Annotated in this window: 57 protein-coding genes (2 of these 57 only partly in view); 22 read left to right on the plus strand and 35 right to left on the minus strand. The window is 65.2% G+C overall.

Annotation, left to right across the window (positions count from 1 at the left end):
* The 3 genes from leuS to GTK01_RS08305 all read left to right on the plus strand — a co-directional run.
* Window positions 1-971, plus strand: partial view of a leucine--tRNA ligase gene (leuS, locus tag GTK01_RS08295; RefSeq protein ID WP_252925409.1) — the 3' end only. It extends 1657 nt beyond the left edge of the window; the window shows 971 of its 2628 coding nt (coding positions 1658-2628); the start codon falls outside the window, past its left edge; it ends in the stop codon at window positions 969-971.
* Complete coding sequence (gene lptE / locus GTK01_RS08300) at window positions 958-1506, plus strand: LPS assembly lipoprotein LptE (RefSeq protein WP_252925410.1); 549 nt, start codon at window positions 958-960, stop codon at window positions 1504-1506. The genes leuS and lptE overlap by 14 nt, the downstream gene beginning before the upstream one ends.
* Before the next feature lie 100 nt (window positions 1507-1606).
* Complete coding sequence (locus GTK01_RS08305; RefSeq protein ID WP_252925411.1) at window positions 1607-2503, plus strand: 1-acyl-sn-glycerol-3-phosphate acyltransferase; 897 nt, start codon at window positions 1607-1609, stop codon at window positions 2501-2503.
* 51 nt (window positions 2504-2554) lie between these two features.
* Here the strand turns inward: GTK01_RS08305 and fsa are convergent, their stop codons facing one another.
* Window positions 2555-3208 carry a fructose-6-phosphate aldolase gene (gene fsa / locus GTK01_RS08310; RefSeq protein ID WP_252925412.1) on the minus strand — a complete coding sequence of 218 codons (654 nt, stop codon included), beginning with the start codon at window positions 3206-3208 and terminating at the stop codon, window positions 2555-2557.
* A gap of 101 nt (window positions 3209-3309) precedes the next feature.
* Between fsa and GTK01_RS08315 the strand changes: the two genes are divergently transcribed.
* From GTK01_RS08315 to GTK01_RS08350, 8 genes are all read left to right on the plus strand, one after another.
* On the plus strand, window positions 3310-5505 hold the full coding sequence (locus tag GTK01_RS08315; protein ID WP_252925413.1) for a primosomal protein N': 2196 nt from the start codon (window positions 3310-3312) through the stop codon (window positions 5503-5505).
* 57 nt (window positions 5506-5562) lie between these two features.
* Window positions 5563-5958, plus strand: a complete 396-nt coding sequence (locus tag GTK01_RS08320) for a DUF4345 family protein (protein ID WP_252925414.1) — start codon at window positions 5563-5565, stop codon at window positions 5956-5958.
* A 230-nt stretch (window positions 5959-6188) separates the two neighbouring features.
* The gene (locus GTK01_RS08325) at window positions 6189-6731 is read left to right on the plus strand and encodes a F0F1 ATP synthase subunit delta (RefSeq protein ID WP_256483789.1); all 543 of its coding nucleotides are present in this window, start codon (window positions 6189-6191) and stop codon (window positions 6729-6731) included.
* On the plus strand, window positions 6731-8260 hold the full coding sequence (atpA, locus tag GTK01_RS08330) for a F0F1 ATP synthase subunit alpha (RefSeq protein WP_252925416.1): 1530 nt from the start codon (window positions 6731-6733) through the stop codon (window positions 8258-8260). The genes GTK01_RS08325 and atpA overlap by 1 nt, the downstream gene beginning before the upstream one ends.
* A gap of 30 nt (window positions 8261-8290) precedes the next feature.
* Window positions 8291-9178 (plus strand): F0F1 ATP synthase subunit gamma, encoded by an 888-nt coding sequence (locus GTK01_RS08335; RefSeq protein WP_252925417.1) that lies wholly within the window; start codon window positions 8291-8293, stop codon window positions 9176-9178.
* A gap of 46 nt (window positions 9179-9224) precedes the next feature.
* Window positions 9225-10688 carry a F0F1 ATP synthase subunit beta gene (atpD, locus tag GTK01_RS08340; protein ID WP_252925418.1) on the plus strand — a complete coding sequence of 488 codons (1464 nt, stop codon included), beginning with the start codon at window positions 9225-9227 and terminating at the stop codon, window positions 10686-10688.
* Between the two features lie 65 nt (window positions 10689-10753).
* On the plus strand, window positions 10754-11152 hold the full coding sequence (locus GTK01_RS08345; RefSeq protein WP_252925419.1) for a F0F1 ATP synthase subunit epsilon: 399 nt from the start codon (window positions 10754-10756) through the stop codon (window positions 11150-11152).
* 177 nt (window positions 11153-11329) lie between these two features.
* Window positions 11330-12631, plus strand: coding sequence for an MFS transporter (locus GTK01_RS08350; protein WP_252925420.1), 1302 nt, complete (start codon window positions 11330-11332; stop codon window positions 12629-12631).
* On the opposite strand, the gene GTK01_RS08355 is transcribed toward GTK01_RS08350, so the two are convergent.
* The 4 genes from GTK01_RS08355 to GTK01_RS08370 form a co-directional block, all read right to left on the minus strand.
* Window positions 12632-13819 (minus strand): AI-2E family transporter, encoded by a 1188-nt coding sequence (locus GTK01_RS08355; RefSeq protein WP_252925421.1) that lies wholly within the window; start codon window positions 13817-13819, stop codon window positions 12632-12634.
* 79 nt (window positions 13820-13898) lie between these two features.
* Window positions 13899-14285: a DUF1850 domain-containing protein gene (locus GTK01_RS08360; RefSeq protein WP_252925422.1), complete on the minus strand. Its 387-nt coding sequence runs from the start codon at window positions 14283-14285 to the stop codon at window positions 13899-13901.
* The gene (locus GTK01_RS08365; protein WP_252925614.1) at window positions 14282-16384 is read right to left on the minus strand and encodes a TRAP transporter permease; all 2103 of its coding nucleotides are present in this window, start codon (window positions 16382-16384) and stop codon (window positions 14282-14284) included. Before GTK01_RS08365 ends, GTK01_RS08360 begins: the two co-directional genes overlap by 4 nt.
* A gap of 179 nt (window positions 16385-16563) precedes the next feature.
* Window positions 16564-17526 (minus strand): TAXI family TRAP transporter solute-binding subunit, encoded by a 963-nt coding sequence (locus tag GTK01_RS08370; protein WP_252925423.1) that lies wholly within the window; start codon window positions 17524-17526, stop codon window positions 16564-16566.
* Window positions 17527-17729: 203 nt separating this feature from the next.
* Here GTK01_RS08370 and GTK01_RS08375 point away from each other — a divergent pair, with 203 nt between their 5' ends.
* Together GTK01_RS08375 and GTK01_RS08380 are read left to right on the plus strand one after the other, a co-directional pair.
* On the plus strand, window positions 17730-18686 hold the full coding sequence (locus tag GTK01_RS08375; protein ID WP_252925424.1) for an alpha/beta fold hydrolase: 957 nt from the start codon (window positions 17730-17732) through the stop codon (window positions 18684-18686).
* A 74-nt stretch (window positions 18687-18760) separates the two neighbouring features.
* Window positions 18761-20383 (plus strand): ABC-F family ATP-binding cassette domain-containing protein, encoded by a 1623-nt coding sequence (locus GTK01_RS08380; RefSeq protein WP_252925425.1) that lies wholly within the window; start codon window positions 18761-18763, stop codon window positions 20381-20383.
* On the opposite strand, the gene GTK01_RS08385 is transcribed toward GTK01_RS08380, so the two are convergent.
* The 15 genes from GTK01_RS08385 to GTK01_RS08455 all read right to left on the minus strand — a co-directional run bounded on the left by GTK01_RS08385 (window position 20380) and on the right by GTK01_RS08455 (window position 35296).
* On the minus strand, window positions 20380-21594 hold the full coding sequence (locus tag GTK01_RS08385; protein ID WP_252925426.1) for a LysR family transcriptional regulator: 1215 nt from the start codon (window positions 21592-21594) through the stop codon (window positions 20380-20382). The two genes, GTK01_RS08380 and GTK01_RS08385, sit on opposite strands and share 4 nt — an antisense overlap.
* 41 nt (window positions 21595-21635) lie before the next feature.
* Window positions 21636-22706, minus strand: a complete 1071-nt coding sequence (locus tag GTK01_RS08390) for a 4-oxalomesaconate tautomerase (protein ID WP_252925427.1) — start codon at window positions 22704-22706, stop codon at window positions 21636-21638.
* Window positions 22706-23431, minus strand: coding sequence for a PIG-L deacetylase family protein (locus GTK01_RS08395; RefSeq protein ID WP_252925428.1), 726 nt, complete (start codon window positions 23429-23431; stop codon window positions 22706-22708). The genes GTK01_RS08390 and GTK01_RS08395 overlap by 1 nt, the downstream gene beginning before the upstream one ends.
* A complete protein-coding gene (locus GTK01_RS08400; RefSeq protein ID WP_252925429.1) occupies window positions 23428-24396 on the minus strand; it encodes a catechol 2,3-dioxygenase in 969 nt (322 codons plus the stop codon). The genes GTK01_RS08395 and GTK01_RS08400 overlap by 4 nt, the downstream gene beginning before the upstream one ends.
* Before the next feature lie 2 nt (window positions 24397-24398).
* Window positions 24399-25136 carry an ABC transporter ATP-binding protein gene (locus GTK01_RS08405; protein WP_252925430.1) on the minus strand — a complete coding sequence of 246 codons (738 nt, stop codon included), beginning with the start codon at window positions 25134-25136 and terminating at the stop codon, window positions 24399-24401.
* Window positions 25129-25893: an ABC transporter ATP-binding protein gene (locus GTK01_RS08410; protein WP_252925431.1), complete on the minus strand. Its 765-nt coding sequence runs from the start codon at window positions 25891-25893 to the stop codon at window positions 25129-25131. Before GTK01_RS08410 ends, GTK01_RS08405 begins: the two co-directional genes overlap by 8 nt.
* Window positions 25893-26879: a branched-chain amino acid ABC transporter permease gene (locus GTK01_RS08415; protein WP_252925432.1), complete on the minus strand. Its 987-nt coding sequence runs from the start codon at window positions 26877-26879 to the stop codon at window positions 25893-25895. The genes GTK01_RS08410 and GTK01_RS08415 overlap by 1 nt, the downstream gene beginning before the upstream one ends.
* A gap of 11 nt (window positions 26880-26890) precedes the next feature.
* Window positions 26891-27742: a branched-chain amino acid ABC transporter permease gene (locus GTK01_RS08420; protein WP_252925615.1), complete on the minus strand. Its 852-nt coding sequence runs from the start codon at window positions 27740-27742 to the stop codon at window positions 26891-26893.
* 34 nt (window positions 27743-27776) lie between these two features.
* A complete protein-coding gene (locus GTK01_RS08425; RefSeq protein ID WP_252925433.1) occupies window positions 27777-28952 on the minus strand; it encodes an ABC transporter substrate-binding protein in 1176 nt (391 codons plus the stop codon).
* Between the two features lie 136 nt (window positions 28953-29088).
* On the minus strand, window positions 29089-30489 hold the full coding sequence (locus tag GTK01_RS08430) for an aminomethyl transferase family protein (protein ID WP_252925434.1): 1401 nt from the start codon (window positions 30487-30489) through the stop codon (window positions 29089-29091).
* 99 nt (window positions 30490-30588) lie between these two features.
* Window positions 30589-31860: an FAD-dependent oxidoreductase gene (locus GTK01_RS08435; protein ID WP_252925435.1), complete on the minus strand. Its 1272-nt coding sequence runs from the start codon at window positions 31858-31860 to the stop codon at window positions 30589-30591.
* Between the two features lie 10 nt (window positions 31861-31870).
* Window positions 31871-32710, minus strand: a complete 840-nt coding sequence (locus GTK01_RS08440; RefSeq protein ID WP_252925616.1) for an ABC transporter permease — start codon at window positions 32708-32710, stop codon at window positions 31871-31873.
* Between the two features lie 4 nt (window positions 32711-32714).
* Window positions 32715-33485, minus strand: a complete 771-nt coding sequence (locus GTK01_RS08445) for an ABC transporter ATP-binding protein (protein ID WP_252925436.1) — start codon at window positions 33483-33485, stop codon at window positions 32715-32717.
* A gap of 84 nt (window positions 33486-33569) precedes the next feature.
* On the minus strand, window positions 33570-34583 hold the full coding sequence (locus GTK01_RS08450; RefSeq protein WP_252925437.1) for an ABC transporter substrate-binding protein: 1014 nt from the start codon (window positions 34581-34583) through the stop codon (window positions 33570-33572).
* Window positions 34584-34636: 53 nt separating this feature from the next.
* Entirely contained in the window at window positions 34637-35296 is a 660-nt protein-coding gene (locus GTK01_RS08455; protein WP_252925438.1) for an FCD domain-containing protein, read from the minus strand.
* Window positions 35297-35388: 92 nt separating this feature from the next.
* Between GTK01_RS08455 and GTK01_RS08460 the strand changes: the two genes are divergently transcribed.
* Entirely contained in the window at window positions 35389-36198 is an 810-nt protein-coding gene (locus GTK01_RS08460) for a shikimate dehydrogenase (protein ID WP_252925439.1), read from the plus strand.
* Between the two features lies 1 nt (window position 36199).
* Here the strand turns inward: GTK01_RS08460 and phnN are convergent, their stop codons facing one another.
* Genes phnN through GTK01_RS08475 form a run of 3 tightly spaced genes read right to left on the minus strand, consistent with a single transcriptional unit; the run spans window position 36200 to window position 38596 of the window.
* The gene (gene phnN, locus GTK01_RS08465) at window positions 36200-36769 is read right to left on the minus strand and encodes a phosphonate metabolism protein/1,5-bisphosphokinase (PRPP-forming) PhnN (protein ID WP_252925440.1); all 570 of its coding nucleotides are present in this window, start codon (window positions 36767-36769) and stop codon (window positions 36200-36202) included.
* Window positions 36766-37905 (minus strand): alpha-D-ribose 1-methylphosphonate 5-triphosphate diphosphatase, encoded by a 1140-nt coding sequence (locus GTK01_RS08470; RefSeq protein WP_252925441.1) that lies wholly within the window; start codon window positions 37903-37905, stop codon window positions 36766-36768. The genes phnN and GTK01_RS08470 overlap by 4 nt, the downstream gene beginning before the upstream one ends.
* 1 nt (window position 37906) lies before the next feature.
* Entirely contained in the window at window positions 37907-38596 is a 690-nt protein-coding gene (locus GTK01_RS08475) for a DUF1045 domain-containing protein (protein WP_252925442.1), read from the minus strand.
* A 90-nt stretch (window positions 38597-38686) separates the two neighbouring features.
* On the opposite strand from GTK01_RS08475, the gene GTK01_RS08480 reads away from it, so the two are divergent.
* The 8 genes from GTK01_RS08480 to GTK01_RS08515 all read left to right on the plus strand — a co-directional run bounded on the left by GTK01_RS08480 (window position 38687) and on the right by GTK01_RS08515 (window position 45278).
* On the plus strand, window positions 38687-38986 hold the full coding sequence (locus GTK01_RS08480) for a UTRA domain-containing protein (RefSeq protein ID WP_252925443.1): 300 nt from the start codon (window positions 38687-38689) through the stop codon (window positions 38984-38986).
* An 89-nt stretch (window positions 38987-39075) separates the two neighbouring features.
* Window positions 39076-39747, plus strand: a complete 672-nt coding sequence (gene ligK / locus GTK01_RS08485) for a 4-carboxy-4-hydroxy-2-oxoadipate aldolase/oxaloacetate decarboxylase (protein ID WP_252925444.1) — start codon at window positions 39076-39078, stop codon at window positions 39745-39747.
* Between the two features lie 135 nt (window positions 39748-39882).
* A complete protein-coding gene (locus GTK01_RS08490) occupies window positions 39883-40872 on the plus strand; it encodes a DctP family TRAP transporter solute-binding subunit (RefSeq protein ID WP_252925445.1) in 990 nt (329 codons plus the stop codon).
* A complete protein-coding gene (locus GTK01_RS08495; RefSeq protein ID WP_252925446.1) occupies window positions 40869-41279 on the plus strand; it encodes a cupin domain-containing protein in 411 nt (136 codons plus the stop codon). The genes GTK01_RS08490 and GTK01_RS08495 overlap by 4 nt, the downstream gene beginning before the upstream one ends.
* Window positions 41266-41751, plus strand: coding sequence for a TRAP transporter small permease subunit (locus tag GTK01_RS08500; RefSeq protein WP_252925447.1), 486 nt, complete (start codon window positions 41266-41268; stop codon window positions 41749-41751). The genes GTK01_RS08495 and GTK01_RS08500 overlap by 14 nt, the downstream gene beginning before the upstream one ends.
* Window positions 41752-41755: 4 nt before the next feature.
* Window positions 41756-43039, plus strand: a complete 1284-nt coding sequence (locus GTK01_RS08505) for a TRAP transporter large permease (protein ID WP_252925448.1) — start codon at window positions 41756-41758, stop codon at window positions 43037-43039.
* A 44-nt stretch (window positions 43040-43083) separates the two neighbouring features.
* Complete coding sequence (locus GTK01_RS08510; RefSeq protein ID WP_252925449.1) at window positions 43084-44331, plus strand: Zn-dependent hydrolase; 1248 nt, start codon at window positions 43084-43086, stop codon at window positions 44329-44331.
* 11 nt (window positions 44332-44342) lie between these two features.
* Entirely contained in the window at window positions 44343-45278 is a 936-nt protein-coding gene (locus GTK01_RS08515; protein ID WP_252925450.1) for an ornithine cyclodeaminase family protein, read from the plus strand.
* Here the strand turns inward: GTK01_RS08515 and GTK01_RS08520 are convergent.
* The 12 genes from GTK01_RS08520 to GTK01_RS08575 all read right to left on the minus strand — a co-directional run.
* Window positions 45269-46204, minus strand: a complete 936-nt coding sequence (locus GTK01_RS08520) for a LysR family transcriptional regulator (protein WP_252925451.1) — start codon at window positions 46202-46204, stop codon at window positions 45269-45271. The genes GTK01_RS08515 and GTK01_RS08520 overlap by 10 nt on opposite strands.
* 129 nt (window positions 46205-46333) lie before the next feature.
* A complete protein-coding gene (locus GTK01_RS08525) occupies window positions 46334-46540 on the minus strand; it encodes a hypothetical protein (protein ID WP_252925452.1) in 207 nt (68 codons plus the stop codon).
* Window positions 46541-46594: 54 nt separating this feature from the next.
* Window positions 46595-46867: a cell division topological specificity factor MinE gene (minE, locus tag GTK01_RS08530; protein WP_252925453.1), complete on the minus strand. Its 273-nt coding sequence runs from the start codon at window positions 46865-46867 to the stop codon at window positions 46595-46597.
* Complete coding sequence (gene minD, locus GTK01_RS08535; protein ID WP_252925454.1) at window positions 46864-47679, minus strand: septum site-determining protein MinD; 816 nt, start codon at window positions 47677-47679, stop codon at window positions 46864-46866. Before minD ends, minE begins: the two co-directional genes overlap by 4 nt.
* 22 nt (window positions 47680-47701) lie before the next feature.
* Window positions 47702-48448 (minus strand): septum site-determining protein MinC, encoded by a 747-nt coding sequence (gene minC, locus GTK01_RS08540; RefSeq protein WP_252925455.1) that lies wholly within the window; start codon window positions 48446-48448, stop codon window positions 47702-47704.
* Between the two features lie 271 nt (window positions 48449-48719).
* Complete coding sequence (locus tag GTK01_RS08545) at window positions 48720-50168, minus strand: NAD-dependent succinate-semialdehyde dehydrogenase (protein ID WP_252925456.1); 1449 nt, start codon at window positions 50166-50168, stop codon at window positions 48720-48722.
* A gap of 148 nt (window positions 50169-50316) precedes the next feature.
* The gene (locus tag GTK01_RS08550; RefSeq protein WP_252925457.1) at window positions 50317-51204 is read right to left on the minus strand and encodes a DMT family transporter; all 888 of its coding nucleotides are present in this window, start codon (window positions 51202-51204) and stop codon (window positions 50317-50319) included.
* A gap of 327 nt (window positions 51205-51531) precedes the next feature.
* Window positions 51532-52434, minus strand: coding sequence for a LysR family transcriptional regulator (locus tag GTK01_RS08555; protein ID WP_252925458.1), 903 nt, complete (start codon window positions 52432-52434; stop codon window positions 51532-51534).
* Between the two features lie 73 nt (window positions 52435-52507).
* The gene (locus GTK01_RS08560; RefSeq protein WP_252925459.1) at window positions 52508-53299 is read right to left on the minus strand and encodes a hypothetical protein; all 792 of its coding nucleotides are present in this window, start codon (window positions 53297-53299) and stop codon (window positions 52508-52510) included.
* Window positions 53296-54582 (minus strand): amidase family protein, encoded by a 1287-nt coding sequence (locus tag GTK01_RS08565; protein ID WP_252925460.1) that lies wholly within the window; start codon window positions 54580-54582, stop codon window positions 53296-53298. The genes GTK01_RS08560 and GTK01_RS08565 overlap by 4 nt, the downstream gene beginning before the upstream one ends.
* An 8-nt stretch (window positions 54583-54590) precedes the next feature.
* Entirely contained in the window at window positions 54591-55289 is a 699-nt protein-coding gene (locus GTK01_RS08570) for a DUF2848 domain-containing protein (RefSeq protein ID WP_252925461.1), read from the minus strand.
* Between the two features lie 31 nt (window positions 55290-55320).
* A protein-coding gene (locus GTK01_RS08575; protein WP_252925462.1) for a TRAP transporter large permease crosses the window boundary here: on the minus strand, window positions 55321-55966 show its 3' portion. It continues 632 nt past the right edge of the window; 646 of the gene's 1278 nt are visible here — the last part of the coding sequence; its start codon lies off the right edge, out of view; the stop codon is at window positions 55321-55323.

The following is a 55966-nucleotide window of genomic DNA, read 5'->3' on the forward strand; positions in this document are numbered from 1 at the left end:
CGATCCTGCACCTTCTCTATTCCCGCTTCTTCGCCCGGGCGATGAAAGCGACGGGGCATCTGAACAGCGTCGAGGAACCGTTCGAGGGCCTGTTCACGCAGGGCATGGTCGTCCACGAGACCTACCGTGGCGCGAAGGGCTGGGTGACGCCGGCCGAAGTGAAGCTGGAAGAAGTCGATGGAAAGCGGCGGGCCAGCCTGATCGCGACCGGCGAGGACATCACCATCGGCTCGATCGAGAAGATGTCGAAGTCGAAGAAGAACGTGGTCGACCCGGACGACATCATCGCCTCCTATGGCGCGGATACCGCGCGCTGGTTCATGCTGTCGGATTCCCCGCCTGACCGCGACGTGATCTGGACGGAAGCGGGCGTTGAAGGCGCGCATCGCTTCGTGCAGCGCGTGTGGCGCCTCGTGTCGGAAGCTTCGGAGACGCTGAAAGGCGTTCCGGGCGAACCGGCGCGAGACGGGGAGGCGGTGTCCATCTCCAAGCTCGCGCACAAGACGGTGAAGGCGGTCGGCACGGATATCGAACGTCTCGGCTTCAACAAGGCGGTCGCGCGGCTTTACGAGCTGGTCAATGCGCTGGCGCCGCGCGTGCAGGCGCTGGGCACCGCGAGCGATGCCGACAAGGCCGCACTGCGCGACGCCTTCGACAAGCTGCTCGTGATGGTGGCGCCCATGATGCCGCACCTGGCAGAGGAGTGCTGGGCGGCGCTGGGCGGCGAAGGGCTGATCGCGAATCAGGCCTGGCCGAAGTTCGACCCGAGCCTGACCGTCGACGACGAAATCACGCTGCCCGTGCAGGTCAACGGCAAGAAGCGCGGCGATTTGACAATCGCGCGCGACGCGGACCAATCTGCCGTCGAAGCGGCGGCGCTCGCGCTCGACGCCGTGCAACGGGCGCTCGAAGGCAAGGCGCCGCGCAAGATCATCGTCGTGCCGCAGAGGATCGTGAATGTCGTTGTTTGATCAAGGCCGGCTGCGGCTGATGGGGATCGGCCTGGCGTTCTCGCTCGCGGCTGTGGCCGGCTGCACGGTGCAGCCGCTTTACGGCACGGGCGGGACGACCGCGGGCGGAGCGCCGATGAGTGCCGAGCTTGCCTCAGTCGCGGTGGCGCCGGTCAGCGACCGCGTCAGCCAAGAGGTGCGCAACCATCTGATCTTCCTGTTGTCCGGCGGCGTGGGCGAGCCGTCCGCGGCTCGCTACACGGCGCAGCTTGGCGTCTCTGCGGCAGATGCCGCGGCCGCCTCGGTGCAGGTCGGTCGCGACGAGGAGCCGACCGCTTCACTGGTTACGGTCACTGCGCGCTATACGCTGATCGACGCCAATGGTACGCAGGTCGGTTCCGGTGCGCGCTCGGCACAGGCACCCTATGACGTTTCGCGGCAGCAATTCGCGGCGTTGCGCGCCAGCCGAGATGCACAGAACAGGGCAGCGCGGGAAGCGGCGGAACTCGTTCGACTTGCGATTGCAGCAGATATTTCCCGGCTATCTACACGTTAGCTAATATTCAGGAACTTTTTGTTACCAAAGACATTCTTGCAAGAATGTCATGGCCGCGTCATCCCGTTCAGCGATGAAGGCGCGTGACGGAGTACGCAGAATGAATCTTCGGCAGGCGCCGTACAGTCTCACATCGATCATCAGTTACCTGATGCCTGCCGGGAAAGCGCGCGACCATGTTGTCGACCAGCTCATCGCCGAGCGCGCGACGCATCTGTCTCGCAATCCGGCGTGGCCGGTGCTGCGACCGCTGATCTATCGCTATTTCGACTACGATCTCGCCGTGTCGATGGCCAACGACATCGCACCCCTTTCCGGCGTCGAGGCGTTTGATTACCTGTCGAAGCTGCTCGCACTCGACGTGACGGTGACGGGGCTGGATAACATCCCGAAGACGGGGGGCTTCGTGCTGGCTCCGAGCCATCCGACGGGGATTGCCGACGGCGTTGCCGTCTACGACCTGATGAAGCCGGTGCGCACCGACCTTTCGATCTTCGCCAACCGGGACGCGTTGCGCGTTGCGGCAGGTTTCCGCGACCTCATCATCCCGGTCGAATGGCGGCAGGGGGAGAAGAGCCATTCGAAGAGCCGCGATACGCTGGAAATGACCGCCAAGGCATTTTCCAACGGGCGGGCTGTGGTTCTCTTCCCGTCGGGCCGCATCGCCTATTGGAACAAGAACAAACTGACGGAGCGTCCGTGGCAGCCTTCCTTTGTTGCGCTCGCGCGGCGCTACAACGTACCCGTTGTCCCCGCGCATATCACCGCGCGCAATTCGGGGCTGTTCTATTTCCTGTCGAAGTACTCGACTGAAATGCGCGACATGACCGTCTTCCACGAACTCCTGAACAAGAAGAACCGGCCATTCGAGATCACCGTGGGCAAGCCGATTGCGCCGGATCTCCTGCAGGGAGATGGGGCCGAAGTGGCGGCGCTCCTGCAAAAGCACACGGTCGAGGACCTGGCCCGCGATCCGGGCGCCGAGTTCCGGCGTTAGATTAAAAAACCCCGCTCGAAGCGGGGTTTTCTTTTCGCGGACTTGAACAGATCAGCCGATCTTCTGGCCGGTCTTTGCCCAATCTGCCAGGAAGGTCTCGAGGCCCTTGTCGGTGAGCGGATGTTTGACCAGCGCCTTGAGCGTTGCCGGCGGCACGGTCGCGACGTCGGCGCCGATCAGCGCGGCGAGCTTGACGTGGTTCACCGTGCGGATCGAGGCGGCGAGGATTTCGGTCTTGAAATCGTAATTGTCGTAGATGGTGCGGATCTCGGAAATCAGCTCCATGCCGTCGATGCCCATGTCGTCGATGCGGCCGATGAAGGGCGAAATGAACGTCGCGCCTGCCTTGGCGGCCAGCAGCGCCTGATTGGCCGCGAAGCACAGCGTGACGTTGACGAGGCGGCCATCGCCGGTGATCGCCTTGCAGGCCTTGAGACCATCGAGCGTCAGCGGCAGCTTGATGCAGATGTTGTCGGCGATCTTCGACAGAACGTCGGCCTCGCGCATCATCTCGGCGTATTCGGTCGCGGCAACCTCGGCCGACACCGGGCCGTCAACGATGTCGCAGATTTCCTTGGTGACTTCCTTGATGTCGCGGCCGGACTTCAGGATCAGTGACGGGTTGGTCGTCACGCCATCGAGCAGGCCGTATTCGTTGAGTTCGCGGATTTCGGCGACGTCGGCCGTATCGACGAAGAATTTCATGTGTGTCTCCTTCAGGCTCCGGGCGCAGGCGGCGGACTGGAAGTCGGCCGGTCGGCGGTTGGGACTTGCACTAGCGCAAGATCGGGGCAAGGTCACGTCCGATGAGCCAAGATTCGCCGACGCTATTCCCGCCAAGCCAGGTCGTACCCGTTCTCGTGCCGATGCCGGCCGAGCGGGCCTATTCCTATGCCGTGCCGGACGGAATGAGTGTGGTGCCAGGCTCGATCGTGCGCGTGCCGCTCGGGCCACGGCTGGTGGCGGGCGTCGTGTGGGACGGCGACGGAGGCTCAGTCGACCCAAGCAAGCTGCGGCCGATCGACCACGTCTTCGACTGTCCGCCCATCGGCGGGCAGCTGCGCCGCTTCGTCGATTGGGTGGCGAGCTACACGCTGTCGCCGCCCGGCATGGTGGCGCGGATGCTCCTGCGCGCGCCCGCGGCCTTCGATCCCGAACCGATGATCGACGGGCTGGTGTTGTCGGGCACTGAACCCGACCGGATGACCGACGCACGCAGGCGCGTTCTCGAAATGGCGTCGGACGGACTCGCCTGGACGCGCTCGGGCCTGGCGCGCGCGGCCGGAACATCGCTGACGGTGGTCGACGGGCTGAAGGCGCAGGGCGTTTTCGAGGATGCGCTGATCGCGCCGCGGCCGGTGGTCGCCGCACCTGATCCGGATTACGCGCAAGCAGAACTCATGCCCGAGCAGGCCGAGGCTGCGCAGCATCTGCGCGAGAAGGTCGCGGGCGGCGGGTTTTCGACCACGCTGATCGACGGCGTGACGGGCTCGGGCAAGACGGAGGTCTATTTCGAGGCGATCGCGGAGGCGGTGCGGGCGGGCCGGCAAGTGCTCGTACTGGTGCCGGAGATCGCGCTGACGGCGGCGTTCCTGGAGCGCTTCCAGGATCGGTTCGGCGCCAAGCCGGCGGAGTGGCATTCGGACCTTGCGCCGCGGACGCGCGAGCGTGTCTGGCGGCAGGTGGCCGAGGGACGCGTGCGCGTCGTCGCCGGGGCGCGCTCGGCGCTGTTCCTGCCCTTCAAGGAACTCGGGCTGATCGTCGTCGACGAGGAGCACGACCCCGCCTACAAGCAGGAAGACCGCGTCTTCTACAATGCGCGCGACATGGCGGTCGTGCGCGGCCATATCGGGCAGTTTCCGGTCGTGCTCGCCTCGGCGACGCCGTCGGTCGAAAGCCGCGTCAATGCCGGGCAGGGGCGCTATGCGCGCGAGATCCTGTCGGGGCGCTATGCGGAAGCTGCGCTGCCCGACATCCGGGCGATCGACATGCGCCGTCACCCGCCGGCACGCGGGGGGTTCATCTCGCCGGTGCTTGTCTCGGCGGCGCGCGCGACCGTGGAGCGCGGCGAACAGGCGCTGTTCTTCCTGAACCGGCGCGGCTACGCGCCGCTAACGCTCTGCCGGGTCTGCGGGCATCGCTTCCAGTGCCCGTCCTGCTCGAGCTGGCTGGTGGAGCACCGCTTTCGCGGGCAACTGATGTGCCATCATTGCGGGCACTCGGAGCCGAGGCCGGAAGCCTGCCCGTCCTGCGGGACGCTCGACCATCTCGTGCCGTGCGGGCCGGGCGTGGAGCGGATCGCCGAGGAGATCGTCTCGCATTTTCCCGACCAACGCGTCATCGTCCTCTCCTCCGACATGTTGGGCGGCGTGAAGCGGTTGCGGCTCGAACTCGAAGCCATCGCAAAGGGCGAGGCCGACATCGTGATCGGCACGCAGCTCGTCGCCAAGGGGCATAATTTTCCGAATATGACGCTGGTCGGCGTGGTGGATGCGGATCTCGGCCTCGCGAATGGCGACCCGCGCGCGGCCGAGCGCACCTTCCAGCTTCTCAGCCAGGTGACGGGCCGGGCGGGGCGGACCGGCAAGAAGAGCGTCGGCCTTTTGCAGACCTATCAGCCGGATCATCCGGTGATGCGCGCGCTCGTTTCCGGCGATGCGGAGGCCTTCTACGACCGTGAAGTCGCCGAGCGCGAGCGCGGACGTCTGCCACCCTTCGGTCGGCTGGCCGGCGTGATCGTCAGCGCCGCGACCCGCGCCGAGGCCGAAGGTCATGCGCGCGGGCTGCGGCAGGCCGCCGCTCGCTCGAACGAGATCATGGTTCTCGGTCCGGCCGAAGCGCCGCTCTCGCTCGTCGCCGGCCGTCACCGCTTCCGCCTGCTCGTCCATGCCGAGCGCAAGGCGGACATTCAAGGATACATCCGGGCGATGCTGAGCGCCGGGCCGAAGGAGCGGGGGTCGGTGCGGGTCAATGTCGACATCGACCCGCAGAGCTTTCTGTAGACAGATCGCCCGCCGCCCGCGTAAGCGGATGTCCACAATCTCGAGGGGAATTCACAAATGGAACTCGCATTTCCGTGGCCGTATTCGCAGGGGGAGTGGTTGGCGTGGACGTCTGCGGCCATTACCGTGCTTTTCGGACTGGTCACACTGTTCGCGCCGCGGCTGTCGCTGAAGGCGCTGCGGTTGCAGACGGCGCCGAACCATCCAGAGGCACTGGCGGAATCGCGCGCGACGATGTCGGGATTTTATCTTGGCGTAGGGCTTTGCTGTATTCTCCTTGCCCAGCCGCTTCTATATCTGACGCTCGGCGCCTCCTGGGCGCTGACGGCGTTCGGGCGGATCGTTTCGATGCTCTCCGACCGAGGGAACACGGCGTATAACTGGTTCGTCCTCGCAATCGAGATCGTACTTGCCGGACTGCCGCTGGCCTTCGCTCTCGGCTTCGTGGGCTGATCTTCCGGAACTGCGACAAAACGGCCAAAAACCGCCGGGAAAGGCGTGTTGCGAGTCCCGAAAGCGTGTGCTAGACGGCAATCGACTTTTGACCGGGGGAGGCGGCTCGCTCGCTCGTTCCGGGGAAATTTTCAACGAGGTCGGGGATTTAGCCGGTGATTCGTCCCGGCGTGCGAATTCGCTGCCTTCCAGATGAAGAGAAAATACACCTCGTGGCACAATCCGGCTCGATGATCTCAGGTGTCTCGCAGCGCTACGCGCGCTCGCTGTTCGAACTGGCGAAGGAAGAGAACTCCATTGCCGAAACCGAGAAAGAGCTCGGCCGTTTCGCCGCCATGCTCGAAGAGAGCGACGACCTGAAGCGCCTCGTCTCGAGCCCGGTCTTCTCCGCCGAAGACCAGCTTCGCGCGATCTCGGTGATCCTGGACAAGGCCGGCATCAAGGGCCTCGTCGGCAATTTCCTGCGCGTCGTCGCGCAGAACCGTCGGCTTTTCGCCGTGCTTGGCATGATCCGCGCCTTCCGCCAGATCGCGGCCGAGGCGCGCGGCGAGGTTTCGGCCGACGTGATTTCGGCGCACGCGCTTTCCGCAGCGCAGGAAAATGAACTCAAGGCGGCGCTCAAGAGCGTTGCCGGCAAGGACGTGACCGTCAATCTCACGGTCGACCCATCGATCCTCGGCGGTCTCGTCGTCAAGATGGGCTCGCGCCAGATCGACACGTCGCTCAAGACTAAACTCAATTCGCTCAAGCTTGCACTGAAAGAGGTCGGCTGATGGACATCCGCGCCGCGGAAATTTCCGCAATTCTCAAGGACCAGATCAAGAATTTCGGCCGTGAGGCCGAGGTCTCCGAGGTCGGTCAGGTTCTCTCCGTCGGCGACGGCATCGCGCGCGTCTACGGTCTCGACAACGTCCAGGCGGGCGAGATGGTCGAGTTCCCGGGCGGCATCCGCGGCATGGCGCTGAACCTCGAAGCCGACAATGTCGGCGTCGTCATCTTCGGCAACGACCGCGACATCAAGGAAGGCGACACCGTCAAGCGCACCGGCGCGATCGTGGACGTTCCGGTCGGCCCGGGACTGCTCGGCCGCGTCGTCGACGCGCTCGGCAACCCGATCGACGGCAAGGGCCCGATCGAGGGCATCGAGCGCAAGCGCGTCGACGTCAAGGCGCCCGGCATCATTCCGCGCAAGTCGGTTCACGAGCCGATGTCGACCGGCCTCAAGGCCATCGACGCCCTGATCCCGGTCGGCCGCGGCCAGCGCGAGCTGATCATCGGCGATCGCCAGACCGGCAAGACCGCCATCATCCTCGACACCATCCTCAACCAGAAGCCGCTGAACCAGGGCGACGACGAGAGCCAGAAGCTCTACTGCGTCTACGTCGCCATCGGCCAGAAGCGCTCGACCGTCGCCCAGCTCGTCAAGGTTCTGGAAGAGCGCGGCGCGCTCGAATACTCGATCATCGTCGCAGCAACCGCGTCTGACCCGGCGCCGATGCAGTATCTGGCGCCGTTCGCCGGCTGCACCATGGCCGAGTATTTCCGCGACAACGGCAAGCATGCGCTGATCGCCTATGACGATCTGTCCAAGCAGGCCGTCGCCTACCGCCAGATGTCGCTGCTGCTGCGCCGTCCGCCCGGCCGCGAAGCCTATCCGGGCGACGTCTTCTACCTGCACTCACGCCTGCTCGAGCGCGCGGCGAAGATGAACGACGAACTCGGCGCCGGTTCGCTGACCGCGCTGCCGGTCATCGAGACGCAGGCGAACGACGTGTCCGCCTACATCCCGACCAACGTGATCTCGATCACCGACGGCCAGATCTTCCTCGAGACCAACCTCTTCTTCCAGGGCATCCGTCCGGCCGTGAACGTCGGCCTGTCGGTGTCACGCGTCGGCTCGGCAGCGCAGATCAAGGCGATGAAGCAGGTGGCCGGCTCGATCAAGGGCGAGCTCGCCCAGTATCGCGAGATGGCCGCGTTCGCGCAGTTCGGCTCGGATCTCGACGCCTCCACGCAGCGCCTCCTCAACCGCGGCGCACGCCTGACCGAACTCCTGAAGCAGCCGCAGTTCTCGCCGCTGAAGACGGAAGAGCAGGTTGCGGTGATCTTCGCCGGCGTCCAGGGCTACCTCGACAAGATCGCGCTCGGCGATGTCGGCAAGTTCGAACAGGGCCTGCTGTCGCACATGCGCTCGGAAGGCAAGGACGTGCTCGACCAGATCCGCAAGGAGAAGGCGCTGTCCGACGACCTGCGCGGCAAGCTCAAGGCGGAAATCGACAAGTTCGCCAAGTCGTTCGCCTGAGGCCTTTGACGAGAAAGCAGAGATTGCCGCATGGCTTCACTGAAAGACCTTCGTAACCGCATCGCCTCGGTCAAGGCGACGCAGAAAATCACCAAGGCGATGCAGATGGTCGCCGCGGCGAAGCTGCGTCGCGCCCAAGAGGCCGCCGAGGCCGCACGCCCCTACTCGGAGCGCATGGCGACGGTTCTGGCGAACATCTCGGCTGCGGTCGACAGCGCGGATGCGCCGACGCTGATGGCGGGCACCGGCAAGGATGACGTGCATCTGCTCGTCGTCGCGACCGCCGAACGCGGGCTTTGCGGCGGCTTCAACAGCCAGATCGCCCGCCTTGCCCGCGAGCATGTCCGCCGGCTTCTCTCCGAAGGCAAGACGGTCAAGATCATCACCGTCGGCAAGAAGGGCTACGACATCCTTCGCCGCGACTATGCCAACCTGATCATCGAGCGCATCGAACTGCGCGACGTGAAGCAGGTCGGCTTCGCGAATGCCGACCAGATCGCGCGCAAGGTCATCCATCTCTTCAATCAGGGCGAGTTCGACGTCGCGACACTGTTCTACTCGCAGTTCAAGTCGGTGATCAGCCAGATTCCGACCGCGCAGCAGATCATCCCGGCTTCGGCTCCGGTGGCGCCCGAAGCTTCGGCCGACCAGGCCGGCGGCAACGCGGTGTACGAGTACGAGCCAGATGCGAGCGAAATCCTCGGCGACCTCATCCCGCGCAACATCTCGGTGCAGATCTTCCGGGCGCTGCTCGAGAACGCTGCCGGCGAGATGGGCGCCAAGATGACCGCGATGGACAACGCCACGCGCAACGCCGGCGACATGATCAACAAGCTTTCGATCACGTATAACCGTCAGCGCCAGGCGCAGATCACCAAGGAACTGATCGAAATCATTTCCGGCGCGGAAGCGCTGTAATCGACCGGGCGCCTTTCAGGCGCCGTGAAGAAAGAGGCTCACTACGATGGCTAAAGCAGCTACCAACACTACGGCGGCCACGCCTGCCGCATCGGGCGCGACCGGTACGGTCCGCCAGGTCATCGGCGCCGTCGTCGACGTTGCCTTCGACGATCACCTGCCGGCGATCCTGAACGCGCTCGAGACCGACAACAATGGTCAGCGCCTGGTTCTCGAAGTTGCGCAGCACCTTGGCGAGAACACCGTCCGCACCATCGCGATGGACTCGACCGAAGGTCTCGTTCGCGGTCAGTCGGTCACGGATACCGGAGCGCCGATCTCGGTGCCGGTCGGACCGGAAATGCTCGGGCGCATCATCAACGTGATCGGCGAGGCGATCGACGAGGAAGGCCCGCTCGGCGCCTCCGAGACCCGGCCGATCCATGCCGCCGCACCGGCCTATATCGAACAGTCCACCGAGTCCGAAATCCTCGTCACCGGCATCAAGGTGATCGACCTTCTCGCGCCCTACGCCAAGGGCGGCAAGATCGGCCTGTTCGGCGGCGCCGGCGTCGGCAAGACGGTTCTCATCCAGGAACTGATCAACAACGTCGCCAAGGCGCATGGCGGTTACTCGGTGTTCGCCGGCGTCGGCGAGCGTACCCGCGAGGGCAACGACCTCTATCACGAGTTCATCGAATCGGGCGTCAACAAGAAGGGCGGCGGCGAAGGCTCCAAGGCCGCGCTTGTTTACGGCCAGATGAACGAGCCGCCCGGCGCCCGCGCCCGCGTCGGCCTGACCGGCCTCACCGTCGCCGAGTATTTCCGTGACCAGGGCCAGGACGTCCTGTTCTTCGTCGACAACATCTTCCGCTTCACGCAGGCGGGTTCGGAAGTTTCGGCGCTTCTCGGTCGCATTCCTTCGGCCGTGGGCTACCAGCCGACGCTTGCGACCGACATGGGCGCCCTGCAGGAACGCATCACGACGACGACCAAGGGTTCGATCACCTCGGTTCAAGCCATCTACGTGCCGGCCGACGACTTGACCGACCCGGCGCCGGCGACCTCGTTCGCGCACCTTGACGCGACGACGACGCTGAACCGCTCGATCGCCGAGAAGGGCATCTACCCGGCCGTCGATCCGCTGGACTCGACCTCGCGCATGCTCGACCCGCAGATTGTCGGCGAAGAGCACTATGAGGTCGCCCGTTCGGTGCAGCAGACGCTGCAGCGCTACAAGTCGCTTCAGGACATCATCGCGATCCTGGGCATGGACGAGCTTTCCGAAGAGGACAAGCTGACCGTCGCCCGCGCCCGCAAGATCGAGCGCTTCCTGTCGCAGCCCTTCTTCGTCGCCGAAGTCTTCACCGGCGCGCCGGGCAAGCTGGTCGACCTTGCCGACACCATCAAGAGCTTCAAGGGCCTCGTCGCCGGGGAATACGACTACCTCCCGGAAGCCGCCTTCTACATGGTCGGCTCCATCGAGGAAGCCGTCGAAAAGGGCAAGAAGCTCGCCGCCGAAGCTGCCTGATCGCAGGTCCGGGGCGCGTCGCGACGGCGCGCCTCCCACTTTCCGCATCCTTTCCGTGAGTTACCATGGCTGACCGCTTCAAGTTCGAACTCGTCTCGCCGGAGCGTCTGCTCGTCTCCGAAGAGGTCGAGGCTGTCGTCATCCCCGGCACTGAGGGTGAACTGACCGTCATGGCCAACCATGCGCCCTTGATGACGACCATCAAGCCGGGCGTCGTGCGCGTCCAATTGGGTGGCGGCCGCGAGGATCGCTATGTCGTGTTCGGCGGTTTCGCCGACATCCTGCCGGAAGGCTGCACGCTGCTCGCCGAATCCGCGATTGCGGTGGCGGATGTCAACAAGGACGACATTGCCCAGCGCATCAAGGACGCGCGGGAGGACCTCGACGATGCCAAGGACGACGACCAGCGGTCCAAGGCCGAGCAACTCATCGCTCAGCTTTCGACGCTGCAGGACGCAGTCTGACATCAAGTCTTCCTTAACGCGAAATTGACCACCGCGGGCGAAAGTCCGCCGTTTTCGCATCTGTCGCCTGCAGTTCAGTGTTCCTTAAGGCATCGCTGGCTTGCTGCGTTCGATGTCCGCTCGCGAAAAAGCGGCACGACTGCTCATGCCAGCTGGGGCGCTGGATGGAGAGACGACATGGCAATGGTTTCCGCTCACCTCCCTCAGCGTTCGGGAACGGCACGCCCGCATCGGCTCAACGTCGCCTACGCGATGCTCGCCGTACTCGCAATCATCAACCTCATGAACTTCATGGACCGGGTGCTGTTCTCGGTCATGCTCGAGGCGATCAAGGTTGATCTTGCCCTGTCTGATTCACAGATGGGGATCATCAGCGGCGTTGCCTTCGCAGTGCTTTACGGGGCGTGCGGGCTGGTGATGGGGCGCCTTGCCGATACGCGCAATCGCGTGAAGCTGATTTCAGGGGCGCTCGCCGTCTGGAGTACCGCGTCGGCGCTATGCGGGTCGGCCGCGGGTTTCGGACAGATGTTCGCCGCGCGCGCCTTGGTCGGCGTCGGGGTGGCGGGCTGTGCGCCGTGCGGGCAATCGATCATTGCGGACTATTTTCCTCCCGAGCGCCGGGCGCTTGCGCTTTCGGTCTTTGCGGGCGTCGGTACGCTCGGCACGTTCATCGGCCTTGTCGCGGGTGGTCATCTCGCCGAGGCCTATGGCTGGCGAATGACTTTCGCGTATTTCGCCATCCCCGGACTTATCATCGCGCCGCTGGTCTTCTTTCTGGGGCGCGAGCCGAAACGGGGCGCCTTCGACAAGGTGATGTCGACACAGGTTCCCTGGGCGCAAGCGATCCGGCATCTTCTAGGCATGCGCACGGCGCGCAACCTCCTGATCGGGACACCGCTCGTTCTCGTCACCGTGGGCGTCGCCAACTGGGTGCCTGCCTTCCTGCAGCGCGCGCACGGCGCGAGCGTTGCCGAGGTTGGCACGTATGGCGGCGCAAGCCTCGGCGTCGGCCTTGTCATCGGAACGCTCGCCGGCGGCCTGATCGTCACCGCCCTGCGCAGGCGCAACCGGCTCTGGGAGTTCTGGTGGCCAGCGATCGCGACCGCGGTCTCGGTGCCGCTCCTTGCTGCATTCTATCTCGTCGGCAGCGCGTCGGCGGCCTACACGATCCTGTTCTTCGCCTTCCTTGCCGCTGGAACCAGTCTTGGTCCGTCGCTCGCCTGCATCATGGTCGTCGCGGATGCGTCGCTGCGCGGGACGATGGTTGCGCTGGCCGTCCTTGTATCGTCGCTCATCGCCTATGGCCTTGCGCCGGCGCTGGTCGGCCTCATCAGCGATACGCTGATCGCGCACGGATTTGGCGAAGCCAACGGCGAATCGCTGCGCTATGCGCTGATGATGGCGCTGGTTTTCCCCCTCGTCGGGGCGTTTTTCTTCCACCGCGCGGCATCGAGCGCGGCGGCGGACGCCGTCGACTGATCAGCCCAGGGTGGAAGCCGGCGGGGTCGTGTGCGGGGAATCCGGCGGCACGGCCTCGGCGACCGGTTCCGTCCGCTCCAGTTCGCGCACCCATTCGCGCCAGATGGCGACCAGCAGCGCCATCAGCACCGGGCCGATGAAGAGGCCGACGAAGCCCATCGTCTTCACGCCGCCGATGAGGCCGAAGAAGGTCGGAAGGAAAGGCAGCTTGATGGGGCCCCCGACGAGCTTGGGACGCAGCGTCTTGTCGACGATGAAGAGCTCGACCGACCCCCAGATCCATAGCGCAATGCCTGCAATGGGCGAGCCGGAGGCGATCAGGTAGATCGAGACCAGGCTGAACGAGAGCGGAGCGCCACCGGGGATAAGCGCCATGACGCCGGTGATGACACCGAGCGTAACGGGCGAGGGTGCGCCGGCGATCCAGTAGGCGATGCCGAGCACGATGCCTTCGCCGATGGCGATCAGCGTCATGCCCGTGACGGTGGAGGATATCGTCGCCGGTACGACGCGCGAGATGCGGCCCCAGCGCGTGGGAAGAATACGGTCGCCGATCCTGTCGACCTGGCCGACGAAGCGCTCGCCGTCCTTGTAGATGAAGAACAGCGCGATCAGCATGAAGAGGAGGTTGAGGAACAGCTCGAACAGACCGCCGCCGGCCGCGAGCACCGCCCGGTAGATGTTGCCGATATTGGCGCCGGAGACGATCTGGACAAGTTCGCCGATCGCGCCGGGATGGCCGATATAGCGCACCCACTGCTCGTCGATCCAGCCGCCGACGGCAGGAAGCGCCGCCATCCAGTCCGGCGTCGGGCTGCCCGTTCGGTTGGTCTCGACCGCCCAAAAGAACCACTCGCGCATCTCGTTGGCCGCATAGCTGACGGCCATGATGATCGGCACGACGAGAAACGTGACGATGAGCAGGATGGCGAGCGATGCCGCAAGGATGTTGGAGCCGCCGATGCGACTGCGCAGGCGGCTGTAGAGCGGCCAGCTCGCAAAGCCGATGACGAGCGCCGCCAGGACCGGCACCAGGAAGCCGTGGAAGAAATAGATGCCGGCGGCGACCACGAGCACCAGCAGCCAGCGCGCCGCAGACAAAGGCGGCACGAGCGCGATGCGGCCGGAGGCCGATGGCCCGAGCCAACTCTGTTCCTTCGCAGGGCGTTGCGGGTGATGTTCGTTCAATGGACTGCCGTCGGCCTGCCGGGCGTCCCGGTAGAGACACCTTCTTCACTGCCAGCAAGGCATTGTTTTGCCGGCATGGTCAAGGTTCGCTTTCGTCGCGGGCGCACGGTGAAAGGCGGATGACCGCACCGGAGGCCGGGATGATCTCGGAAAGCTGGCGGCACCGGCCGTCCGGCTCGCACAGCGTCCAGTCGGCGCCGCGTCCGGCATCCGAGAGAACCAGTTCGGGAAGGGGCGGCAGACCAGGGCGATAGTGCCAGGCGCCATCCCGAAGGACGGAACCTTCAGGGATTTCCATGCCGGCGCCGGTGCCCTCGACGGACGCCTCTTGAAGAACCAGTCCCGCATCGCTCACGGCCCAGCTTTCCGACCACTCGATCTTCTCGACGGAATGCTGCCAGGAGAGCGTGAAGGTTTGCAGCGCCAAGGCGACGATCGCTCCCGCCGCCTCGATGCACAGATTCATGCGGCCGGCGCCGTGTTGCGCGCGGCCCGTGCGCGCCACCAGAGATAACCGATCAGAGCAAAGCCGAGCGCGAAGCCGACCTCGTCGGTCACCGGCAAGGCGAGCACGACGGTGAAGGCGGCGACCATCGCGACGATACGCTCGACCCAGTTGAGTGGGGCAAACAGGAAGCCGATGGCAGCCGCTCCCCACAGCGTGATCGAGAACACGGTCTTGAAGGTCACATAAAGGACAGCGGGCCAGAACCCGATCGCCGCCTCAAGCGGACCTCCAGGCTGCATCATCAATGCGGGTGTATAGACGGCCATGTAGGGGATGACGAAGCCGGCGAGTGCGATCTTGACCGCCTGCATGCCGATCTTCATGCCCGATTCCTTGGCGATCGGCGCGGCGGCGAAAGCCGCCAGCGCGACCGGCGGCGTCAGGTCCGCGAGGATGCCGAAATAGAAAACGAACATGTGGCTGACGAGGAGCGGTACGCCCAGTTCGAGCAGCGCCGGCCCAGCGATCGACGAGGTGATGATGTAGTTCGGGATGGTCGGAATGCCCATGCCCAAGACAAGGCAGGTGAGCATGGTGAGGACCAGCGACAGGAACAGGCTCTGCTCGCCGATGCGTACGATGAACGAAGCGAAGGTGGAGGCGGAGCCGGTGAGGCTGAGGATGCCGATGATGACGCCGACCATCGCGCAGGCGATGGCGACGGGCAGCGCGTTCTTGGCACCTTCGGCCAGAGCGTCGCGCGCGGTGGCAAGCGTCTCGCGGCCGCCTTTGACGAACAGATTGACCAGAACGAGCGCCGCGATCGTCCAGATGATGACGGTGACGCCGTACTGGAAGAACGAGGCGCAGACGAGGCCCAGCAGCACCCAGTAGAGATAGCGCAGCGTCTGGCTCGGCAGACCGCGCGCAATGGCGCCGCCCAGAATGAGGACGGCGGTGAGCGCGAGGCCCATCGTGCCGGCGAAGAGCGGCGTGAAACCGGTAAAGAGCAGGTAGACGAGGACGCCGAGGGGGATCAGCAGATACCAGCCGACCCGCAATGCGCCGAGGGCGCTCGGGGTTTCTTCCTTGCGCATGCCGAGCAGGCCGCGCTTGCCGGCTTCCAGATGCACCATCCAGAAGGCGGAGAAGAAGTAGAGGCACGCCGGGATGATCGCCGCGATCACGACCTGCGAATAGGGGATGTTGAGCGTTTCGGCCATGATGAACGCGACCGCGCCCATGACCGGAGGCATGATCTGGCCGCCCATAGAGGACACCGCCTCGACGCCGCCCGCAAAGGCGGGCTTGTAGCCGAAGCGCTTCATCAGCGGGATGGTGAACTGACCGGTGGTGACGACATTGGCGACGCCCGATCCGGAGATCGTGCCCATGAAGGCGGACGAGACTACCGCGACCTTGGCCGGGCCGCCCCTGGTGTGGCCGACCATGCCGAGCGAGACGTCCGTGAAGAGCTTGATCATGCCGGCGCGCTCGAGGAAGGAGCCGAACAGGATGAACAGGAAAATGTAGCTCGACGACACATAGACGGGCGTGCCGTAGATGCCTTCGGTGCCGAAGCCGAGCTGGCCGATGACCTGATCCCAGTCATAGCCGCGATGCGCAAGGACGCCCGGGGCGTATTCGCCGAAGAGACCGTAGAGCAGGAAGATGCCGGCGATGATCGGCAGCGCAGGGCCCATCAGGCGACGGGTCGCTTCGAAGACGAGAACGATGAGCAGTCCGCCGACGATCAGGTCCTGCGTCAGAAGGAAGCCGCCCTCGCGCAGGATGAGGTCGTTGTAGAACACCCAGTAATAACAGCCGATGCCGAAGCCGATGATGCCCATCGCCCACAGGATCGTCTTCTTGACCAGACCGCCGCCGGTCAGGTTGGCGATCAGCGTGAAGCCGAGGAGAAGCACGAAGCCGACATGCATGGAACGCACGACCTGACTCGGAATGGAGTGAAACGCCGCGACCCAGAGCTGGAAGACCGAGAACGCGATAGCGATGCCGAAGACGACCTTGCCGGCCAGTCCGATGCCGAAGCCGGACGGCAGGCCGTGCTCGGGATCCACGGGAGCCGTCGATTGGGTTTCGGCGGCTGCGGCCATGGGTGCGTCGCCAACTCGCTTTTCCGCTTCCGCCCCGCCCAATTCGGTGTTCTTCGTCATGTCGGGTGACCTCTCCCCAGTGCGGGTGCACCCCCCGCTTCATCGAAAAATCCGCCGGCGGGGCATATCCCCGCCAACGGATGCGTCAAGTCCGGCAGTCTGTCGCTCTCGAGCGATCCTTACTGGATCAGGCCCTGTTCGCGGTAGTAGCGCTCGGCGCCCGGATGCAGCGGCACCGGGTTCTCGTCGACGGCGTTTTCCAGTGCGATGGCCGATGCGGCCGCGTGCGAGGAGACCATGCGATCGAGGTTTTCAAAGAGCAGCTTCGTCATCTGGTAGGCGGTCTCTTCTGAGACGTCCTCATGCGTGACGAGGTAGTTGACGACGGTCGCGGTCTGCACATCCGCCTCCTGACCCTGATACGTGCCGGCCGGAATGACGCCCGGTGCGTAGGGAGCCCCGATGGACTCAACGAGATCCGCCGGGATCTCCACCACGGTCGTCGGATTGGTCGTCGCCAGATCCTGGATCGAGGCAACGCCGAGGCCGGCGGACTGGAGGGTCGCGTTGAGCTGGCGATTCTTCATCAGTTCGACCGACTCGGCGAAGGGCAGGTACTGGACCTGGCCAAGATCCTCATAGGTCATACCGGCTGCTTCGAGGATGGCGCGGGTGTTGAGTTCGGTGCCGGACGCCGGAGCGCCGACCGACAGGGTCTTGCCGCGCAGATCCTCCAGCGTCGTGATGCCGCTGTCGGCGGTCGAGACGAGCTGGATGTAGTTCGGGTAAATGGCGGCGATGCGGCGCAGCTTGGTCAGCGGCTCGCGGAAGCCTGCTTGCTCGTCACCTTCCCAGCCCATGACGAGCGAGTCACCCAGCGAGAAGCCGATCTCGCCGCGGCCCTGCTGCAGCAGGTTGAGGTTTTCCACGGACGCCTTGGTCGCCTGGACCTGGGTGCGCGAGCCTTCGATGCCCTCGCCGTAGATTTCGGACAGAGCGACGCCGAGCGGATAATAGACGCCGGACGTGCCGCCGGTGAGGACGTTGATGAATTCCTGCGCCTTGGCGCCGGTCATGGCAACGCCGATGACGAGCGAAGCGCCTACGAGACGCGCGAGGGTCTTGGACGGACGATTGAGCATGGGCATTCCTCCCTGGAAGGTGTCTGTTCTTGTCGACCTGGTATCTCAAGTAACGAGACCTGTTCGATAAACCCCCAGCAGGACAAGTCAAGCAGGAAGGGCGCCCATCTCGCGCGGCGGATGCCGCGGCAGGACATTTTGCAACTGTCGCGCGTGACCGAGACACTTGCCAAAAGCGGTGCCGACTGGAAGTAAGTACGGCGATGACAGATGCCGCCCCGACCGCCCGGCGCGCCCGCGCCACGCTGCTTGCGCCCTTCTCCGGCGAGCCGCCGCCCGCACCCGACTGGTTCGCCGACGCGCTCGCGCAGGCGCCGGAACGCCGTGTCGTGACGGTCGATGGAGCGGCGATCGAGACGCTTTCGTGGGGCCAACGCGGCCGGCGCGGGCTGGTTTTCCTGCACGGCAACGGAGCCCATGCCGACTGGTGGGATTTCATCGCTCCCTTTTTCGCGGACCGCTTCCGCGTCGGGGCGCTCTCCTGGTCCGGGATGGGGCGTTCGGACTGGCGCGATGCGTATTCGATCGACCAGCATGTCGACGAGGCTGTGGGGGCGGCCGAGGACACAGGCGCGTTCGAGCCCGCGCTCAAGCCGATCATCGTCGCACATTCATTCGGTTCCCTGCCGGCGCTGCGCCTCGCCAACCGGATGCCCGAGCGATTTGGGGGCATGGTGATTGTCGACCCGCCGCTCTTTGCCGAGGCGACCCGGGCGGCGCGCAAGCCGGCCGATCCCGATGCCTATCGCCTCCACCGGGTCTATCCGAGCCTTGCCGAAGCGCTTTCGCGCTTTCGCTTCGCACCCGAGCAGCCTTGCGAAAATCTCTTCATCGCCGACCACATCGCCCGGCACGGCCTCAAGCAGGTCGATGGCGGCTGGACGTGGCGGTTTGATCCGCGCCATTGGCGCCGCGGCAACCGCAAGCATGATTTCGATGCGATGTTCGCGGGATCGAAGGTCAAGCTGGCGCTGGTTCTCGGGGCCAATTCGGCGCTCTACAATTTGGACGACCTGGCGCATCTCGACGCGCTTTGCGCCTTGGCCGGGGCGCCGAAGACCGTTGTCGCGAACGCGGCGCATCACGTCATGGTCGACCACCCGCTTGGCTTCATCGATGTGCTGCGCCGGCAACTCGAGGCGTTCATCGCTGCGCCATAGTGCCGCCCGCCCTTTCGCGCGCGGTCCCAATCGCGTATTGGCCGCGCTCCAGCGCGCGCGAGGTTTTCCCCGGAATGATACGACTCGAAAATATCAGCAAGCAGAATGGCAAGCAGATTGTCTTCATCGAGGCATCGGCGGCGCTGCAAAAAGGCGAGAGGATCGGCCTCGTCGGCCCGAATGGCGCCGGCAAGACCACGCTCTTTCGCATGATCACCGGCGAGGAGCAGCCCGATGAGGGCCAGGTCGCGATCGATCGCGGCGTGACGATCGGCTATTTCAGCCAGGATGTCGGCGACATGGCCGGCAAGAGCGCGGTGTCGGAAGTGATCGACGGCGTCGGCCCGGTGAGCGCGCTTGCCGCCGAGATGGCCGAGCTCGAAGCTGCGATGGGCGATCCGGACCGGGCCGACGAGATGGACGAAATCATCACCCGTTATGGCGATGTGCAGGGTAGGTTCGACGAACTCGACGGCTATGCGCTCGACGGCCGCGCGCGCGAAGTCCTGGCCGGGCTCGGCTTTTCCCAGGAGATGATGGACGGCGATGTCGGCAAGCTTTCGGGCGGCTGGAAGATGCGCGTCGCGCTCGCCAAAATCCTGCTGATGCGGCCCGACGTGATGCTGCTCGACGAGCCGAGCAACCATCTCGACCTAGAAAGCCTGATCTGGCTCGAAGCCTTCCTGCAAGGGTTTGACGGCGCGCTCTTGATGACGTCGCATGACCGCGAGTTCATGAACCGCATCGTCAACAAGATCGTCGAGATCGATGCCGGCTCGCTTACTTCCTATTCGGGCGACTACGCCTTCTACCAGGAGCAGCGCGCGCTGGCCGACGCGCAGCAGCAGGCGCAGTTCGAGCGGCAGCAGGCAATGCTCGCCAAGGAGATTGCCTTCATCGAGCGGTTCAAGGCGCGCGCGTCGCATGCCGCGCAGGTGCAGAGCCGCGTGAAGAAGCTCGACAAGATCGACAAGGTCGAGCCGCCGAAGCGGCGCCAGACGGTGCGCTTCGAGTTCCAGCCGGCCCCGCGCTCGGGCGAGGACGTCGCGACCTTGAAGAACGTCTCCAAGAGCTATGGCAGCCGGACCATCTATGACGGGCTCGACTTCCAGGTACGCCGGCGCGAGCGCTGGTGCGTGATGGGGATCAACGGCGCCGGCAAGTCGACGCTTCTGAAGCTCGTCACCGGCACGGCCGATCCCGACGACGGTTCGGTCTCGCGCGGGCCCAGCGTGAAGATGGGCTATTTCGCGCAGCACGCGATGGAGGTGCTCGAGGGCGAACGCACGGTGCTGCAATCGCTCGAAGATTCGTTTCCTCAGGCGGGGCAGGCGCCGCTTCGCGCGCTTGCCGGCTGCTTCGGCTTTTCAGGCGACGAGATCGAGAAAAAGTGCCGCGTGCTTTCCGGCGGAGAGAAGGCGCGGCTGGTGATGGCGAAGATGCTGTTCGATCCGCCGAACTTCCTCGTTCTCGACGAGCCGACCAACCATCTCGACATCGCGACAAAGGAGATGCTGATCGCCGCGCTCCAGCAATATGAGGGCACGATGCTGTTCGTCAGTCACGACCGGCATTTCCTCGCCGCGCTGTCGAACCGGGTCCTGGAACTGACCGAGGACGGCATCCGCACCTATGGCGGCGGCTATTCCGAATATGTAGCCAGCACGGGGCAGGAAGCGCCGGGCCTGAGAAGCTAGAGTTTCTGGGCAGCGGCGCGCAGCGCGCCGAGCAATTCGGCCTGAAGGGTGGTGGGCATCCAGCCCTGCCGGGTCGCGATGCCGATGGGTCGCGCCGTTGCGGGCAGGGGAAGGTTCAGCGGCACGAGAAGGCCGGCTTCTTCCTCATAGGCGATCTGGCGCCGCGACATCAGCGTCAGCCGATCGGAATTGACGAGGAGGCCACGCAGCGCGACCAGCGAGCCGGTCTCGACAAGACCGCTGTCGCATTGCGCCAAGCCGTACCGCATCGACAGGTCGTCGAAGATCGCACGGGTGGGCGTGCCCTTGCGCGGCAGTATCCACGGATATGCGCGAAGATCGTCGAAGGTGACCGCAGCGCGCGCGGCAAGCGGATGGCCCGCGCGCACCACCACCGACAACGGGTCCTCGAAAAGCGCTTCCTGGGCGATGCCCTTCGCCTCGGAAGCGGGGCGCAGCGCGCCGACCAGCAGGTCGATCTCACCGATGGCAAGCGCATGGGCGAGCGTGTCGTAGGAGCCGTCGACGATTTCCACCGATGCCGCCGGGCGCCGGCCGGTCCAAGCGACGATGGCTTCCGGCACGATACGCGTGCGGGCGAAAGGCAGGGTGCCGATGACGACGCGGCCGGTGAAGCGTCCGTCGAGCTCGCGTGTATCCTCCAGCGCGTTCTCGAGTTCGCGCAGAACGAGGCTGGCGGCGCGGGCGAGCATGGTGCCGGTTGCCGTCAACCGGATCGAGTTCTGCCGGCCTTCGAAGAGCGGGACCGTGCCGATGCGCTCCAGTTCGCGCGCGGCGCGCTGGACAGAGGGCTCAGCCTGTTCGAGACGGCGGGCGGCCGCGGTGAAGCTGCTGGTCGAGGCGAAGGCGGCAATGGCGCGCAAGTGTGCGATGGTGGCGTGGGTTTCCAGAAGGTCGATCGCCAGGGCGCGGCCGATGGAAGCGTGGCGCGCCAGACGCTCATTGGCCTCACGCAGGAGCGACAGCGCGCGTGCGGCGCGCTCGGCGAGAAGCCGGCCGCGCTCGGTGACGAAGACCCCCGAGCCGCGCCGCTCGAAAAGCGCGCCGCCGAACTGCGTTTCCAGCTTGGCGATTGCCTGCGAGGCGGCGGGCTGGGACACGCGCACGGCTTCGGCGGCGCGGGTCAGCGAATTGGTTTCGGCGGCAAACTGGAAGAGCCGGACATGGCGCAGGTTCGGGTAGGACGACATGGCGCGGATTTAGGCATCCAACATGTCGTTTGGGAAGTGGCTCAGTCGTAGACGAGCCCATCAAAGAGCTTGCGGGCCGTTCGCAGAACGCCCGCCTCGTTCAGACCGCCGGCCGCGTCGAGGCTTGCCGTGACGGTGAACTCGCCCGTCGGATGCTCGATCGAGATCAGCATGTCGCGCGCGCGCTGCAGGCGCGCGATCTTCGCCGCCGGGCCGTCTTCGAGAAGGCAGGCGGTGGCGACGCTGACGGCGCCGAGGACGCCGATCGCCTGGTGGCAGACATGGGGGATGAAGGTACGGGTGGAGATCGCGCCGCCCGCTTGCGGCGCGCTGACGAGCGTCATCTTCGGCACGGATTTTTCCGCGACGTCGCCGAGATTCATCAATGGCCCTGCCTTGAGGCGGATAGCCTCGATGCGCGCCTTCAGGTCGGTGTTCGCGTTGAGCTCGGCCGGGCTTTCCGTGCCGGTGAGGCCGAAATCGGCAGCGGCCATGACGACGCACGGCATGCCGTTGTCGATCATGGTTACGTCCACGCCCTCGATCTCGTCGACGTCGTTGCCGGTCGGCAGCAGCGCGCCGCAGGAGGAGCCGGCCGTGTCCTTGAATATGATGGGGATGGGTGCGGCCGTGCCGGGCACGCCGTCGATGCGCGCGTTTCCGGCATAGACCACGTGGCCGTCCGGCGTCTGGATCGTGGCGACGGCGATCTGGCCGGTGTTCTCCATGAAGATGCGCACGCGCGTCTCGCCGTCATTGGCTGGAACGAGGCCGCGCTCGATGGCGAAGGGGCCGATGCCGGCCAGGATGTTGCCGCAGTTCTGCGCGTCCGTGACGATGGCCTTGTCGACGAACACCTGCAGGAAAAGATAGTCGACGTCGACATCCAGCCGGACTGATTTCGAGACGATGGCGACCTTGGAGGTGAGCGGGTCAGCTCCGCCGAGCCCATCGATCTGGCGCGGATCGGGGGAGCCCATGACGCGCAGGAGAAGCGCATCGCGCGCAGCCGGGTCGTCGGGCAGGTCACTCGCAAGAAAATAGCCGCCCTTCGACGTGCCGCCGCGCATCCACATGGCGCGGACGCCATTGTGGTGGTCGGCGCTCGGCATCACAGCGCGTCCACCGTGCGCGGGAAGATAGACTGGAAGCCTTCGGCGTATTTCGCCTCGCGCCCGCCGGCCTGGCCACCGGAATTGCGCCGGAACTGATTGGCGCGGTTTTCGGCGACGTTGGTGTAGTAGTCCCAAAGGTGCTGCTGGCCTTCCATGCACTCGATGGCGGCCTTCTTCTTCTCCCAGACCGGCGTGATGTCGAGGATCGTGTCGGGCTTCCAGGCGCATTGCTCGGTCTGGTGCGGCTCGAACAGATAGAGTTGCGGCGCGCCCAGCACCTTCTCGCCGGGATTGTGACCCCAGGCCTGCGCGATCATCCGGCATTCGAGCGCGACGCGCGTCGCATAGGGATGGTCGGTATTGTAGGGGTCCTCCATCGAGTGCGACAGCATGAATTCCGGCTGGACCTTGCGGATGACGTCGACGAGGCGGAATTTCGCGTCGCGGTCGAGCTCAAGCGGATAGTCGCCGCAGTCGAAGAACTGAATGTCGGCGACGCCGAGCGTCGTCGCGGCAGCTTCGGCCTCCTTGCGCCGCGCGGCCTTGACGCCTTCGAGCGTGGCGCCGGCATTCTTCCACAGCTTGGCGCTCTCGCCGCGCTCGCCATAGGAGAGGCACACAACCGTCACGTCGATGCGCTTTTCGGCGTGCAGCGCGATGGCGCCGCCGCACCGCCAGACGAAATCGGCCGAGTGCGCGCTGATGACGAGAGCCGTGCTCATGATTTGGTGCCTCCTTTGGGAACGGGCGGCGTGCCGTGAGTGTGGAAGGATTCGATCGTCTTCAGGCCCCAGGCCTGGCCCTTCCTGCGCTCGGCTTCTGTCCATACGATCGTCTGCCAGTCGGGATCGAGGACGAGGCGCGCACCGGCATTGGCAATCTCGATGCGGTTGCCTGCCGGCTCGTAGACGTAGAGGAAGAAGGTGCCCTGGATGGCATGGCGGTGCGGGCCGGTCTCGATGAAGACGCCGTTTTCAAGGAAGATGTCGGCGGCGCGCAGGATGTCGTCGCGGTGGTCGGCCGCATAGGTCAGATGATGGAAACGGCCGCGCGTGCCCGAATGGTCCTCGGTGCAGGCCATGTCGTAGCCCTTGTTGTTGACCGTGAACCAGCAGCCGCCGATGCGGCCATTGTCGAGCCGGATCATCTCGGTCACGCGGCTTCCCAGCGCCTCGACCATGAAGTCGCGGATCTTCGACACGTCGGTCGCCAGAAGGTTGAAGTGGTCGATGCGGCGTGGTGCCGCGCCGCGCCCGTGAAAGCGCTGGGCGACGTTCTTGAGCGCGGGCCTTTCAGCCTCGGGCGGCTGGTATTTGTGCGTGTCCCAATAAAGTTCGAACACGTGACCGTCCGGGCTGTTGAAGCGGTAGGAGCGGCCATGGCCGAGATCGCCGTCGGTCCAGCCGATGCCGAGACCCATCTTCTCGATGACCGCGACACGCCGGTCGAGCGCGGCTTGCGATGACGTGCGGTAGGCGCAGTGCGCCATGCCGGTCGTATCCGACGCGGTCAGTTTCAGGGAGTGGAATTCATAGTCGTCCCACGCGCGCAGGTAGACCGAATCGCCCTCGCGGCCGGCCTCCGTCAGCCCGTAGACGTTGACGAAGAAATCGAGGCTTTCCTCGAACTTGTCCGTCAGGAGTTCGACATGGCCGAGATGGGCGACGTCGAAGCAGGGTTCACTCATGATCATGCCTTTCCGGATGCCGGCTCATCGACATCGAGATTCATGCCGACGTAGCGGTCGAGCGTCGCGCGGTCTTCGACAAGCGCCTGCGATTTCGCCCGGTGCGCGACCGTGCCGCGCTCGATGACCAGCGCGTCCTCGGTCAGCGCGAGCGCGACATCGGCGTGCTGCTCGACGAGGACGAGCGCCATGCCTTCGTTGCGGGCCATGCTGCGGATCGCGGCGGTCAGTTCCTCGACGATGATCGGCGCAAGGCCCTCAAGCGGTTCGTCGAGGAGGAGGACGGCGGGATTGGTCATCAGCGTGCGGCCGATGGTCAGCATCTGCTGCTCGCCGCCGGAGAGCTGGTTGCCCATGTTGGCGCGCCGCTCCTTGAGGCGCGGGAAGAGCTCCCAGATGGCGTCGAGCGTCCAGCGGCCGGAGCGGGCAGCGACCGTCAGATTTTCCTCGACCGAGAGCGAGGGGAAGATGTCGCGTTCCTGCGGAACCCAGCCAAGGCCAAGCCGGGCGCGCCTGTGGGACGGCAGGCGCGAGACGTCCTGTCCGCGAAAATGGACGCTGCCGCCGCTGAGCGGCAGGAAGCCCATGGCCGTCAGAATGATCGTCGTCTTGCCGACGCCGTTGCGGCCGAGAAGGGCGAGGCTGCGGCCTTCAGGCAAGGCGAAGGAGACGTGATCGAGCACGATGCCGGACCCGTAGCCGGCGCTGACGTCCCGGAATTCGAGGATCGGCTCAGCCATGGGCGCCGTGCCCCAGATAGACGTCGCGCACGCGCGCATCGGTGCGGATGTTCGCCGTCGTGTCCTCGACCAGCACGCCGCCGCTGACCAGCACGATGATGCGGGTGGCGAAGCGGAAGACGATGTTCATGTCATGCTCGATAAAGAGGACCGAAATGTCCTCCGGCAGGCCGGCGATGACCGAAAAGAGCATCGCGCTCTCGTCCTTCGGGACGCCGGCGGCGGGCTCGTCGAGGAGCAGGACCTTGGGGCGCGTGGCGAGCGCCAGCGCGATCTCGAGCAGGCGCTGCTGGCCATAGGCCAGGGTGCGGGTCGGCCTGGTCGCGACGTCCGCGAGGCGAAGGCGTGTCAGGATTTCGAACGCCTCGTCGATCGCCTCGGTTTGTGTCGACAGGCGGCGCCAGAACTGGCCGGCGACAGCTTCGCGCTCGCTGACCACGAGCGTCACCGCCTCGATCGGCGTCAACTCGGGAAAGAGGGTGTTGATTTGAAAGGTGCGGGCGAGGCCCTTGCGCACGCGGGCCGCGGCAGGCGTGGCCGTGATGTCCTCGCCGTCGAGCTCGATGGTTCCCGAATCCGGCTTGAGCTGGCCGGTGATCAGGTTGATCAGCGTCGTCTTGCCGGCGCCGTTGGGGCCGATCAGCGCGTAGCGGCAACCGCGCGGCAGGGCCAGCGAAACGTCGCGCGAGACCTGAAGCGCGCCGAAACTTTTCCGCAGCGCATTTGTCTTGAGCATGATCGGCTGCGTCTGCCCCATCAGCCGCGCCTTTCCACGAACCTGGCGAAGAAGCCCAAAATGCCTTTCGGCATGAAGAGCACGACGAGCATGAGGAGAAGGCCGATCCAGAAGTACCAATATTGCGGGTTGACGCCGGCGAGCTGGTCGCGGGCGACGAGGAAGATGATGGCGCCGACGATCGCGCCGTAGAGCCTGCCGGTGCCGCCGAGGATGAGCATGACCACCACGTCGGCGGAGCGCTGGAAGCTCAGGACGTCGAGCCCGACCGTGTTGGTGGTCTGCGTCAGAAGCCCGCCCGCTATGCCCGCCAGCGCAGCGGAGATCGTGTAGATCTTGCGCAGGTGCCAGGAATGGTCCGAGCCGATGGCCGGCATGCGTTTGACGTTTTCGCGGATGCCGCGCAGCGCAAGGCCGAAGGACGAGTTGACGATGGTCCGGCTGACAAGGAGGCCGAGGAACAGCACGACCAGCGAATAGGTGTAGGCGGTGTAGCCCCACAGGTCGAAACGGAACGTGCCGAAGATCTGCCAGGTGCTGACGCCGCGCAGGCCGTCCGTTCCCCCGGTCAGCCATGTCATCGCATTGGCGAGTTCATAGCCGAGGAAGCCAAGGCCGAGCGTGACCATGATGAGGGCGAGATGCTGGACGCGCACGATCAGGTAGCTCGCCACGAAGCCGACGAGACCAGCCACGAGGCCGGCGAAGGCGAGGCTGGAAATCGGCTCGCCCCATCCGAGCCGCGCGCTCAGGAGCCCGACGGAATAGGCTCCGAGGCCGAAGAACAGCGCATGGCCGAGCGTGACGATGCCGGCATAGCCGAGGATCAGGTCGACTGAGATGGCGAAGAGGGCGGCGATGGCGATCTGGCTCGCCAGGGTCAGGTAGGTCGGGAACAGGAAGAAGGGCAGGAGCGTCGCCATCCAGAAGGCGACCTCGAACCAGGACCAGCGGCTCTGGCGGGCAAGCCAGGTGTGGGGGGCAGTTGTGCGGTTGAGGGTCGTCATGGGCATCTCCCTCACCGCCTTCCGAACAAGCCGAGTGGCCGCCACAAGAGGACGGCGACGAGGATCAGATAGATCAGGAAGGAGCCGATTTCGGGCACGAAATACTTGCCCGCGACGTCGCCGATGCCGAGGAGCGCGGCCCCGACAAAGGAGCCGGTGATGGAGCCGAGGCCTCCGACGGAAACCACGATCAGCACGTAGACGAGGTAGTGGAAGGCGAAGGAAGGGTCGAGACCGACGATCTCGATCGCGAGCGCGCCGCCGAGGCCGGCGAGTCCGCTGCCGAGCGCGAAGGTGATGCCGAAGATCTGCTCGACATTGAGGCCGAGTCCCTGCGCGACGCGCTGATTGTCGACGGCGGCCCGGATCTGCGCGCCGAGACGCGTGCGCTCGATTCCGAAGACGAGGAGCGCGGTGATGGCAAGGGCGATGGCGATGAGGAAGAGCCGGTAGGTGCCGAAGCGGATGCCGCCGATCTCGACCGTGCCGCGCAGCCATGCAGGCAGGCGGATCGGCTGCTGAACCGTGCCGAAGAAATAGGTCGCCGCCGCCGTCGCGACGAAAACCATGCCGATCGTGAAGAGGACCTGGTTGAGTTCGCCGGCCCGGTAGAGCCGGCGAAACAGGGTGCGTTCGATAACGATGCTGGCGAGCGCGGCGGCGAGGAATGCCACCGGCAGCGCCAGAATGAAGGGGAGACCGAACTGGCGCATGACGAGCACGGTGACGTAGCCGCCAAGCATGCCAAAGGCGCCGTGCGCGAGGTTGATGAAGTTCATCATGCCCAGCGTCACCGACAGGCCCACGGACAGGACGAACAGAAGCATCCCGAAGGCGAACCCGTCGAACAGAACGATGACGATGTTGGTCATCTAGGCGCGGCCCGGTCGATTGCAGTCACTGCTTGCCGTGGAGCGGGTCCTTGACCTCGGGGATTTCGTCGATGATGACATTCTGCAATTCGCCGTCGACCTCCTGCACCTCGCGAATGTAGACGGTCTGGACGACGTCACGCGTTTCCGGGTCGATCGACATCGGCCCGCGCGGGCTGTCCCAGGCCATGCCCTTCGCGGCCTCGACCAGCGCATCGCCGGAAGTGTCGCCTTCGGTCTTCTTCAGCGCCTCGTAGATCAGGTGCATGCCGTCATAGCCGCCGATCGAGAACAGGTCGGGCGAGCGGCCGCCATTGGCCTCGCGATAGGCTTCGCGGAACTCGTTGTTGAGCGGGTCGTCGCGCTCGAGCGAGTAGTGGTAGGTCGTGATGATGCCGCGCGCGGTGTCACCCATGCTTTCGAGCGCTTCTGGGTGGGTGAGTTCGCCTTGCGCGAAGATCTTGGTGTCCGGCGGGGCGAGGCCGCGATCGACCAGTGCCTTGCCGATGGCGGCGGGCTGCGCGCCACCTGGCACGAAGATGTAGACGGCCTCGGGATTGGCGTCGCGCACGCGCTGGACGAAGGCGGAGAAATCGGGATTGGCGACCGGCGTGCGGTCGGCGCCGATGATCTTGCCGCCCGCCTCAGTGAAGCCTGCGGCGAACGCCTTCTCGGCATCATGGCCCGGGCCGTAGTCGGCGACGAGCGTATAGGCTTCCTTGACGCCGGATTCGAACGCCCACTGGCCCAGGACGGTGTTGAGCTGCGGAATCGTCACGCCGGTGCGCACGATGTAGTCGGACTGCTCGGTGACGATCGAGGTCGCCGCATTCATGACGACCATCAGCTTTTGCGCCTCGGTCGCGATCGGGGCTGCGCCGAGGGCTTCGGGCGTGAGCGCGAAGCCGGCGATGATGTCGACTCCGTCACGCACGACGAGTTCCTGTGCAAGGCGCTGGGCGACATCCGGGGCCGGGCCGCCAGTGTCCTTCTTGACCAGCTCGATCGTTTTTCCGGCGACCTCGTTTCCATGCTCGGCGATGTAGAGGTCGATGCCGGCCTGCAACTGGTTGGCGGCGTCCGCGAACGGGCCCGAATAGGGCAGGATGACGCCGATCTTGACGGTTTCCTGCGCATGCGAGTGCACCGACCACGACAGGCCGGCGGCCAGAATCGTGGCAAACATCATCTTCGTCTTCATTCTTTTTCCTCCCTTGGGCCGGCCGCCAGGCGCGGCCACCGGACCCCAGTCTCGGCGTATCGGGGACGCTCCGCAACCACCAATCGAAAGGCGGACCGGCGGCATAAGCTTTGCCTACTGTGCGTGTGAGACGGGTTCAGCTCGAGCGCGTGCGCCAGCTGTCCACGTAGTTCTCGCGCGCCTCGCGGGCATAGGGGACGGGCGAGACGCGGACGCGGATTTCCGCCTGTTTGTGGCGCTCGGTCGAGGTCTTGCCGGAGCCGCCATCGGGCTCGCCCCAAACGAGGGTCAGCACGTCGCCGACATTCACATCCTGATCGACAATGCCGAGCGAAAGCATCGCGCGCTCATTGAAGGAATAGCCGTTGAACATGGAAAGGCCCACGAGCTTGCCGTCCCTTTGGACCCGGTCGAAGGACGAAGAGGCATAGTTCGGCTGGGGCAGGTCGATCCACTTGTAGTTTTCCTCGCCGTTGCGGAAACTCGAATGGATGATCTTCATCACATCCTCGTCGTTCCACTCGAAGGTGACCTTCTTGCGCTGCGTCTTCGGGTCCATTTTCTCCAGCGCCTGGCGGCCGACGAAGTCGTGGTCGAACTTCACGTAGAAGCCGTAACCGAGTTCATAGGGCGTCGTGTAGTAGTCCTCGATATTGCCGGAGACGTAGGAGCCGCCGATCGAACCGGTCGCCTCGTAGCCGTTGGCCGGCAGCCATTCGCGATAGGCGCGCATCTCCTCGCCGGAATAGATCGCGGGCAGGGGGGAGGGGATCCAGCCGGATTCGAGCGTGTTGGTCGAATAGGCGCGGCTGCCGACCTGGTAGAGGTCGTGCCCCCTGCCGGCCTCGATGATGGCGGCCTGGATCTCGTCCTTCTCTTCGTAGGGTCCCCAGATCTCCAGGCCGGGCGCGCCGGCCATGCCGTGGCGCAGCGCGCGCACCTTGCGGCCGGCGATGTTGATCCGGTCCATGTTGAAGAACTTGATCTCGGGGATAGGCCCGCCATTCAGCTTCTCGAGGATCGAGGTGGCATTTGGCCCCTGGATCTGGAAGCGGTAGTGGCGCCGGTCGACCTTCTTGCCGTCGGGACGGGAGGGAGAGCGGTCGTCGCGGGTGACCTTGACGTCATGCTTGCCGAGCGAGGCATTGTACTCGACCCAGTTGACGGTCGGCGCGCGGCCGACGAGCAGATACTGGTTCTCGTCGAGATGAAAGAGGATCACATCGCCGATGACATGACCCGATGGACCAACCGGTACATAATGCTTGGCCTTGTCGACGGTGAACCCCTTGAAAGAGTTGATCGACAAGCCCTCGAGAAACGGACCGGCATCGGGGCCTTCAACCATCAGCTCGGCCATATGGTGCGACTGGTCGAAGAGCACGGCGGAATCGCGCCAGGCGCGCTGTTCGTCGCGCCAGTTGGTGAACTCGGCGGCGACGACCGGATAGACATACATGCCGATCCTGGAATTGCGCAGAAGGCCGACCGTGTCGCCGCTCTGCCGCAGCACCTCCTCGAGATTGCGTGCGCCCATTGGTCTTTCCTCCCTAACCAAAACGTCGGAGAGGTATCCCTTGCGAGAGTCCGGCTGTCACATTCGAAACGGGCCTGCCGGCATAACGCGCCTCGTGCTCTAGACGAGGGCGCCCTGCTCGGCGAGGCGCGCCTGAACGCTGCGTGCGTCGTTGCGGTGGTCCGCGTCGACATGATCGGCGGCCGCGACGCCGGCAGCCTGGCCGGTGGCAAACGCCGTGCCCATGACGCGTATCGAGCCGTAGGCATGCGGATCGGCGCCGATGACGCGACCGCCATACCACAGATTGTCGAGGCCCTTGGCGCGGATCGAATCGTAGGGAACGTGGCAGTAGCCCGCGCCGCCGATCGACGTGTAGCTCGGCTTGCCGGCCTCGCCATGGAGCTCTATCGGCCAGGCGGCGCGGGCGATGCCGTCCTCGCGCAGGCGGCCGGAGACGACGTCCTCGCCGGTCATCTCGTAGCGCGCGGCGGGATGGCGCGTCTCGCGCACGCCGATCTGCGGCCCCGTGGCGACGAGATAGGCGCGCTCGAAACCCGGCATGTCGCGCTTGAGCATGGCGACATAGTCGTTGGCACGGGCGCGAGCTTCCATCTCGGCCACCGTGAAGCTTTCGGAGGAAAGGTCCGGCAGGCCGACATCGACGGTCATCCACCACATGTCGTGCGAGAGCGGGAGGCGGATGATGATGCCGCCATCGGTGCGCTGGATGGGATGCGCGCCGTTCTGGTTGTAGCGCGCGATGGCCGCCTGCAGCGCCTTGCGGTCGATGTCGAGATCGGGCGCAATGCCGCCGACCCGGATCGGCATCGTCAGTGCCTGCAACTTGCCTTCGGCATCGCCGGTGCGAAACGAAACGCCGGCGAGCATGGCGAGATTGGCATCGCCCGACGCATCCACGAAGGCTTCGGCGACGACACGGCTGCGCCCGCCCATGCCGGCGAGCGTGACGGCTTCGAGCCGGTCCGCCGTGCGGGCGACGGAGGCGACGCGGGTGTGGAGCCTGACGTCGATGCCGTAGCGGCGGACGAGATTGTCGAGTGCGAATTTCAGGACTTCCCCGTCGAGGAGGACGATCCAGTTGCCGGTCGTTTCCGAACGGAAGGCTTCGCCGTCGAGGCCGTGTTTGCGAAGTTCGCCGACGACCTCCTCGCCGACGCCGCCGACGGCTTTCACCGGCTCGCGGCCCTGCTGGAAGAGGCCGCAATAGGCATAGACCTGCGAGGTCGTCGCCGCGCCGCCAAGGAACCCGTATTTTTCGACGAGGCAGACCTTCGCGCCTGCCTTCGCCGCGCCGATGGCCGCGGCAACGCCGGCCGCCCCGCCGCCGCACACGACGACGTCGTAATCGGCTTCCACTCGCTTGGTCATGTCAGGTCCGTCAGGTGCGCCAGTTGAGGAAATACTGCTCGGCCTTACCGATCAGCCAGCCGATGGTGAGGCCGAGGATGGAGAGCATCGCGACGCCGGCGATGAGCTGGTCGGTCGCGAAGATCGCGCCGGCCATGAGGATGTAGGCGCCGATGCCGTATTGCGCGCCGATCATCTCTGCCGCGACGAGCAGCACGATCGCGATCGAGGCGGAGATGCGGAAGCCCGACAGGATCGCCGGCAGCGCGCCGGGGATGATGATCTTGCGCACGATCGACAGCCACGACAGACCGAAGGACTGGCCCATGCGGATCAGGTTGCGGTCGACATTGTCGACGCCGCCATAGGTGGCGATGACGGTTGGGAAGAAGGTGCCGAACAGGATCGTCGCGACCTTCGAGCCTTCGCCGATGCCGAACCAGACGATGAAGAGCGGCAGGAGCGCGATCTTCGGAATTGGGAAAAGCGCCGAGACGATGGGCGAGATGCCGGCGCGGGCGACCGAGAAGAGGCCGATCGCAAGCCCCACCGTCACGCCCAGCATCGAGCCGAAGAACCAGCCGACCGAGAGGCGGTAAAGGCTCGCCTGAAGATGGGTCCATAGCTGGCCGGTGCGCACAAGGTCCTGGATCGCGCCGAAGGCCTCCGACGGGGCGGGCAGCGCGATCGGGCTGATGATGCCGGACTGCGAGCCGAACTCCCAGATCGCGATGATGACGATGAAGACGAGCGGCCCGACATAGCCGAATTTGCGCGTCTTGAAGCCGCCGCCGCGGAACGGCACAGGCTTGGCGCCGGAAGGCGCAATGACACGCTTTTGCGGGACTTCGGCGGGGTGGGTCGAGTTCATGGTGTCAAGCGACATCGGCCAACTCCATGTCGGCGGCGCGCGCTTCGTCGCGCATCAGATTCCACAGGTGACGCTGGGTTTCTTCCAGCTCGGCGAGGCGGCCGGCACGCTCGGCCAGCGGCATGTTGATCTCGACGACCTGCCGGATGCGGCCGGGACGGCGCGACAGGACGATGATCTTATGGCCAAGCCGGACGGCCTCGGCCAGGTTGTGGGTGACGTAGCAGGCGGAGAACTTCTCGCGCGACCACAGCTCGACCAGATCGTCGAGCAGAAGCTCGCGGGTCTGGCTGTCGAGCGCGGAGAGCGGCTCGTCCATCAGCATGACGGCGGGGTTGACCGAAAGCGCGCGGGCGATCGCCACGCGCTGTTTCATGCCGCCGGAGAGCTGGCGCGGCAGGGCCTTGCGGAAATCCGACAGCTTGGTGCGGCGAAGCACATCCTCAATGACGGCCTCGGCCTTGTCGCCGCGGATGCCGTGATCTTCGAGGACGAGACTGACATTGCCCTCCACCGTGCGCCACGGAAGCAGCGCGAAATCCTGGAAGATGTAGGTGAGCGGGTTGAGCGAGCCCGCAGGCGGCTCGCCGGCGATCAGGACGCGGCCGGAGGTCGGCCGCTCCAGCCCGCCGATGAAGCGAAGGAGCGTGGACTTGCCGCAGCCCGACGGGCCGATGATGCAGACGATCTCACCGCTCTTCAGCTCGAAATTGATGTTCTCGAGCACGTCGGTCTGGCCGTAGCGATGCGTGATGTTATCGATCACAAGATCCATGATCGGCTCCTCGGGTTGCGCAGAATGGCTCTTCGGGTCGAGCCGGCCCCGAGCGCAACGCTCAGGACCGGCAGCCTTGGGAGATCAGAAGGTCTCGACGAAGCTCGTGTCGACCAGATTCTCGATCGAGGCGTCCTGGGGAACGAGGTTTTCGGACTTGAACCATTCGAGCTGGTCCTCGATGCTCGCCACGTTCAGCTTCGCATTCTCGTTGATGCGCATCGCGCCGGCGCGGATCGCCGGGTCGGCCTCGGCCAGCGGCCGGTCGGTGTAGACCCATTCATGGATCATCGCGACGATCTCGGCGCTTTCCTCTTCAGACATCGTCTTGTCGACGAAGGCGGCGTTGTAGTCATCGGCGCCCTTGGAGAACGCGGCGAGGAATTCTTCGACGAGTTCGCCATTGTTCTCGGCGATCTCGGTCGAGGTGAAGATCGTCGTCACCTGATAGTCCTCGACATAAACGGCGATGGAGCCGATCTCGAACACGTCTCCGCTCTTGACGAGGCCCGAGGCGATGTTGGGCACGATCGACCACGCGTCGATCTGGCCCGAGCGAAGCGAGGCGATGACAGCCGGCACGCCGTTGAGCGGCACGAGTTCCATCGTCGAGCGCTCGAAGCCTTCCTTGTCGGCGATCTTGTGCGCCATGTAGTGGAATGAGGAGCCCGCCGTCGTGATGCCGAAGCGCTTGCCTTCGAGGTCTGCCGGGGTGGTAAGGCCCGCTTCATGCGCGGCCTTGGATACGAGGATCTTCTGGCCCTCGATCTGGGCGGTTTCCTGCAGCGCGCCGCCGATGATCTTGACTGCGCCGCGCTCGGAAAGGCTGACGAGGCCGGCGGTCATGGCGGTCAGGCCGAAATCGACGTCGCCCGACGCAATCGCGACGGCCATGGGCTGGGCAGCCTGGAACGGAACGAACTCGACCTCGAGGCCGGCTTCGTCGAAATAGCCCTTGCCTTCGGCAATGATCGACGGCGAGTGCGAGGTCAACGACAGGATGCCGACCTTGATCGGCTCGGCGCTGGCAGCGCCCGCGCCCATCAGCATCGTGGCGGCGGCAAGGGCGCCGAAGGTTCTGCGTGTGATCGAAAGCATGGATATTCCTCCCTGAGACTGGTGCTTTCCTTGATTGGCCGAGATGGCCGGTCTCAGCGCTCGAGAACGCTGAGAATGTGTTGCGAGAGCGCAGCGCTCGCTGCGCCCGCGTCGCGCGCGATGGATGCTTCGACGACGTTGCGCAGCGCATGCGTCTCGGCGGAAAGATCGATCCGGCCCTCGACCAGCGCGGCGTAGCGGAAGCGGCGGCTTTGCGCATGGAGCCGGTCCTGAAATTCGATCAGGCGCGGCGAGCGACAGGCGGAAACGAGCGTGCCGTGGAACTGGCGACCGGCCTCGTCCCACTCGATGGCAAGCGCGGACCGATCCGTATCGGCCTGCGCGCACAGGCGTGCGTAGGTGTGGAAAGCGGCGAGCACCTCGCTCTCCCACCGCAGGTCGCCATGCTTGATCGACCAGCCGAGGCCAAGCGTCTCGATCTCTGCGCGCAGGCGGGTTATGTCCTCCAGATCGGTCTGGGTGGCCGAGGCCACGCGAAAGCCGCGCTGCGCGCTCGCCTCGACCAGGCCCTCGCTGGCAAGCTGGGTCAGCGCCTCGCGGAAGGAATGGGCCGAGCCGCCATAGCGCTGGCGCAACTCGTCGATTTTCAGCTTCGCGTCGGGCGCAAGCAGACCAACCGAGATGTCGCGGCGGACCTGCGCGGCGAGCAGGCGCACGACCGTATCGGAATCAGAGGTTTTCCGCCCGAACACGCATTCTCCTCCAACGCGCAGAAAAATCTTCAATATTTCGCCTGTTATGGATTATGGCTGTCGGCGTCAAGCAGGAGGAGGACAATTTCGCCATGAACCAAGGCATCGTTACGGCAGCCACGCGCGTCGTCTTCATGATCGGAACGCCGATCGCGCAGGTACGTTCGCCGACGCTGTTCAACAGATACTTCGCCGAGCGGCGCATCGACCGCATCATGGTGCCGCTTGAGGTCAGCGTCGATACGCTTGCCGGTTTCGTGGCGATGGTGCGCGAGGCGGAGAACTGTGACGGCTTCGTCGCTACGCTGCCGCACAAGCGTGCGCTCTTGACGATGGTCGATGAAGCCGGGCCGACGGCGCGAGCTCTGGAGAGCGTCAATGCCGTTCGCCGCAATCCGGACGGGCGCCTTTTCGGCGACATGGCGGACGGCGCGGGATTCTGGAACGGCGCGCGGGCCGCCGGCTTCGAACCGTTCGGCAAGTCCGCCGTCCTGGCCGGCGCGGGCGCGGCGGGAACCGCGATCGCCTTCGAGTTTGCACAGCGCGGCGGTCGGCGACTGGCGATCTGGTCGCGATCAGATGACGAGGTCGGTGCGCTGGCGCGCCGTCTGGCGGGCACAGGAATCGAGGTGGTGACGGGTCTGCCCGAAAGCCTCGACAGCTATGACATCGCGATCAATGCGACACCGCTGGGCATGGACTATGCGCCCGGCAGCGCGTTTTCGCCGGAGCTCGTCGCGACGCTGCCAACCGGCGCGTTCGCCGCCGATGCCATAACAGAGCCCACGGTGACACAGTTTCTTGCCGCCGCGCGGGCGTGCGGCCTGCGAACTATAGACGGGCGAGCCATGGCGTGCGGGCAGTTTGAATTGCTGAGGGCCTTCGTGGCGCCTGACGACTGAATCAGGACAAGGCGTTTCGGATCAGGTCGGCGAAGGCGCGCCCGGCGTCTTCGAGACGCCCGCCATTGTCGATGACGATGGTGCCGGGGAAGGGCTCAATCACCACCTTGCGGCCAAGGCGGATTGCGATTTCCGCTTCACTTTCGCGCCCGCGCGCAGCGATGCGGCGGGCAAGGATCTGAGGCGCAGCGGTAATCTCGACGACAAGCGGGCGGCGGTAGCGGCCGGGAAGATCGGCAAGCACCGTGCGCGAGAGATTGGCGATCACAGCGTGGCCCATTGCCACCATCGCGTCGGCTTCGGCGGGAATGCCGTAGCTGTTGCCGTGCGCCTGCCAGTGCAGCGCAAAGCCGCCCGCCTCTCGCATCGCCTCGAACGTCGCCTCGTCGGCGGGCTGGTGGTCCTCGCCGACCGCGTCATAAGGACGTGTGATGACCCGGCGGATGAAATGGACGCGAGGATTGGCTGCCAGCGCCTCGCTCGCAACGCGCATGACGGAATCCTTGCCAGCGCCGCTCGGGCCGACGACGGCAATGAAGCAACCGCCCTCGATTGGGTCTGCGGGCATCATGCGACGCGCCTGCCCTCGCGCCAGACGGAGCGGACGACCGGCAGGCCGGCCATGTTGTCGACGCGGATGAGATCGGCGCGGCGGCCGGCCTCGATCTGGCCGCGATCCTCCATGCCGACGGTGCGGGCGGGGGTGGCGGAGACCAGCGCGACCGCCTGCGGCAACGAAATCTTGTCGACCTCCTCGGCCAGCCGGAACGCCGCCTGCAGCAAGCTTGACGGCACGTAGTCAGACGACAGCACGTCGAGGATGCCGGCCTCGGCGAGATCGCGCGCGGCGATGTTGCCGGAGTGCGAGCCGCCGCGCACGACGTTGGGCGCGCCCATCAGGACACTCATGCCGGCCTCGTGCGAGGCGCGGGCGGCTTCGACGGAGGTCGGGAACTCGGCCAGCCGCACGCCGTCCCCGACAGCCTCGTCGACATGGGCAAGCGTCGCATCGTCATGGCTGGCGAGCGTGACGCCAGCGGCGCGGCAATGCTCGCCGATGGCGCGTCGGTGCGGCGCCGAATAACGTGCGGACTGCTCCTGCCTTTGCGTCACGAAGCGCTCGAACTGGTCGTCGGTGAGGCCGCGCTTGGTCTTGTAGTAGAGCGTGTACTGACCCATCGTCTGGAACTGGCGCTGGCCCGGCGCGTGGTCCATCAGCGAGGCGATACGGACGCGCGGGTCGTCGCGGAAGCCCTCGAACGAAGCGAGCACGTCCGGCGAGGAGACCTCGCAGCGCAGATGCAGGAAATGGTCGGCGCGCAGGCGGCCGTCGGCCTGCGCGGTTTCGATGGCGTCGGCCAGAAGCCGCATCTCGCCGGGCGCGAAGCCGCCATCCTCGTCGGAGCCCATGCGCAGGCAATCGAAGACGGTGGTGATGCCCGAGGTGGCGATCTGCGCGTCATGCGCCTGGACGGCGGCGACGGCGTTCCAGCGCACGCCGGGACGGGGCGCGAAATGGCCTTCGAGATGGTCGGTGTGAAGTTCGACCAGGCCAGGCAGGAGGTAGTCCCCGCCAAAATCCTCGCCAGTGCGGCTAGCGCCGGCGTCGATGTCGGCGATGCGTCCGTCGACGATGCGCACCGAGCCTTCGACGATCCTGTCGGCAAGGACGATGCGGGCATTGGAGAAGTTGGTTTCGGTGGGCATGTCAGGCAGTCTTTCGTGCAAGGTTTCGGCCGAGCGGGCGGAAGGCCCGGACCGTGAAGGGAGCGCCCGGCTCCGGTTCGACGAAAAGCGCGAGCGAGGCAAATGCGACGGGCGCATCGAGAAGGAAGCCGAAATGCGCGTCGAGGCGCCGGCGAAGGCGTAGCGCTTCCTCTCCGGCGACGCGGCCGGTCAGCGTCATGTGGAAGCCGAAATCCTCCATCACGTAGGGATAGCCCCACTCATGCAGATGACGGACCTGACGGGTGGTCAGGTTTTCGGGATTGCGCCGCGCGATCTCCGCCTCGCTGGGGGATGCGCGAAAGGCGTCGAAATCGACGGTCAGGTCCCGGGCGAGCGCTTCGATATCGGTGCTGCGGACTTCCGGCACGAGCGCGAAGAAGCCGTCGATCTGGCCGATGACGAGGCGCGGGCCGACGAAGGGATCGCGCGCAGCGGTCCAGCGGTCGAACGCGTCGATGAGCTCGGGCTCGCTGCGGTGGGGGGGCAGGCGGAAAGGGGCCTTCATCGTCGCGTGGAAGCCATAGCGGCGCGCCGAGGCGGTGTGAAAGGCGAGGTCGGCGTCGAGCGGCGCGTGCCCCGCATCGGAAAAGGCGCTGCGGCCGATCCAGCGCTCGGCTGCGCGTGTCAGCGGGTCGGTTTCACCGGGGGTGAAGTAGATTGCGTAGCGCATAGGTCCAATCTCATCGCGAAGAGGCGTCGGGCTAGACGATTCTCATGACAACAATACGAAAGACGGTGGCGCTTCGCGACCTGCCGTTCAGTGCGCCGCTTCGCCAATGAAGCGCGCGTTCCAGAGATCGGCGCGCTCCTTCGTGCGACGGGGTCGATATCGAAGTCGGTCGAAGCGGTCGGTATGGGAGATTACGTCCGCGCTTCGATGCGGATCACCGCGCGGCGAGCGTCGTCGCGCGATGCGGAGGCGCTGCGACTTGCCGAAGGCGCGCCGGTGCTGATGGTCGAGGCGGTGAACGCACAGGGTGGACGCCCGATCCAGGTCTCGCGCAGCCGGTTCGCCGCTGATCGCATCGCGCTGATGATCGGCTCCATCGACGGCGCATAGGCGTCGCTTATGCGGATCGGCCGATTATTTCATTGAGCGCTGGTGCTGCGCGGCGCATCTCTAGGCCCGGATCGAACGGGACGGGTGTGATGGGCGTCGTCGTACAGACTATCGAGCGGGCCAAGGACAGCGTCATCGAGCGGCTGGCCGCCTGCGGCGTCGCGACGGTGCACGAGGCGCAGGGCCGGACGGGGCTTCTCGCCAGCCATATGCGGCCGATCTATTGCGGCGCGCGGATCGCTGGGAGCGCGGTGACGATCTCGGCGCCGCCCGGCGACAATTGGATGATCCATGTGGCGATCGAGCAGTTGCAGGCTGGCGACATCCTGCTGCTCGCGCCCACCAGCCCCTGCGAGGACGGCTATTTCGGAGATCTTCTCGCCACGTCGGCGATGGCGCGCGGCTGCAAGGGGCTCGTGATCGATGCCGGCGTGCGGGACGTCGCGGACCTGACGCAGATGCGGTTCCCCGTCTGGTCGAAGGCGATTTTCGCGCAAGGGACGGTCAAGGAAACGCTTGGTTCGGTCAACGTGCCGGTGGTGTGCGCGGGCGCGTCGGTCAATCCGGGGGACGTGATCGTCGCCGACGATGACGGGGTTTGCGTCGTGCGGCGGGAGGCTGCCGGGGAGATCGCCGACAAGGCAGAGGCGCGCGTCGCGGCGGAAGACGAGAAGCGCACCCGCATGGCTGCAGGCGAACTTGGGCTCGACATCTACAAGATGCGTGAGAGGCTGGCCGCCAAGGGTCTCAAATACATCTGACGGCGGCTAGCCGTCGATTTCCCACGGCTCGCGATTTCGCTTTCGCAAATCTTTTGCATAGGGCACACCTATTTGTCGTGACCAACAATCGGGCGTAATCCTTCGCTGCCTATTTGATGAGCGAGGAACCCCATCATGAACATGCCCTTCAAGGCCAAGAACATTCTCGGCAGCGCAATCGCCGCCGCTTTTCTGTCCACCGCGCCGGTGCACGCCGCCGATGTCGAAATCCGTCTCGGCCACGTGCTTGCCGAAAGCCATAGCTGGCATCAGGCCGCGCTCGGCTTCGCCGAGCAGGTCGCCGCCGAAACCGACGGCCGGGTCGAGATCAGCATCTTCCCGTCCGGCCAGCTCGGCACCGAAACCGAAGTGATCGAAGGATTGCAGTTTGGCTCGGTTCAGGCCGCCATCATCGGCAGCGGATCCTTCCAGTCGATCGAGCCCAAGCTGGGCATCATCGAGATGCCCTATGCCTGGTCCTCGCGCGAAATCGCCTTCGAGGCGCTCGACGGCGAATTCGGAGACCAGCTTGCCGCGCTTTTGGCGGATAAGGGCATCGTCAACCTCGCCTGGTGGGAAAACGGCTACCGCAATATCACCAACAATCGCGGTCCGATCGAGACGCCGGCCGATCTCGCCGGCCTCAAGATCCGCGTGACGCCCGATCCGATTCGTCTCGCGACTTTCCAGGCGTTCGGCGCCGAGCCCGCGCCGCTCGCCTTCGGCGAACTCTATTCCGCGCTCCAGCAGGGTGTGTTCGATGCGCAGGAAAACCCTGTCTCGATCATCCTCGGCTCGTCCTTCTACGAAGTGCAGGACTACCTGTCCCTTTCCGAGCACGTGTGGGGCGCAGCTTCCCTCGTGATCTCGCAGTCGGTCTGGGACCAGATTTCGGCTGAGGACCAGCCGATCGTGCAGGCGGCCGCCGAGGCCTGGCGCGACAAGCAGCGCGAGATGGTCGGCTCGGCAAGCGCCGAAGTGATCGCAGAGCTCGAGGAAAAGGGCATGCAGGTCAACGAGGTCGACAAGGCCACCTTCATCAAGGCCGCGCAGCCGATCTGGGAAGCGCAGGCCGAGACCTTCGGTCCCGAGCTGATGTCGGCCATCGAGGCTTACCGCCAGTGAGCGATCTGGTTTGCGAAATCATCGAACTGGACGGGATCGAACCCGTCCAGCTCTTCGATTTCCAGCAGAAGGTGCTGTTCTCGCCGAAGGAACGCGGCGAGGGCTTCATCAAGTTCGCCGTCACGACCGGAAAGCGCGGCGCGAAGAGCATTGCGCATTCCCATCCGCGCGACGAGGTGACGCTGACGCTCAAGGGCGAAGCGATCCTTCGGGCGGGCGGCAGGGAGTATCACCTGCGCGAAGGCTCCGCCGTGCGCCTGGCGCCAGGGCTCGACCATACGGTCGAGGTGATCTCGGAGGAGTGGGTCGTGGTCGCCGCCTATTGCGACGAATGCTCGCTTTGCCGCGCCGACATCAAGATACCTCCAACCGCCAGGACGGGACGCGAGGATGGTGGAAAAGTCTGAAACGAAATCCGGCGTTTCGCGCGCGGTAGGACTGCTCGACAGCGCGGCGCTCTTTGCCGGATCGGTGGGCGTCGTCGCATTCACCGTGATCGTCATATATGTCGTCGGCGCGCGGTACGTCCTCGGACAGACGCCGTTCTGGGCCGAAGAACTGCCACGCCTTCTCCTGATCTGGGTGACCTTCATCGGCGCGATCGCCGCCTTTGCGCGCGGCACGCATTTCGAAGCGGGAATCCTGCCGCTGATCGTGAAGAGCGAAGGCGCGCGAAGGGTCGCGCGGCTGGTCGCTGCGCTCGCTTCGGTCGCCTTCCTGGTGATCCTCGCCAAGACCGGCTTCGACATCACCCGCCACACCTGGGGCAACATGACGACGGCACTGCGCTGGCCGGTCGGGCTGGCCTATCTCGCGCTGCCGATCTGCTGCTCGCTTTCCGCACTCGCCGTTCTCGGCCGCATCCTGGCCAGGGATTGACGACATGACATTCGAACTCTTGCTCCTTCTCGGCGTCTTCGTGGCGCTCGTCCTGATCGACGCACCCATCGCGGTCGCGCTCGGCCTTGCCTCGGTCGTCTACATTCTCGTCGCCGATCTCGCGCCGATGATCGTCGTTGCGCAGCGCGCGGTCGCAGGCATCGATTCCTTTACGCTTCTCGCGATTCCTCTCTTTCTGCTCGCGGGCCTCTTGATGGTCCATGGAGGGCTGGCGCCGCGCATCGTGCGGCTGTGCTCGGCGATTGTGGGACGCACGACCGGCGGCCTTGCCATCGTCATGGTCGCGGCGTGCATGCTTTTCGGCTCGCTCTCGGGCTCCGGCGTCGCCGACGTCGTCGCGATCGGCACGATGATGCTGCCGGCGATGAAGGCGCGCGGCTATAACGAGGGCTTCTCCGCCTCGCTGCTCGGCACCGCCGGCTCGCTCGGAACGGTCATCCCGCCCTCGATCGTTCTGATCGTCTACGGAACGGCGACCAATTCCTCGATCGGGCAGCTCTTCATCGCCTCGATCATTCCCGGCATCCTGCTCGGCGCCGGACTGATGGTCGTCGCCTATGTTATCTCGCGCAAGAATGGCTGGAAAGGCGGCGACGCCTTCTCCTGGCAGGAGTTCTGGAGCGCGCTGCGCGGGTCCTTCCTGGCATTGCTGGCGCCCATCATCATCGTCGGCGGCATTCGCGGCGGGTTCTTCACGCCGACGGAAGCGGCGGGCATCGGCGTTCTCTACGCGATCATCGTCGGCGGCCTGATCTATCGCGAGTTGACCTTCCCCCTGATCGGCAATCTGCTGCGCCAGACGACTGAGATGACGGGAGCGATCCTGATTGTCATCGCCAGTGCCTCGATCTTCGGCTGGATCCTCGCGGCCGAACAGGTGCCGCAGATCGCCGTCGATGCGATCTCGGGCTTCACGGACAGCGCAACGATCGCGCTTTTGCTGATGATGGCGGTGGTTCTGGTGCTCGGCACCTTCATGGAATCGATCGCGATCATCCTCGTGCTTGCGCCGGTGTTCCTGCCGATCCTGCGGCTCTACGGCATCGATCCGGTCTATTTCGGCATCCTCCTCACGATCAACCTTGCGATCGGCGCCAACACGCCGCCGCTCGGCATCGACCTGATGGCGGCCTGCCGGGTCGGCGGCATCCCGATGTCGCGTGCCTTCGGCTATCTGATGCCGTTCCTTGGCGTGATGATCGGGGTGCTCGTCTTTCTGGTGTTCTTTCCCTGGTTCGTCACGGACCTGCCGCACCTGATCTTCTGACGGTCCAGCCGTTTCCCATTCCAAGTTTTTCCAAGAGGATGAAGATGAGCTTCACGCCTGATGCATGCATGTCCCTCGAGCGCTTCTGGGCCACGATCGAACGTTCGGCCGAAATCGGTGTCGGCCGGCCCGGCGGGCTGGCGCGGCTGACGTTGTCGGACGCCGACCGCCAGATGCGCGACCAGTTCGTCGCCTGGTGCAAGGAGACGGGACTTGCCGTGACGGTCGACGAGGTCGGCTCGATCTTCGCGCGGCGCGAGGGGACCGATCCGACCGCTGACCCGATCCTCATCGGCAGCCATCTCGACACACAGATCAATGGCGGCCGCTATGACGGCATCGCCGGCGTACTCGCCGGGCTCGAGCTTTGCCGCACGCTCAACGATCTCGGCCACGTGACACGTCGGCCGATCGAGATCGTCGACTGGACGAATGAGGAAGGCTGCCGGTATTCGCCGCCCATGGTCGCGTCGGGCTGCTTTGTCGGCGCCTATGCGCCAGACTGGGTGCGTGACCGTATCGGCGACGATGGCTCGCGCTTCGGCGACGAACTGGAGAAGATCGGCTATCGCGGCGAAGCGGCATGCGGCCCCCGCCCGGTCGATGCCTATTTCGAGCTGCATATCGAGCAGGGACCCATCCTCGATGCGGAAGGCTACGAGGTCGGCGTCGTCACCAGCGGTTTCCCGAGCCACGGAATGCTGGCGCGCTTTTCCGGCGAGACGGCGCATACCGGACCCTGGCCGATGGAACTCAGGCGCAATGCGCTCGCGGCCGGCGCGCGGTGGCTCGTGGCGGTCGACGACCTTGGCATGGACTATGCGGGGACCGGCGGGAAGGCGACGGCGGCCCGGCTCGCCGCCTGGCCGAACAAGCCGGGTATCTTGTCCGACACGGCCGATGCCGTGTGCGACGTGCGGCACGAAAACCAGGCCACGGCGAAGGTGATGGCCGAGCGCATGCGCCGCTCGCTCCACGAAGCGGCGGCGCGCAATGGCTGCGACGTGGAAATCGTCGACGAGTGGCTGTGGGGCGGTGATATTTTCGACGCGGGCCTCGTCGCTTCCGTGCGCGAACATGCCGGCCGCCTTGGCTACCGCTGGCGCGACATCGCCAGCCAGGCAGGGCACGACGCCTACTTCATGGCCCGTCACTGCCCGACCGCAATGGTGTTCACGCCGTGCCGCGGCGGCATCACCCACAACAATGGCGAGCATTGCGAACCGTCCGATTTCCGCGCGGGGCTTGACGTGCTTCTCCATGCCGTCGTTGAACGTGCGGACCGGAACTGAGGGAAAAAGGCATGCAGATGATTGGCGAACACGAGCTTGCGGAGCGGCTTGGCTGGCCGGAACTGATCGATGCGATCGAGGCCGAGCTCAAGGCGGGGCGCGTGACGTCACCCGAACGCTCCAGCATCGCGATCCCGATGCCGGGTGGGGGCACATCGAATCTTCTCGTCATGCCGGCCTGGGTGGAAGGCGAATCGCTTGGCGTGAAGCTGGTCACCTTCTTCCCCGAAAACGGCGCGAAGGGTCTGTCGACGATCAACGCAAGCTATGCGCTCTTCTCGGGCGCGGATGGCCGGTTGCAAGCCATCATCGAAGGCGATGAACTGACGGCGCGCCGAACGGCGGCCGCTTCGGCACTCGCCGCACGCTTCCTCGCAAGGCCAGATGCCAGGCGGCTTCTCGTCGTCGGCACTGGCCAGCTTTCCGCCAAGGTCGCCGCTGCTCATGCGAGCGTGCGGTCCTATGAGAGGATCGAAATCTATGGGCGCAATACCGCAAAGGCCGAGGCTGTCGTGGCCGCGCTCGCTGCGGAGGGCATTGACGCACATGCCACCGACGATCTCGACGGGGCCGTTGCCGCTGCCGACGTGATCTCTTCGGTGACGAGTTCCACAGCGCCGCTGATCCGCGGCGCGCATGTGAAGCCGGGAACGCATGTCGACCTGATCGGTGCATTCAAGGACGACATGCGTGAGAGTGACGATGCGCTCGTGACGACGGCAAGCCTTTTCGTCGATTTTCGGCCCGGCGCGATGAAGGCCGGCGATCTGGCGCAGCCTTTGTCGGCGGGGCTCATTTCCGAAGCCGACATCAGGGCCGACCTTGCCGAACTCGTCGCCGGAAAGCATTCCGGGCGGGCCTCCGACGAAGAGATCACCTTCTTCAAGTCTGCCGGCTTCTCGTTGCTCGACCTTGCCGCCGCGCGGCTGGCGGTCCGTCAGGGCTGATCGGCGAGCGCCAGCAATTCATCGACGATGCCGAGATAAACGCGCTCGACCGGGCGCAGCTCGACATTCGGATTGGTCACCATGTAGACGTCCGCGCCGATCATGCCCTCCAGCGTCGGCAGGGGGTAGATCGTGCCGGAGGCGACGTCCTGCTCGACGGCGGCGACAGGCAGGACGCCGATGCCGAGTCCGGACATGATCATGCGCCGGACCTCCTCGAGGTTGGAACTGGAACCGACGACGCGCTGGCCGAGGCCGGAGCCGCTGCGCAGCATGGCCATCGGCTCGAAGCCGCCGCCATCGGTCGCGCAGGTGAAGGCGACGAAGGGTTCCTGCTGGAGGGAGCCGACCGATATGTCGGTGCTGCCGAACAGGCGGTGCTCCCGGCCGCAGAAAATAGCGAAATCCTCACGGCACAAGAGGCGGCAATCGAGCCCGACGACCGGTTTCATCAAGAGGCAGATTCCGATCGGCAGCACTTCCTGAGCCACCTGCCGGACGATGTCGCTGCTGTTGGCGACGTCGATGCGCCAGGTCACGGACGGGTGCCTCTCATGGGCAAGACGGATGGATTCGTCGACGAGAGCCGACTGCAGATGGCTGACGATCGATAGCCGCAGCAGGCCGATGGTGACGTCCTCGTCTGCCGCGATCTGGTCGCTCAACCGCGTGACGCTCTGGAATATCTCGGCGCAATGCTTGGCGACGAGCTCGCCATTCGTGGTCAGCAGGAAATTGCGGCTGTTGCGCTCGACGAGCTGGACGCCCAGCGTTTCCTCCAGCCGCTGCAGCGAGAGCGACACGGAGGGCTGACGAAGCGCGAGGCGCTGCGCAGCGCGCGTGATGCTCTTCTCCTCGGCGATGACGTGAAACGTCCGCAGAAGATTCCAATTCATGCTGGCGACCAGCGAGGGAAGTCCGTTCATGCCTGCCTCCGGAATGGAGCGCCATTAGCATGAATGGAGCCGCGTGCGACAGCAACGCGCGAAACGAGAAAAGCCACCGGGCGGTCCTCGGGACAGCCGGGTGGCTCCATGATTGGCGCTGGCTCGGGTTCAGGCCCTGAGGCTTGCTCTCACCGGTCCGGACTCCGCACGCCCATCGGCCATGGGCGGAACGCCGGCGGCAATTTCACAAAGCTCGACATGCCTTGCGAGCGCCTCGGTGGAGAGCATCGCGCTGACGGTGGTGATGTCCCGCTTCACGTGCGGGGGCATCTGTTGCAGCGTCTTCAGCCGTTCGAGGAGTTTCAGTCGGGTCACTTGTAGTCCCTCCTTTCCATCAGGGCGCGGCCTATCCGCATTTCAGGCGGCCGGTCAGGCCGCCTTTTTCTTCTTCTTTGCGGCGTCGAACGGGATTTCGACGTCAACGGCGAGCGTGGAGACCTGGGCTCCCCGTTCCATCTTGACGCTGACCTTGTCGCTGTCGATCTGCATGTGCTTGGCGATGACGGTCATGATCTCGTCGCGCAGAATCTTGACCAGATCGGAGTCGCCGGTCGAGGCGCGCTCGTGGGCGAGAAGCACCTGCAATCGCTCGCGCGCCGCAGGGGCCGAATCGGACTTGGCGAAGAAACGGAAGATGTTCATGCGGCCTTCCTCCCGAAGATCTTGCCGAAGAAGCCGCGCTTTTCGCCAGGGATCGTGACCGGGATCGACTCGCCGTTCAGCCGGCGCGCGGCATCGAAATAGGCCAGCGCCGGAGCGCTGCGGTCGTCGGAAAGCGTGACCGGCGCGCCGACGTTTGAGGCGCGCAGCACGTCCATGCTCTCGGGGATGATGCCGAGGAGCGGGATCGACAGGATTTCCAGAACATCGTCGACCTTGAGCATGTCGCCGCGCTCGGCGCGGTTGGCGTCGTAGCGCGTCAGGAGCAGATGCTTTTCCATCTGCTCGCCGCGCTCGGCCTTGAGGGTCTTGGAGTCCAGAAGGCCGATGATGCGGTCGGAATCGCGGACCGACGAGACTTCCGGGTTGGTCACCACGATGGCGACGTCGGCATGGCGCATCGCGAGCGTGGCGCCACGCTCGATGCCGGCCGGGCTGTCGCAGATGACCCAGTCGAAATTCTTGCGCAGCGCTGTGATGACCTTCTCGACGCCTTCGGCGGTCAGATTGTCCTTGTCGCGCGTCTGCGAGGCGGGGAGCAGGTAGAGCGTCTGCAGCCGCTTGTCGCGGATCAGCGCCTGCGTCAGCTTCGCATCGCCCTGGATCACGTTGACCAGATCGTAGACGACGCGCCGCTCGGCGCCCATCACCAGATCCAGATTGCGCAGGCCGACGTCGAAATCGACCACCACGACCTTGGCGCCGCCCTGCGCAAGAGCCGCGCCGAGGGCTGCGGTCGACGTGGTCTTGCCAACGCCTCCCTTGCCCGATGTCACCACGATTACCTTGCCCATAGACCTCTCCTGTTCCATCGCCTCAGCCCAACGTTCCCGTCACGATCTTGTCCCCTTCAAGCCAGATCTGAACGGCTCGTCCGCGCAGGCCCGGCTCCATGTCTTCCGCCGTCTTGTAGAAGCCGTCGATCGCGATCAGCTCGGCTTCCAGCTTGCGGCAGAAAATGCGCGCCGCCGAGTTGCCCATCGTGCCGGCGAGCGCCCTGCCGCGCAGGGTTCCGTAGACGTGGATCGAACCTCCGGCGACGACTTCCGATCCCGAGGCGACCGATCCGACGATCGTCACGTCGCCCTCGGGGAATATGATCGACTGGCCCGAACGCACGGGCTGCGTGACCATCAGCGAGGGCGCCGCCTTGATGGCGTGCGTCGCATGTTCGAGGGGCGCGTCGTCGTCCGCCTCACCCCCGGCGGGTGCCGGCTCGGCCTCGGCAACGGGCGCCTCGATGTCGGATGTGGGGCGGCCATCGGACAAGGCCGGCGGCATTGCCGAATCGAGCCAGGACGGCCGGGCACCCTCGATGCCCATGATTCGCACGTTGCGGGCGGCGAGCATCTCGACCATCTCGCGCAGTTGCGCGCGGTCGATCGCAAGGCCATCGACGTCGAGGACGATCGGGCGACGAAGGAAGAAACCCGCCGAACGCGCGGCCAGATCGTCCAGCCGCGCGACCCAGTCCTCGAAGGGAAGCTCCGGGGTCAATACCAGCGCAAGGAAGGAGCGACCCTTGAGACGGATCGGCCGGGCTTGGGTTAACACGTTGGTCATCTTGGTTAATTTTCGGTTGTTTCGGTGTAGGCCAGAATGGTTAACAACTGGTTAATTTCATGGCCAGCGACATGCCGGATGGCCGCAGTTGCAAGCATTCTTCGCCTCGAAGCTGGTGCGAGGCATACCATCCCTTCCCGCGCCGAAACGTGCGGGTTCGCAGCGGCGAGGTGGCCGCGCCTGTCATCGACAATCAGGCATGGTGGCCGAATCAGCGCAGCCGACGGCGTCGGGAATTCCCCCGGCCGTCGGCTGCTCCATGTCGCCTTAATCAGGCGGCGGTCTGCGTCACGAACTTGGTGACGAGATAGGCGTCGATGGCGTCGGAACCGCCTTCGGTGCCGTGGCCGGAATCCTTGATGCCGCCGAAGGGCACTTCGGGGAGGGCAAGGCCGATATGGTTGATCGTGGTCATGCCCGCCTCGATCTCCATGCCAAGACGCGCCGCGGTCTGCGTCGAGCCGGTGAACGCGTAGCTCGCAAGGCCGAAGGGCAGGCGGTTCGCCTCCTCGATCACCTCGTCGACCGAGCCGAAGCGGGCAAAGGCGGCGACCGGGCCAAAGGGCTCCTCGTTCATGATGCGCGCGTCGGACGGCACCCGGGACAGGACCGTCGGCTCGAAGAAGTTGCCCTTGTTGCCAATGCGTCGGCCGCCTGTCTTCAGCTCCGCGCCGCGCTCGACCGCGTCCTGAATCAACGGCTCGAGCGAGGGAATGCGGCGCTCATTGGCGAGCGGGCCCATCTGCACGCCCTCTTCGAAGCCATTGCCGACCTTGATCGCGGCGGCAGCTTCGGTGAAACGCTCGACGACGCGGTCGTAGACGCCGTCCTGCACGAGGAAGCGGGTCGGCGAGATGCAGACCTGGCCGGCATTGCGGAACTTCGACGCGGCAAGCAGTTTCACCGCCTTGTCGACATCGGCATCCTCGAAAATGATTGCCGGGGCATGGCCGCCGAGTTCCATCGTCGCCAGCTTCATGTGCTCGCCGGCGAGGGCTGCGAGCTTCTTGCCGACCGGCGTCGAGCCCGTGAAGGAGATCTTGCGGATAGTGGGGTGCGGGATGAGGTACTCGGAAATCTCGGACGGCACGCCGTAGACGAGATTGACGACGCCGGCCGGCACGCCGGCATCGACGAAGGCGCGGATCAGTTCGGCCGGTGAGGCGGGCGTTTCCTCCGGCGCCTTGACGATGATCGAGCAGCCGGCGGCAAGCGCCGCGGACAGCTTGCGCACGACCTGGTTGATCGGGAAGTTCCATGGCGTGAAGGCAGCGACCGGCCCGACCGGCAGCTTGACCGCCATCTGCATCACGCCCGGCGCGCGCGCCGGAATGATCTGGCCGTAGGTACGGCGCGCTTCCTCGGCGAACCAGTCGATGACGTCGGCGCCGGCAAGGACCTCGCCCTTGGCCTCGGCTAGCGGCTTGCCCTGTTCGCGCGTCATCATCGGCGCGATCGAGCCGGCGCGTTCGCGCAGGAGTTCGGCCGCCTTGCGCATGATCTTCGAACGCTCGAAAGCCGACATCGCGCTCCATACCTTGAAGCCGCGCGCAACAGCATCGAGGGCGGCGTCGAGATCGGTGCGCGTGGCATGGGCGACCTTGCCGATGACGTCACCCGTCGCCGGATCAATGATCTCGAGCCACTTGCCCTCGGCCCCGGCGCGCCATTCGCCGTCAATGAGAAGCTTGGTGTCGGGATAGGCGGCGCGGTCGGTCATGGCTATCGATCTCTCTTTGGATTCGGACGTTGCGGCCCGGCGCGGGGCCGGGGACTGAAGGCGACACCATGCACGGGATGGCCCGATTGGCAACCGGCCTGTCCGACGAAGGATGAGCGGCTGGCGAGCGGGCGGGCCAATCGAAGGCTCACGATGCGGGATTTGCCTTGGCTCGCACGCGTTCGCGCCAGAGCGTGAACAGCCCGGCGCCTGCGACTATGGCGACGCCTACCAGCACATTGACGCCGAGCGTTTCCCCGAACACCAAAAGGCCGACGGCCGATACGAACGGAAACTGAAGGTAGGAAAAGGGCTGGATGCTCGATGCATCCGCTGCCTCGTACGCCTTGATCAACAGCCAGTTGCCGGTAATCGCCAACAGGCACAGGACAGCGATCCAGCCCGCGTCGGCGAGCGCGATCGGCTGCCAGTGCAAGAGGCCGAGCGGCGTTATGATGACCGCACCGCAAAATCCCGTCCAGAAGAAGCTGACATTGGCGCTGTCCTTGCGCGCCACATAGCGGGTCAGGAGGCTGTAGCTGGCGAAGAGGGTTGCACAGGCCAGCGGCACGAGTGTCCAGGGGGTCAAGATTGCGGAGCCGGGATTGATGATCACCATGACCCCGACGAAGCCCACGACAATGGCCAGCCAGCGGCGCCAGCCGACCGTCTCGCCCAGAAAGGGCATGGACAGAGCGGCAATGATCAGCGGATAGCAGATGAAGACGGCATGGGTGGCAATCAGGCCGATTCTGACGAAGGAAAACATGATCAGGCATATCTCGCTGATCAGAAGGAGTGCACGCAGCGCCTGCAGCAAGGGAAACGCGGTCCTGACCGCCGCCCGGAACCCGCCATTCGAACGCGCCGCCCACATGCCGGCGAGAAGAGCGAAGAACCAGAAGCGCAGCATGACGATCATGTAGACGCTGACAGTCTCGGCCGCGTGCCGCGACACGCCGTCCTGAATCGCGAAGACAGCGCACGTCGCGATCATGTAGAACATGCCGCGCCGGATGTCGGAGGTCTCGCTCATTGGAATGCTCTCGGCGGCAATTGACGCGCATCGGTGGGAAGGCAGAAGCGGGCGCCGCACGCCGCCTTATCCCTGGAGCCTAATGCAGCGGGGCACGCATCTTGGAAAGGGCCAGTATCCATATCCCTTCGGTCAGGCGGCTGCTTCGTCCCTGCCGGCAATTGTCAGGCCCTCCCTGCAGATGTGCCGGCTCGAGTTCCAGGCCGACAGACATGATTCTTTACCGGCGGCGGTTCATGACCCACGGCTGGCCGGACGGGTTCCGCAATATGTACGTCCCCGCGGGGGCGGGCCGTTCCCATTTTGGAGTTCAGCTCACGCCGGTTATCAATGGAGCGCTGTGTCGAGCGACTGGGCCCGGGCGACGCGGGCTGCGATGTCGACGACGAGCTCGACTGCCAGCGTGTCCGGCGATTCGAGCCAGCTTGCGCAAAATGACAGCTGCGGCATCCGGACGTCCGACTGGATCAGTTCCAATCTGCCCGAACGAAGCTCTTCCTTGACGAGCTGATCGGGGATGACGGCGACGCCGATGCCTTCCAGTGCGAGATGAACGACCGTCGCCATCGAGGCGCTGGCGTGCAGCTTGATTGCCGGCAAGTCGGGACGGTTGAAGAGCGACTTCACCAGCTCATAGGGTTGCGTCTTGCGCGCGAAGGTGATGATGGGGAAGCTCGCGAGCTGACGAATGTCTGCAGGGTTGGGCACCTTCATCGCCGGGCTGGCGATGAAGCCCACGGCATATTCGCACAACAGACGGTTGCGCAGGAGCGGCGCGGTGAGAGGACCCAGCAGGAATGCGATGTCGACCTCCTGCGCCAGCAGACGCGCACGCAGCGAGGGCGAGATGTCGACCTCGATCTCGACCGACAGATGCGGATAGCAGCGGTTCACTTCCTTGATGAAATCCGGCAGCCAGGTATGGACGATCGTCTCGGCGACGCCCAGCCTGATGATGCCGCGGATCGCTGTCGTGTCCCGAAGGGCGGCCAGCATCTCGGCGCGCATCCCGATCATCTTCTCGGCGTAGCCGAGCACTTGCCGGCCGCGCGCCGTCGGCGTGATGTTGCGCGCTTCGCGCGTCAGAAGCTTGAAGCCAAGCTCGTCTTCGAGCTGGGCGATCCGGTGGGAGATGGCGGGCTGGGTGGTGTTGAGCTTTTGCGCCGCGCCGCGAAAGCTGCCGAGCGCCACGACCCACACGAAGGTTTCGAGCCCCTTGAAATCAACCATCCACCCTTAGCCCTGCAATATGCTCAACCGTACGTACCATGCTCATTGGCAACGCCTGAGCGCAATCAATTCATCACGTGCGCCGACTTTGAGCGATAACGGTCAAGGCGATGGTTGTCCCAAAGGATGCCAGAAGAGCAGCGCCGTAGCCCTGCCATTGGCCGATCGGCACACTCGTCACCGCCAGCGCAAGGCAAAAGCCCACGAGACTGACGACGCCGACGAGGCCGGCATGGGCGGTCTGGCTGGCGATTTCGGCGCCGTGGTCGAGCCGCAGCGACAAGAGGATGACGCAAAAGCCGATGGGGAAAGCCAGCAGCGTTCCGGCGAGCGACGCGCCGAGACGCGATGCGCCGAATGTCACGCACCCCACGAGAACTCCTGCCGCGACACCGCGCAGGATCAAGAGGTTCCAGCGTGTGGGTGAGGGCGTGCGCCTGTCGGGATCGACGAAACGGCGGCCGACCGAGCGTGCAATCAAGGTTGTGAACGCGAACAGGGCCGCGCCAACCAGAGGGTCGTGCGGCACGAAGGCCAGAGGAATGGCGAACACGCACCAGGCCGCAATGGCGGCGGCTGTGGCGCCCAGTGCTCCAAGACGTGCCGAAGCGATGACGAATGCGCCGAGGAATATCTGCGTGGCGGCGAGCGAATAGATTGCTCCCGAAGCGCTGGCGGCGACGAAGTCGGCCGAATGTTCGCGCAGCATGAAGAAGAAACCGGGCGCGAGCACGATGGGCAGACCGATGACGACACCGCCGATGGCGGGGCCGAGCCGAGCTGCGATCCAGGCAACGAAAACAACGACGAAGGCCGTGGACGCGGCCCTGATCGCGAACTCCGTCCACTGGCCGACATCACTCATGCGTCGAGGATGGCTTGCGCCTGCTCCGCCAGGTTCAGCACGCGCCAGTCGGCTCCGCCGGGCGCAAAGAGCATCAACCCCGTCGCAAGGGTTTGTTCGCCTTGCATGGGCAACGTCGCCGCACAGCCATCGAGGAAGTTCACGGCGGACGGATTACGCAGCATCGACGCATTGAGCCTGTCGAAATCGGCCTCGACATCTGCGATCGACGGCGCGACGGTTGGCAGGGTCGGCGCGACGAAACCGTCGAAATCCTGACCCAGTAACTCGAACGCGGCGACGGCGACCTTGCGTTTGGCGCGGGCGTCCGCGACATCGGATGGGCCAAATCCTTCGGCTGCCCGAATCCGGCTGAGGACCCGCGCATCGCCGACCGTTGCCAACGCGTCGAGTCTGTCCTCGTGGATCGCGTATGCCTCGGTCGCGACGAGGATGCGGTTCACGCTGCCGAAGCCTTCGAGCATCGGCAGGTCCACATCGACGAGTTCGAATCCCGCAGCCGCAAGACGCTTGAGCGCCGCGTCGAAATCGCGCGCAACCTGTTCGTCGAGCCCGTCGGTCAGGAGGCCGCGGGCTACGCCGATTCGGGGATTGCGAGTGGTGCCGGTTTCGGGGCGCTGGGTTTGCGACAGCACGGCGTAGACGGCCGCACATTGTGCAATCGTGCGGGCGAGCGGTCCGATGCTGTCATAAGTCTGGGACAGCGGAAACGCGCCGTCGAGCGGCACCGACGCCTGCGTCGGCTTAAATCCGGACAAGCCGTTCAGGGCCGCCGGAATGCGCACCGAGCCACCCGTATCCGAACCCAGAGCCACGTCGGCCAGACCGAGCGCCACAGTGACGGCGCCGCCCGAGGTCGATCCGCCCGTAATCCGCGTGGGGTCGAGCGCGTTCGACGGATTGCCGAAATGCGGGTTCAGCCCGACGCCCGAATATGCGAATTCGGACATGGTCGTGCGCCCGAAGGCAACCGCGCCTGCAGCCTTCAGCCGCCGAACGGCCTCAGCGTCCCGCGTCGCCGCCGGTTCGCTCGCAAGAATGGTCGAGCCGGCGGTCGTGGTGATGCCGGCCTCGTCGAACAGATCCTTGATCGACACAAGAAGGCCGGCCAGAGGTTTGCCGCTGCGTACCGCATCGGCATCGAGCGCGCGGGCATCATCGACGATGCGCGCGGCATCGAAGCTGGTGAAGATCGACGCCCGCACGTCTGGCGACAGCGCCATCGTGCGTTCGATGGCGGTGCGCGCGCGATCCTCGGCGCGAGGGAGCGGACTATCGGTCATGCTGGTCCTCAGGAAATGACGGGCAGGGGGGTCATCTCGTAGCAGTGCTCGATCGTCCGGCCCAGCCTTTCATCGATCATTTCCATGCGGAAAAAGCGTGCCGGGCGCACGCCGCCCGACAAGACGGCAAAGGTACCGCACATCATTGCCGTGCCGGCTTCAAGGCGCAGCGCGCCGGATGCGGCGGGCGAGGATGCGACGAGTTCGCCCAGCGGACGGATCGAGGCGAGCTTGCCATCCTGATAGGGCGTCCATTCGGCATTCGCGTCGTCGCGAACGAAGGAGCGGATGCGGATTTCGTCGAGATGGCCTTCGACCTCCTCGAATGGCCACAGGACTGGTGCGACCGGCTTGGCGCAGATCTGCTTCGACAGCGCAACGGAATGCGTTTCAAGCGCGCGGTCCGTATGGTCGGAGCCGAGGCCCAGATAGAGCCGCGCGCCGTCATCGACCAGAACCGGCTCTGCTTCTCCCGACGACGTGCCGTCGACGGTCTCGATCGCAGCCTGGGTGGTCAGCAGGCTGGCCGAGACGCGGTAGAAGAGCGGCACGGTGCTCGGCGGCGGAACGCCAATCTCCTCCAGTTCAGCGATGTGATGGTTGACTGCATCGGCATTGCGTCCCGTCCAGCCGGCGATGATACCCCGGTTTATATCGATGGATGCCTTGCCGTGGCCGACAATCTCGAATTCCAGTTTGTTGGTCATGCGTTTTCCGTGACTTCTCGAATGTGTGTGGTCAGGCGGGTGCAAAGAACAGGGCAATGCTCGGGAAGGCCACGAGCAGAACCACCATCAGCAGCATCACGAAGACGTAGGGGATGACGCCGATCATGACCTCGCTCAATCGGCCACTCTTGCGCGCGCCCTGAACCACATAAAGGTTCAGACCGACCGGCGGCGTGATGAGCGCCATTTCAACCAGGACGATCAGCAGGATGCCGAACCAGACCTTGTCGAAGCCGAGGCCGGCGATGATCGGGACGACGATGGGGATCGTCGCGATCATCAGCGCGAGCGTCTCGATGAAGAAGCCAAGCACGATGTACATCAAGATGATGACGAGCAGCATGCCGTAGGGCCCGAGACCGAGATCGTTGAGGAACGTCGTCAACTGACGGCCGAGCCCCGTCGCGCCGAGTGCGTAGTTGAGGAAGTAGGCGCCGACGATGACGAACATCACCATCGACGTGGTGCGAATCGTGCCGAGAAGGGCTGCGCGGATGTTGGGGAGCGTGACCGCGCCGTGGAAGGCAGCGATGACGAGCGCCATCGCGACACCGATGGCAGCCGCTTCGGTGGGCGTCGCCCAGCCGCGATAGATCGAGCCGATGATCACCGCGAAGACGAGGAAGACCGGGATCAGATGCGGCAACCCGGCGAGC

Source organism: Aliihoeflea sp. 40Bstr573 (genome assembly GCF_024105655.1).
Lineage (GTDB): Bacteria > Pseudomonadota > Alphaproteobacteria > Rhizobiales > Rhizobiaceae > Aliihoeflea.

Bases quoted from the DNA above. Each gene is read 5' to 3' on its own strand.
- lptE (WP_252925410.1), top strand. From the start codon at position 958: ATGTCGTTGTTTGATCAAGGCCGGCTGCGGCTGATGGGGATCGGCCTG.
- GTK01_RS08305 (WP_252925411.1), top strand. From the start codon at position 1,607: ATGAATCTTCGGCAGGCGCCGTACAGTCTCACATCGATCATCAGTTAC.
- fsa (WP_252925412.1), bottom strand. From the start codon at position 3,208: ATGAAATTCTTCGTCGATACGGCCGACGTCGCCGAAATCCGCGAACTC.
- GTK01_RS08315 (WP_252925413.1), top strand. From the start codon at position 3,310: ATGAGCCAAGATTCGCCGACGCTATTCCCGCCAAGCCAGGTCGTACCC.
- GTK01_RS08320 (WP_252925414.1), top strand. From the start codon at position 5,563: ATGGAACTCGCATTTCCGTGGCCGTATTCGCAGGGGGAGTGGTTGGCG.
- GTK01_RS08325 (WP_256483789.1), top strand. From the start codon at position 6,189: ATGATCTCAGGTGTCTCGCAGCGCTACGCGCGCTCGCTGTTCGAACTG.
- atpA (WP_252925416.1), top strand. From the start codon at position 6,731: ATGGACATCCGCGCCGCGGAAATTTCCGCAATTCTCAAGGACCAGATC.
- GTK01_RS08335 (WP_252925417.1), top strand. From the start codon at position 8,291: ATGGCTTCACTGAAAGACCTTCGTAACCGCATCGCCTCGGTCAAGGCG.
- atpD (WP_252925418.1), top strand. From the start codon at position 9,225: ATGGCTAAAGCAGCTACCAACACTACGGCGGCCACGCCTGCCGCATCG.
- GTK01_RS08345 (WP_252925419.1), top strand. From the start codon at position 10,754: ATGGCTGACCGCTTCAAGTTCGAACTCGTCTCGCCGGAGCGTCTGCTC.
- GTK01_RS08350 (WP_252925420.1), top strand. From the start codon at position 11,330: ATGGCAATGGTTTCCGCTCACCTCCCTCAGCGTTCGGGAACGGCACGC.
- GTK01_RS08360 (WP_252925422.1), bottom strand. From the start codon at position 14,285: ATGAATCTGTGCATCGAGGCGGCGGGAGCGATCGTCGCCTTGGCGCTG.
- GTK01_RS08365 (WP_252925614.1), bottom strand. From the start codon at position 16,384: ATGGCCGCAGCCGCCGAAACCCAATCGACGGCTCCCGTGGATCCCGAG.
- GTK01_RS08370 (WP_252925423.1), bottom strand. From the start codon at position 17,526: ATGCTCAATCGTCCGTCCAAGACCCTCGCGCGTCTCGTAGGCGCTTCG.
- GTK01_RS08375 (WP_252925424.1), top strand. From the start codon at position 17,730: ATGACAGATGCCGCCCCGACCGCCCGGCGCGCCCGCGCCACGCTGCTT.
- GTK01_RS08380 (WP_252925425.1), top strand. From the start codon at position 18,761: ATGATACGACTCGAAAATATCAGCAAGCAGAATGGCAAGCAGATTGTC.
- GTK01_RS08385 (WP_252925426.1), bottom strand. From the start codon at position 21,594: ATGTCGTCCTACCCGAACCTGCGCCATGTCCGGCTCTTCCAGTTTGCC.
- GTK01_RS08390 (WP_252925427.1), bottom strand. From the start codon at position 22,706: ATGCCGAGCGCCGACCACCACAATGGCGTCCGCGCCATGTGGATGCGC.
- GTK01_RS08395 (WP_252925428.1), bottom strand. From the start codon at position 23,431: ATGAGCACGGCTCTCGTCATCAGCGCGCACTCGGCCGATTTCGTCTGG.
- GTK01_RS08400 (WP_252925429.1), bottom strand. From the start codon at position 24,396: ATGAGTGAACCCTGCTTCGACGTCGCCCATCTCGGCCATGTCGAACTC.
- GTK01_RS08405 (WP_252925430.1), bottom strand. From the start codon at position 25,136: ATGGCTGAGCCGATCCTCGAATTCCGGGACGTCAGCGCCGGCTACGGG.
- GTK01_RS08410 (WP_252925431.1), bottom strand. From the start codon at position 25,893: ATGGGGCAGACGCAGCCGATCATGCTCAAGACAAATGCGCTGCGGAAA.
- GTK01_RS08415 (WP_252925432.1), bottom strand. From the start codon at position 26,879: ATGACGACCCTCAACCGCACAACTGCCCCCCACACCTGGCTTGCCCGC.
- GTK01_RS08425 (WP_252925433.1), bottom strand. From the start codon at position 28,952: ATGAAGACGAAGATGATGTTTGCCACGATTCTGGCCGCCGGCCTGTCG.
- GTK01_RS08430 (WP_252925434.1), bottom strand. From the start codon at position 30,489: ATGGGCGCACGCAATCTCGAGGAGGTGCTGCGGCAGAGCGGCGACACG.
- GTK01_RS08435 (WP_252925435.1), bottom strand. From the start codon at position 31,860: ATGACCAAGCGAGTGGAAGCCGATTACGACGTCGTCGTGTGCGGCGGC.
- GTK01_RS08440 (WP_252925616.1), bottom strand. From the start codon at position 32,710: ATGAACTCGACCCACCCCGCCGAAGTCCCGCAAAAGCGTGTCATTGCG.
- GTK01_RS08445 (WP_252925436.1), bottom strand. From the start codon at position 33,485: ATGGATCTTGTGATCGATAACATCACGCATCGCTACGGCCAGACCGAC.
- GTK01_RS08450 (WP_252925437.1), bottom strand. From the start codon at position 34,583: ATGCTTTCGATCACACGCAGAACCTTCGGCGCCCTTGCCGCCGCCACG.
- GTK01_RS08460 (WP_252925439.1), top strand. From the start codon at position 35,389: ATGAACCAAGGCATCGTTACGGCAGCCACGCGCGTCGTCTTCATGATC.
- phnN (WP_252925440.1), bottom strand. From the start codon at position 36,769: ATGATGCCCGCAGACCCAATCGAGGGCGGTTGCTTCATTGCCGTCGTC.
- GTK01_RS08470 (WP_252925441.1), bottom strand. From the start codon at position 37,905: ATGCCCACCGAAACCAACTTCTCCAATGCCCGCATCGTCCTTGCCGAC.
- GTK01_RS08475 (WP_252925442.1), bottom strand. From the start codon at position 38,596: ATGCGCTACGCAATCTACTTCACCCCCGGTGAAACCGACCCGCTGACA.
- ligK (WP_252925444.1), top strand. From the start codon at position 39,076: ATGGGCGTCGTCGTACAGACTATCGAGCGGGCCAAGGACAGCGTCATC.
- GTK01_RS08490 (WP_252925445.1), top strand. From the start codon at position 39,883: ATGAACATGCCCTTCAAGGCCAAGAACATTCTCGGCAGCGCAATCGCC.
- GTK01_RS08505 (WP_252925448.1), top strand. From the start codon at position 41,756: ATGACATTCGAACTCTTGCTCCTTCTCGGCGTCTTCGTGGCGCTCGTC.
- GTK01_RS08510 (WP_252925449.1), top strand. From the start codon at position 43,084: ATGAGCTTCACGCCTGATGCATGCATGTCCCTCGAGCGCTTCTGGGCC.
- GTK01_RS08515 (WP_252925450.1), top strand. From the start codon at position 44,343: ATGCAGATGATTGGCGAACACGAGCTTGCGGAGCGGCTTGGCTGGCCG.
- GTK01_RS08520 (WP_252925451.1), bottom strand. From the start codon at position 46,204: ATGAACGGACTTCCCTCGCTGGTCGCCAGCATGAATTGGAATCTTCTG.
- minE (WP_252925453.1), bottom strand. From the start codon at position 46,867: ATGAACATCTTCCGTTTCTTCGCCAAGTCCGATTCGGCCCCTGCGGCG.
- minD (WP_252925454.1), bottom strand. From the start codon at position 47,679: ATGGGCAAGGTAATCGTGGTGACATCGGGCAAGGGAGGCGTTGGCAAG.
- minC (WP_252925455.1), bottom strand. From the start codon at position 48,448: ATGACCAACGTGTTAACCCAAGCCCGGCCGATCCGTCTCAAGGGTCGC.
- GTK01_RS08545 (WP_252925456.1), bottom strand. From the start codon at position 50,168: ATGACCGACCGCGCCGCCTATCCCGACACCAAGCTTCTCATTGACGGC.
- GTK01_RS08550 (WP_252925457.1), bottom strand. From the start codon at position 51,204: ATGAGCGAGACCTCCGACATCCGGCGCGGCATGTTCTACATGATCGCG.
- GTK01_RS08555 (WP_252925458.1), bottom strand. From the start codon at position 52,434: ATGGTTGATTTCAAGGGGCTCGAAACCTTCGTGTGGGTCGTGGCGCTC.
- GTK01_RS08560 (WP_252925459.1), bottom strand. From the start codon at position 53,299: ATGAGTGATGTCGGCCAGTGGACGGAGTTCGCGATCAGGGCCGCGTCC.
- GTK01_RS08565 (WP_252925460.1), bottom strand. From the start codon at position 54,582: ATGACCGATAGTCCGCTCCCTCGCGCCGAGGATCGCGCGCGCACCGCC.
- GTK01_RS08570 (WP_252925461.1), bottom strand. From the start codon at position 55,289: ATGACCAACAAACTGGAATTCGAGATTGTCGGCCACGGCAAGGCATCC.